Origin of the sequence: Serratia proteamaculans, assembly GCF_946227095.1 — a bacterium.
GTDB classification, from domain to species: domain Bacteria; phylum Pseudomonadota; class Gammaproteobacteria; order Enterobacterales; family Enterobacteriaceae; genus Serratia; species Serratia proteamaculans_E.
Genome location: NZ_CAMISV010000012.1, coordinates 57,672 through 115,342 on the forward strand (window position 1 = coordinate 57,672; position 57,671 = coordinate 115,342).

Consider the following 57,671-nt stretch of genomic DNA (forward strand, 5'->3'; position numbering starts at 1 on the left):
CCCGTGCCCTGACCAATCTGGTCGGTAACGGGGTGGCTACGGTGGTGGTGGCAAAATGGTGTAAACAGTTGGATGAAAAACAACTGCATGACACCCTGTCCAACAAGCACGGCTCAGGAGCCGATAAAACGCTGCCTTCAGCCTGATTTTATCCTCAAATCACCGGTTGCAGCCGCAGCCGGTGATGTTTTATCCCCCCGCGTAATGATTTCTTGCATTAAAAACTCGGTTATCCATTATTTTTCACACTAATGAGTGACATCCGCAAAGGCGCGCGGTCTAACTCGATGGTACACTTTCTGCTTTCCGCCCCACTGTGAAACTCAGGGCGTTTTGTAGGCTGTTCGTCGCAGCCTAATATTCCGGTGAATGGAATATCCGCATTTGCATAAAGAAATTGGATATACCCTATGAATTTCAAGTTGCGGCTAGGCGGCCAGCTCGCTCATCCTCAGGCGCTTACTTGAGTAAGTAATTGAGGTGAGCGAGTGCAGCTAACAACGCTGCAACTTGAAAGGCGACGGGTATAGTTATTAAGTAGGGGTTCACATGCAGGGCACCAGAATTCATCTCATAGCAGGTGGGCTGCTGTTGGCTGCAGCCAACAGCAGCGTGCAGGCTGAAACACTACAACCCGATCCTGCCTGGCAGCAGGGGGCGTTGGCCAACGGGTTTTCATGGCAGATATTAGACACGCCGCAACGACCGAGCGATCGCGTCGAACTGCGGTTGATGGTCAACACCGGCTCGTTAGTGGAGTCTTCGCAACAGATTGGCTTTGCCCATCTGTTGCCGCGGCTGTCGTTGGCGCGTAGCGAAAGCTTTACACCACCGCAACTGCGTTCACTGTGGCAACAGAGCGTGGACAGCGAGCGGCCTTTGCCGCCGGCCATCAGCTCTTATGACTTCACCATTTATAATCTCAGCCTGCCGAATAACCGCCCAGATGTGCTGAAAGAAGCGCTGGCGTGGCTTTCCGACACCACCGGCAAGCTGGCGATTGACGAACATACGGTGCATGCGGTGGTTAATTCCAGCGTTGATCCGGTCGGCACCTTCCCGCCGAACCCGAAAGATGCCTGGTGGCGTTATCGCCTCAAAGGCTCGACGCTGTTGGCGCACGATCCGGCCCAGCCACCGAAGCGCCCGGTGAATATCGATCAGCTGAAAAAATTCTACCAACAATGGTACACCCCGGATGCGATGACGCTGTACGTGGTGGGTAAGGTAGACAGCCGCAGCCTGAGCGAGCAAATCAACAAGGCTTTTTCGCCGCTGCAAGGCAAGCGTGAAACGCCGGCTCTGATGCCAACGTTGACGCCACTGGCACCACAGCCGGTCAGTCTGATCAGCGAACAGGTGAAGCAGGATACGCTGTCGATCATGTGGGATGCCCCATGGCACCCGATCCGTGATTCACAGAATCTGAGCCGCTACTGGCGTGGCGATATGGCCCGCGAGGCTTTATTCTGGCATCTCCAGCAGGTGCTGGAAAAGAGTGACCAGAAGAATCTGCATCTGGGCTTCGATTGCCGCGTGCAATATCAACGTGCCCAATGTGCTATCCATCTCGACACGCCTAATAACAACCTGAACAACAGCCTGGGCTTTATCGCCCGCGAGTTGGCTAACGTACGTAACAATGGGTTGTCGCAGGACGAGTTTAATGCCCTGCTGGCGCAGAAAAACGATCAGCTCAGCAAGCTGTTCGCCACCTATGCCCGTACCGACACGGATGTGTTGATGAGCCAGCGCTTGCGCTCGCAACAAAGCGGCGTAGTGGATATCGCGCCGGAGCAGTATCAAAAACTGCGTCAGGAATTCCTGAGCGGATTGACGCTGGAGGGGCTGAATCAGGAGCTGAAGCTTCAGCTTTCGCAGGATGCGACGTTGGTGTTGATGCAGCCGAAAGGGGAGCCGGAGATGAGCATGAAGCAGTTACAGGAAACCTATAACGGCATTATGTCCCCAGCCCCGGCCGTGGTATCGGAAGAAGTCAAACCCGCCGACACCGCCCCCGCGCCAGAGACCAGCGCACAGTAACAAGAGAGGGGGCGCTCGCCCCCTCAGCTACGGTACAGTACCTTGATGATGTGGTAGCCGAACTGGGTCTTCACCGGGCCGTAGGGCTTCAGCAGCGGAATGCTGAACACGGCTTTATCAAAGGCCGCGACCATGGTGCCCTTGTTGAACTCGCCCAGAGAGCCGCCGTTGCGTTTTGATGGGCAAGTTGAGTATTTGCGCGCCAGGGTGTCAAAGCTGACACCGCGTTTAAGCTTGGCCAGCAGTTCGTCGGCCAGTTTTTCGTTATCTACCAGAATGTGCAGGGCGCACGCCGTCTTTGCCATGGTATTGCCTTTATCGATACAGAAATTGCGCTGATTATACCCGTTAAATCTCATCGGCGCTTTCTGCTACAATCCTCTTCCACGTTATAAATTCGAGCAATAAAGCGCCATGCGATTAAACCCCAGCCAACAACAAGCCGTCGAATTCGTTACCGGGCCCTGCCTGGTGCTGGCCGGAGCAGGTTCCGGCAAGACGCGCGTCATCACCAACAAAATCGCTCACCTGATCCACAACTGTGGTTATCAGGCGCGACACATCGCCGCCGTGACCTTTACCAATAAGGCCGCGCGCGAGATGAAAGAGCGTGTGGCGCAAACCATGGGGCGCAAAGAGGCGCGCGGGCTGATGATTTCCACTTTCCACACGCTGGGGCTGGAGATCATCAAACGTGAATATGTTGCGCTGGGGATGAAGTCCAATTTCTCACTGTTCGACGACCAGGATCAGTTGGCGCTGTTGAAAGAACTGACCGAAAAATGGCTGGAGAATGATAAAACACTGGTGGCGCAGCTGATTTCCATCATCTCCAACTGGAAGAATGACCTGGTTGATCCCCAGAGGGCGATGGAGCTGGCGCGTTCTGAACGCGACAAGTTGTTTGCGCATTGCTACGGCCTGTATCACGCGCATATGCGTGCCTGTAACGTGTTGGATTTCGACGATTTAATCCTGTTGCCAACTTTGCTGCTGCAGCGCAATGAAGAAGTGCGTGAGCGCTGGCAAAATCGTATCCGCTACCTGTTGGTGGATGAATATCAGGATACCAACACCAGTCAGTACGAACTGGTGAAACTGTTGGTGGGCAACCGTGCGCGCTTTACCGTGGTCGGGGACGATGATCAGTCGATTTACTCCTGGCGTGGGGCGCGACCTCAAAACCTGGTGCTGTTGAAGGAAGACTTTCCGGCACTGCAGGTGATTAAGCTGGAGCAGAACTACCGTTCCAGCGAGCGTATCCTGAAGGCGGCGAATATCTTGATCGCCAATAACCCGCACGTATTTGAAAAACGGCTGTTTTCCGAGCTGGGCTACGGCGAAGAGCTGAAGGTGGTGACCGCCAATAATGAGGATCACGAGGCCGAGCGCGTAGTGGGGGAACTGATTGCCCATCACTTCGTGAAGAAAACCAACTACGGCGATTATGCGATCCTCTATCGCGGCAACCATCAGTCGCGGCTGTTTGAAAAAATGCTGATGCAAAACCGCATCCCTTACAAAATCTCTGGCGGCACCTCGTTTTTCTCGCGGCCGGAAATCAAGGATCTGCTGGCCTATCTGCGCGTTCTGACCAACCAGGATGATGACAGCGCGTTCCTGCGTATCGTTAACACGCCAAAGCGTGAGATCGGCCCGGCGACGTTGCAAAAACTGGGTGAATGGGCAAACCAGCGTAATAAAAGCCTGTTTCGCGCCAGTTTTGACCTCGGCCTGAGCCAGCACCTGACCGGTCGCGGGTTAGAATCACTGCAGCGCTTCACTCACTGGCTGGATGGCATTGCCCAACTGGCGGAGCGTGAACCGATAGCCGCGGTGCGTGACCTGATCCACGGAGTAGATTACGAAAGTTGGCTGTTTGAGACCTCACCCAGCCCGAAGGCCGCCGAAATGCGGATGAAAAACGTCAATACGCTGTTCGGTTGGATGACGGAAATGCTGGAGGGCAGCGAACTGGATGAACCGATGACACTGACCCAGGTGGTAACCCGCTTTACCCTGCGCGACATGATGGAACGTGGTGAGAGCGATGAAGAGCTGGATCAGGTTCAGTTGATGACGTTGCACGCTTCCAAAGGGCTGGAGTTTCCCTATGTATTCCTGGTGGGGATGGAGGAGGGGTTACTGCCGCATCAGAGCAGCATTGACGAGGATAACGTCGATGAAGAGCGGCGTTTGGCCTATGTGGGGATCACCCGTGCCCAAAAAGAGCTGATTTTCACCCTGTGTCGCGAACGTCGCCAGTATGGCGAATTGGTGCGGCCGGAGCCGAGCCGCTTCTTGCTGGAGCTGCCGCAGGATGATCTGGCTTGGGAAAGTGAACGTAAGGTGGTTAGCCCGCAAGAACGGATGCAAAAAGGGCAGAGTCACCTGGCCAATATTCGTGCCCAGTTGGCCAAGGCCAAAGGCGAAGGTTAAAAGAAAGGGCGCTATTAGCGCCCTTGTCATATCAACGTTGTTCTTCCAGTATCAACGGCCAGTGAACGTAGCTTTGCCAATGACTTTCCTGATCCAGCGCCTCCGCCCGAAGCGGGTGCTGTTCCAGCCAACCTGGCGGCAGGATCACCGTCAACTCGTCATCATTGTTAGCGCGCAGGCGTACCGCGGGCAGCGTGTCGTCGCGACGACGACTGGCAAAGATGATCGCCAGGCGTAAAAGTCGGCATAGACGTTGCGCCATACGCGGCGGCAGGGCGTTTTGCTGGCTCAGCAGCGGCAGATCGATAGTGTTGCTCTGATTTTGCAGCAGGGTGGCCAGCAGCTTTTTCTGTGCCGGGGTGAAACCGGGTAAATCCAGATGGCGAATCAGGTAGGCGGCGTGTTGCGGCGCCTGCTTGAAATCAACGCTGAGGCCAATTTCGTGGATCAGACAGGCGCTGTGCAATAACTCGCGACATCGTGCATCCAGTTGCCATTCATTGCTCACCTGCTGCGAGAAGTTGGCAGCCAACTGGCTGACGCGTTCGGCCTGCTCGGTATCCAACAGATAACGGCGTTGCAGGTTGCGAATGGTGCGGCTACGGATATCCTGTTCAACCGGCAGATGCAGCATGCCATAGACCAGTCCTTCGCGCAGTGCGCCGCCGGCCAGCATCATGCTTTCAATGCCCAGCTCCTGGAAAATCGCCAGCAGGATCGACAGCCCGCTAGGAAACACCAGCGCGCGCTCCAGCGTCAGCCCTTCAATTTCCAACTCTTCCAGCTTGCCACACTGAATGGCGCGCTGTTTCAATTGGCGTAGCTTGGACAGGGTGATGCGTTCATCCATGCCCTGCGCCACCATGATTTCCTGCAACGCCTGGACGGTACCGGAAGCGCCGACGCAAATTTGCCAGCCGTGTTGACGCAGCTGTGGCGCAATGGGGCGCACCATTTCACGTGCTGCCTGTTCGGCCCGCTCGAAATTCTCCTGCCCCAAATTACGATCGCTGAAGAACCGTTCCAGCCAAGTGACACAGCCCATCGACAGGCTGTACAGCTGAGCCGCTTGCGCACCGGTACCGGTGACCAGCTCGGTGCTGCCGCCGCCGATATCGACCACTAAACGTTTGTCCGGCCCCCCGGTGGTATGGGCAACGCCGTGGTAGATCAGGCGCGCTTCCTCCTCGCCGCTGATCACCTGGATCGGGCAGCCGAGGATCTGCTCGGCGGTCTGCAGGAATTCATCGGCATTGGACGCCAGACGCAGCGTGGCCGTGGCGACCACACGGATCTGTGCGCGGGGAATGTCCTGCAGGCGTTCGGAGAACAGCTTCAGGCATTGCCAGCCGCGCTGCATGGCCTCATGCGACAGGTGACTATTCTGATCCAGCCCGGCGGCCAGACGCACTTTGCGCTTGATGCGCGCCAGGGTCTGAATACTGCCGGCCACCTCGCGTACCACCAACATGTGGAAGCTGTTGGAGCCAAGGTCGATAGCGGCGTAAAGTGCGCTGGAACTGAGCATTATCTATCAGCCTGAACGTTTACGGTTGCTGCGTGGCGCACCGCCACGACGTGGCGCGGAGTTACGGCGTGGGCCGTTGCCGCCGCGTGGGCGTGCCAGGCGTTTCGGCGCAGGCAGGTCACTCATTAGCGCATCGCTGTTGTATTTGCTGACCGGAATGCTGTGACCGGTATAGGTTTCGATCGCCGGCAGGTTGAGTGCGTACTCTTCACAAGCCAGGCTGATGGAATGACCGCTTTCGCCGGCACGACCGGTACGACCGATACGGTGAACGTAGTCTTCGCAGTCGTCAGGCAAGTCGTAGTTGAAGACGTGAGTCACCAACGGGATGTGCAGGCCGCGAGCGGCGACGTCGGTGGCGACCAGAATATCGAGGTTGCCCTTGGTGAAGTCATCGAGAATACGCAGACGTTTTTTCTGTGCCACATCGCCGGTCAACAGGCCTACGCGGTGACCATCGGCAGCCAAATGGCCCCAAACGTCTTCACAGCGGTGCTTGGTGTTGGCGAAGATGATGCAGCGGTCTGGCCACTCTTCTTCGATCAACGTCTGCAACAGGCGCATCTTTTCTTCGTTGGACGGGTAGAACAGTTCTTCTTTAATGCGGTGGCCGGTTTTTTGTTCCGGTTCCACTTCAACATATTCAGCGTTGTTCATCTGCTCGAAGGCCAGCTCGCGTACGCGGTAGGACAGGGTGGCAGAGAACAGCATGTTCAGGCGTTGATCGACCGCAGGCATGCGGCGGAACAACCAGCGAATGTCTTTGATAAAGCCCAGATCGTACATACGGTCGGCTTCATCCAGCACCACAACCTGGATCGCGCCCAGGTCGATATAGTTCTGTTTGGCGTAATCGATTAAACGGCCGGTAGTTCCCACCAGAATATCCACGCCGCTTTCCAGCACTTTCAGCTGTTTGTCGTAGCCATCGCCGCCGTACGCCAGACCCATTTTCAGGCCGGTGGACTGGGAGAGGGCTTCCGCATCGGAGTGGATCTGCACCGCGAGTTCACGCGTTGGCGCCATGATCAAGGCGCGCGGCTGGTTGATCTTGCGATCCTGTTTCGCCGGGTGAGAAAGCAAATAGTGAAAAGTAGACGCTAAAAATGCCAACGTCTTTCCGGTACCGGTTTGCGCCTGACCTGCAACGTCACGCCCAGAGAGCGTGAGCGGCAATGCTAACGCCTGGATAGGCGTGCAATATTGAAACCCTTTCTTTTCAAGGGCTTCAATGACTAACGGGTGCAGGGCGAAGTCGGAAAACTTCTGTTCGGTCAAGTGTGTTTTGCTCATAGTGTGGTAGAATATCAGCTAACTATTGCTTTACGAAAGCGTATCCGGTGAAATAAAGTCACCTTAGGTTGGTTAATGCTACACCAACAAGGTAGACACAATCCTTTGGAGTAGAACATGAGCGATAAAATTATTCACCTGACTGACGGTAGCTTCGACACCGACGTGCTGAAAGCTGAAGGGCCAATCCTGGTCGATTTCTGGGCTGAATGGTGTGGACCGTGCAAGATGATTGCTCCGATTCTGGATGAGATTGCCGATGAGTTCGAAGGCAAACTGACCATCACCAAGCTGAATATCGACCAGAACCCGGCCACCGCACCGAAGTACGGTATCCGTGGTATCCCTACGCTGTTGCTGTTCAAGAACGGTGAAGTGGCCGCGACCAAGGTTGGCGCGTTGTCCAAAGGTCAGCTCAAAGATTTCCTTAACGCGAATCTGTAATCGGGCGGGAAGCCCTATGCCCACTGGATGTGACGCTGCGGCCGAAAACGCCGCCGCGTGAGAGACAACGGGGATATACAGGCGTCTGGCGGGGATGTTCAATTCACCGCTAGACGCCTGCCAAGAAGCGTGTTAAGTTTAACCATACTGCATATAGAACTTGCCCGAAGTTGTAAATCTAAAGAGTCTAAATCTAAAGCTTTACTCTGTGTTGAACCGCTGGCGTTGAAAGAAAAAATGAACTCAGCCCGCGTTTTAGCAATCAAACAGTTTTGCAAAATCAATTTTAAGGTACCTTCGATCTTAAACCGTCAATGCGCGCGTCCTCTGTAAGCCATTTCTTACCGTGACAGCTCAGCGCCCGGTGATCGAACGTCCAGTAAACAGGCACGAATATCCAATGGATTTCAAGGTGTGGCCAGTCGGCAACCGAAAGCATCTCCGCAGCTTAGTTCGCTAAGTGCAGGGGTGAGCTAGGGAAGCCAACGCAACCACTAGAAAGACCAAAGATATATCCCGCTGCCATACCATTCACGATATAAGTTCGAGACATACCCCGAGTTTAAGAACCCACCACTATGAATCTTACCGAATTAAAGAATACGCCGGTTTCTGAGCTGATTACTCTCGGCGAAAATATGGGGCTGGAAAACCTTGCCCGCATGCGCAAGCAGGACATTATCTTCTCTATCCTTAAGCAACATGCGAAAAGTGGAGAAGATATCTTCGGCGATGGCGTGTTGGAGATATTGCAGGATGGATTTGGTTTCCTCCGTTCCGGAGACAGTTCCTACCTTGCAGGCCCCGACGACATCTACGTATCCCCTAGCCAAATCCGCCGTTTTAACCTCCGTACAGGTGACTCCGTTTCCGGTAAGATTCGTCCGCCAAAAGAAGGCGAGCGCTACTTTGCCCTGTTGAAAGTTAACGAAGTTAACTACGACAAACCGGAAAACGCCCGTAGCAAGATCCTGTTCGAAAACTTAACCCCACTGCATGCCAACTCCCGTCTGCGGATGGAACGCGGCAACGGCTCAACCGAAGACCTGACGGCACGCGTGCTGGACCTGGCTTCGCCGATTGGCCGTGGTCAGCGTGGTCTGATTGTAGCGCCGCCGAAAGCCGGTAAAACCATGCTGCTGCAGAACATTGCGCAGAGCATTGCTTACAACCATCCAGACTGCGTGCTGATGGTACTGCTGATCGACGAGCGTCCGGAAGAAGTGACCGAGATGCAGCGTCTGGTGAAGGGTGAAGTTATCGCTTCTACCTTTGACGAACCGGCTTCTCGCCACGTTCAGGTTGCAGAAATGGTGATCGAGAAGGCCAAGCGCCTGGTTGAGCACAAGAAAGACGTGATCATCTTGCTTGACTCCATCACCCGTCTGGCACGTGCCTACAACACCGTAGTACCGGCTTCCGGTAAAGTGTTGACCGGTGGTGTGGATGCTAACGCCCTGCATCGTCCTAAGCGTTTCTTCGGTGCAGCACGTAACGTTGAGGAAGGCGGCAGCCTGACCATCATCGCTACCGCGTTGGTTGATACCGGGTCGAAAATGGACGAGGTTATCTACGAAGAATTTAAAGGTACCGGCAACATGGAATTGCATCTGGCGCGTAAAATCGCCGAGAAGCGCGTATTCCCTGCGATCGACTACAACCGCTCTGGTACCCGTAAAGAAGAATTGCTCACGACCTCTGAAGAACTGCAGAAAATGTGGATCCTGCGTAAAATCATTCACCCGATGGGCGAGATTGATGCAATGGAATTCCTCATTAACAAGTTGGCCATGACCAAAACCAACGATGAATTCTTCGATATGATGAAGCGCTCATAATGACGATGCGCTCATAATTGAGTAAAAATTCAAAGAACGCCACGCCTAGTCGTGGCGTTTTTTGCTTTTGGCAGATACGATAAGTAACAGAAATGGAAACGTAAGTTATTTTCGTGACTTACTGAGAATTCATCTTATTTGCGGTCGGCGCTTCGTCGTTCGCGCATTGTTACTGTCGAAACAGCAGACAAGCACATTGGAATAAGAATGAATGGCTGTCGTCATAGGAAATGACTGAAAGGTAGCGGGATACCATGGCGCAACCTGTCGCCCGTGTTAAGCTGCCTTATCTTCTACAGAGATCTTGTTAACTGTGAACTTACTCACTATGAGTACTGAAATTCTATTTGTTTTCCTGTTTTCTTTGGCTTTTCTCTTTGTTGCCCGTAAAGCAGCAAAACGTATTGGTCTGGTGGATAAACCTAATTACCGTAAACGCCATCAGGGGCTGATCCCTCTGGTTGGGGGTATTTCTGTTTACGCAGGACTGTGCTTCGCCTTCTTTATCTCAGACCAATCGATTGCGCATGGCAAACTCTACCTCGCTTGCGCGGGGATATTAGTGTTCGTTGGTGCTCTTGACGATCGTTTCGATATCAGCGTTAAAATTCGTGCGTTGGTTCAGGCATTGGTCGGCATTGCGATGATGGTCTTCGCCGGGCTTTACCTGCGCAGTTTTGGCCATGTGCTGGGCGACTGGGAAATGCAGTTGGGGCCGTTCGGCTACCTGGTGACTCTGTTTGCCGTCTGGGCCGCGATCAACGCCTTCAACATGGTGGATGGCATCGATGGCTTGCTGGGCGGGCTCTCGTGCGTGTCTTTCGGTGCGCTGGGCGTGTTGCTGTACCTGAGTGGTCATTCTGACCTAGCCTTCTGGTGCTTTGCGATGATTGCCGCCATCGTTCCTTATATCCTGCTTAACCTCGGCATTCTCGGCCGTCGGTATAAAGTGTTTATGGGGGATGCCGGCAGTACGCTGATCGGCTTCACCGCCATTTGGTTGCTGCTGCAAAGCTCACAGGGTAAAGCTCACTCCATCAATCCAGTGACCGCACTGTGGATTATCGCTATTCCACTGATGGACATGATTGCGATCATGTACCGTCGTTTACGCAAAGGGATGAGCCCCTTCTCCCCAGATCGCCAACACATTCACCACCTGATTATGCGCGCGGGCTTTACGCCACGGCAGGCTTTCGTGTTGATTACCCTGGCGGCAGCGTTGTTGGCTGCTATCGGCGTACTTGGTGAACGACTTACTTTTATCCCTGAATGGGTGATGTTGGCATTATTCTTGCTTGCCTTCTTTTTATACGGTTACTGCATTAAGCGCGCCTGGCGTGTTGCACGTTACATTAAGCGTATCAAGCGCCGTCTGCGGCGTTCGAACGGCAATAAGCAAGTATCTTAACCAGAGGCTTTTGGGCAGTGATGAATCCAGAAACAATGTCTGACAAGAATATCCCGGCGGTGGATAACGAACTCGATATCCGCGGCCTGTGCTGCACCCTGTGGCGTGGTAAGCCATGGATTATCGGTATTGCGGTGTTATTCGCCGTAGTTGCGCTGATGGTTTCCTACCTGGTGAAACAGGAGTGGAGTGCGGCGGCGATTACCGATCGGCCAACAGTGAACGCGTTGGGGGGGTATTATTCCCAGCAGCAATTCCTGCGCAATCTGGATGTGCGGACGATGCCAGCCGCCAGCGCCGAGCAACCGGGCATTGCAGACGAAGCCTATAATGAATTTATTATGCAATTGGCAGCCTACGATACGCGTCGCGATTTCTGGCTGCAGAGCGATTATTACAAACAGCGCCAGGAAGGTGATGCCGCTGCCGATGCGGCATTGCTGGATGAACTGATTAACAACATTCAGTTTACCCCGCGCGATGATAAAAAAGTGCCGAACGACGGCGTGAAGCTGACGGCGGAAACGGCGGCGGATGCTAACCGTCTGCTGCGTCAATACGTGGCGTTCGCCAGCCACCGTGCTGCCCAGCATCTGAACGAAGAGATCCAGGGCGCCTGGGCGGCCCGCACTACCTCGATGAAAGCGCAGGTCAAGCGCCAGGAAGCGGTAGCGGCGGCAGTGTATAAGCGCGAGTTGAACACCATTCAACAGGCGCTGAAAATTGCCGAGACGCAGGGCATCAGCCGGACTCAGACCGATACCCCGGCAGAACAACTGCCAGACTCTGACCTGTTCCTGCTGGGCAAACCTATGCTGCAGGCGCGTTTGGAAGGGTTGCAGGCTTCGGGACCGACTTTCGATCTGGATTACGATCAAAATCGTGCGATGCTGTCGACATTGAACGTCGGCCCGACGCTGGACGAGAAATTTCAGACTTACCGCTATTTGCGGACCCCGGAAGAACCGGTAAAACGTGATAGCCCACGGCGGATATTCTGGTTGATCATGTGGGGCGCGATGGGCGCCTTGGTTGGCGCAGGTGTTGCCCTGGTGCGTCGGCCGCGTAATTAAAAAATAATATAATAATTCGCTGATGGGCGCGTGAGCGCCCAATTCGCAGGTACGCCTGCGGTTAACCGACCAAAAGAGATTCGCTGTGAAAGTGTTGACTGTTTTCGGCACCAGACCTGAAGCCATCAAAATGGCCCCGCTGGTACATGCCCTGGCTCAGGATGAAGCCTTTGAATCAAGAGTCTGCGTTACGGCACAGCATCGTGAGATGTTGGATCAGGTATTACGGTTATTTGAGATAGTGCCTGATTACGACCTGAACATCATGAAACCCGGCCAGGGATTGAGTGAGATCACCTGCCGTATTCTGGAAGGCCTGAAGGGCGTTCTTGAAGAATTCAAACCGGACGTGGTGCTGGTTCACGGTGACACCACCACCACGCTGGCGACCAGTTTGGCGGCGTTTTACCAGCGTATCCCGGTTGGGCACGTAGAGGCGGGTTTGCGCACCGGCGACCTTTACTCCCCGTGGCCGGAAGAGGCTAACCGCAAACTGACTGGTCATCTGGCGATGTATCATTTTGCCCCGACGGAAAACTCGCGTCAGAACCTGTTGCGCGAACTGCTGTCGGACGACCATATCTTCGTCACGGGCAACACGGTGATTGACGCGTTGTTCTGGGTACGAGATCGGGTGATGGGTGATGTTGCGTTGCATGACAGCCTGGCACAACGCTACCCGTTCCTGGATGCCAACAAGAAAATGATCCTGGTGACCGGCCACCGTCGTGAAAGTTTTGGTGGCGGGTTTGAGCGGATTTGCAGCGCGCTGGCAGAGATTGCCCGTTCGCATCCAGAGGTGCAGGTAGTGTACCCGGTGCACCTTAATCCCAACGTCAGCGAGCCGGTCAACCGCATTCTGAAAGGGATTGACAACATCATCCTGATCGACCCGCAGGATTACTTGCCCTTTGTCTACCTGATGGCTAACGCTTATATGATCCTGACCGACTCTGGTGGTATTCAGGAAGAGGCGCCGTCATTGGGCAAACCTGTGCTGGTGATGCGTGACACCACCGAACGACCGGAAGCGGTAGATTCGGGTACGGTGCGTCTGGTGGGGACCGACGTAGCCAAAATTGTTGATGCGGTTACCCGGTTGCTGACGGACGAAAACGAATATCACGCCATGAGCCGGGCGCATAACCCTTACGGTGACGGGCATGCCTGCCAACGTATTCTCGAAGCTTTGAAGAATCATCAGGTGACACTATGAGTTTTAACACTATTTCGGTTATCGGCCTGGGTTATATCGGTCTGCCAACGGCGGCGGCGTTTGCCTCCCGCAAGAAAAAAGTGGTGGGCGTAGATGTTAACCAACATGCGGTGGATACCATTAACCGTGGCGCGATCCATATCGTAGAACCCGATCTGGATAAAGTGGTGAAAGACGCGGTCGACGGCGGCTACCTGCAGGCGGTGACCAAACCCCTGGCTGCGGATGCTTTCCTGATCGCGGTGCCAACGCCGTTTAAAGGCGACCATGAGCCGGACCTGGCCTATGTTGAAGCGGCGGCCAAATCCCTGGCGCCGGTGCTGAAAAAGGGCGACCTGGTCATTCTGGAGTCGACCTCTCCGGTGGGCGCCACCGAGCAGATGGCGCAGTGGCTGGCCGAGGCGCGTAGCGATCTAAGCTTCCCACAGCAGGTGGGTGAAGTTGCGGATATCAACATTGCTTACTGCCCGGAGCGCGTGCTGCCGGGGCAGGTGATGGTTGAGCTGATTCAGAACGACCGAGTGATTGGTGGCATGACGCCAAAATGCTCAGAGCGTGCCAGCACGCTGTACAAGATTTTCCTCGAAGGTGAGTGTGTGATTACCAATTCACGCACCGCAGAGATGTGCAAACTGACCGAAAACAGCTTCCGCGATGTGAATATCGCCTTTGCCAATGAGCTGTCATTGATTTGCGCCGATCAGGGCATCAATGTCTGGGAACTGATCCGTTTGGCAAACCGCCATCCGCGGGTGAATATTCTGCAGCCTGGTCCTGGCGTTGGCGGCCACTGCATCGCGGTCGACCCTTGGTTTATCGTGTCACAGAACCCGCAGCAGGCGCGTTTGATCCATACCGCACGCCTGGTGAATGACGGGAAACCTTTGTGGGTGGTTGATCGCGTGAAAGCGGCAGTGGCCGACTGTCTGGCCGCTACCGATAAACGCGCTTCAGAAGTGAAAATTGCCTGTTTTGGTCTGGCCTTCAAGCCAAATATCGACGATCTGCGTGAAAGCCCGGCGGTGGAAGTGGCGCATCTGATTGCCGATTGGCACGTGGGTGAAACCCTGGTGGTTGAGCCAAACGTGGAACAGCTGCCGAAATCGCTGGCGGGCCATGTGACGCTGAAAGCGCTGGCCGATGCACTGCAGCAGGCGGATGTGATCGTGATGCTGGTCGACCATAAGCAGTTCAAGGCAATTAAGCCGGAAGAAATTACGCAATCCTGGGTCGTGGATACCAAAGGGGTATGGCGTTGAAACGTATTTTAGTCACTGGGGGCGCCGGTTTTATTGGCTCCGCGGTTGTGAGGCATATCATCGAAGCCACTCAGGACAGCGTCCTGGTGGTCGACAAACTCACCTACGCGGGCAATCTGGAGTCGCTCTCGGTGATTGCCGATAACCCACGTTACTCGTTTGAGCTGGTGGATATCTGCGATCGCGCGGCGTTGGATCGGGTGTTTGCCGAGTATCAGCCGGACGTGATTATGCACCTGGCGGCAGAAAGCCATGTTGACCGTTCTATCGACGGCCCGGCGGCATTTATTGAAACCAACGTGGTAGGCACTTACACCATGTTGGAGGCGGCCCGCCATTATTGGCAGCCGCTGGACGCGGAGAAGAAGCAAGGCTTCCGCTTCCACCATATTTCTACCGACGAAGTGTATGGGGATCTGCACGGCACGGACGACTTGTTCACCGAAACCACGCCTTACTCGCCAAGCAGCCCGTATTCGGCCTCCAAGGCTTCCAGCGATCACCTGGTCCGTGCCTGGCTGCGTACCTACGGCCTGCCGACCCTGGTCACCAACTGTTCCAATAACTACGGCCCGTATCATTTCCCGGAGAAGCTTATTCCGCTGGTGATCCTCAATGCCGTTGCCGGTAAGCCATTGCCGGTGTATGGCGATGGGGCGCAGGTGCGTGATTGGCTGTATGTCGAAGACCACGCTCGGGCGCTGTACCAGGTGGTTACCGAAGGCGTGGTGGGGGAAACCTACAATATCGGCGGCCACAACGAGCGCAAGAATATTGAGGTGGTACACACTATCTGCGATCTGCTGGAAGAGCTGGCACCTAATAAGCCACAGGGCGTGGAGAAATACCGCGACCTGATTACTTACGTCAAGGATCGCCCGGGCCATGATATGCGCTACGCGATCGATGCCGGAAAGATTGACCGTGAATTGGGCTGGCGTCCGCAGGAAACCTTTGAAAGCGGCATTCGCAAAACGGTTTCCTGGTATCTGAACAATGAAACCTGGTGGCATCGCGTGCAGGACGGTTCCTACGCGGGTGAACGTTTAGGTTTGTCCGACTAAATTTAGCGAGGTCGCTGCTAGGGTAGCGGCCCTGTGAGTCTGGAGTGAGTATGAAAGGTATTATTCTGGCGGGCGGTTCCGGCACGCGTTTACATCCGATTACCCGCGGCGTCTCCAAGCAGCTGTTACCTATTTACGACAAGCCAATGATTTACTACCCGCTGTCGGTACTGATGCTGGCGGGGATCCGCGACATATTGATCATTTCAACCCCGGAAGATTTACCTTCGTTCAGACGCTTGTTGGGCAGCGGCGAAGAGTTCGGCATTAATCTCAGCTATGCAGAACAACCCAGCCCTGACGGCCTGGCGCAGGCGTTTCTGATCGGCGAAGAGTTCCTGAACGGCGAACCAAGCTGCCTGGTGCTGGGCGATAATATTTACTTTGGTCAAGGGTTTAGTCCGAAACTGAAAACGGTTGCTGCCCGTACGCAAGGCGCCACCGTATTTGGTTATCAGGTGATGGATCCTGAGCGCTTTGGCGTCGTGGAGTTTGACGATAATTTCCGTGCGCTGTCGATCGAAGAGAAGCCGAAAGAGCCTAAATCCAATTGGGCGGTGACCGGGCTATATTTCTACGACAGCCAGGTGGTGGAGTTCGCCAAGCAGGTGAAGCCTTCGGAGCGCGGCGAGCTGGAGATCACCAGCATTAACCAGATGTATCTGGAGCGTGGCGAACTGACGGTTGAACTGTTGGGGCGCGGTTTCGCCTGGCTGGATACCGGTACTCATGACAGCCTGCTGGAAGCCAGCAGCTTTGTGCAGACGGTGGAAAAACGTCCGGGCTTCAAAATTGCTTGCCTGGAAGAGATTGCCTGGCGCAACGGCTGGCTGGACGATGATGGAGTTAAGCGCGCTGCCCAGGCGTTGCTGAAAACCGGTTATGGCAAGTACCTGCTGGATCTGCTGCATGCACGCCCACGCCAGTATTGAGCCCTTAGCCTGGGAAACTGAGTTTTTCGCCCTTAACAGCGCCAAACTCAACTTCTCTACGGCGGCTCCGATACTCACCGAGGCCGAACTGGATGCCTACGCATTGGTGCAGGCCAAAATTCCGGCGCATCAAACTGCCTGGGCGGATGGCTTGGCCCGTTTGGGTTTCCAATTGGTAGAGGGTGAAGTCGATCTGGTGCTGGATACCGGCACGGAATGTGCATTACCTCTTACCGTGACGCCGCAGGCTATTCGTCCGGCGGTGCCGGCTGATATCCCGATGCTGCGCGCGGCGGCAGCCAGCGTGTTCACCGCTAGCCGGTTCCGCGCCCCCTGGTATCACCCCCAGGATAGCGGCCGTTTTTATGCCGAATGGATCGAAAAGGCGGTATTGGGGACGTTTGACCATCAATGCCTGCTGGTACTCGATGATACTGGGCAGCCGGAAGGCTTTGTCAGCCTGCGTGAACTGGGTAACCAGGAGGCCCGAATCGGTCTGCTGGCGGCGTTCCCCGGCGCGGCAGGCAAAGGAATTGGCTCGCGACTGATGGCGGCAGCCATTGCAGAGTGCCGGCAAGGGGCGTTGCAGCGTCTGCGGGTTGCGACTCAGTTCGGTAATATCGCCGCACTACGGCTCTATCAACGACAGGGTGCTGCTATTGAAAGCACCTCGTATTGGTTATACAGAGGAAGACATGATCCCATTTAACGCACCACCGGTTGTTGGCACTGAACTTGACTATATGCAGGCTGCGATGAGCAGTGGCAAGCTGTGTGGTGACGGTGGTTTTACCCGTCGTTGCCAGCAGTGGATGGAACAGCGCTTTGGCAGCCCGAAGGTGCTGTTGACGCCGTCCTGTACTGCCTCACTGGAGATGGCGGCGATCCTGTTGGATATTCAGCCGGGCGATGAAGTGATCATGCCAAGCTTCACCTTTGTTTCCACCGCCAATGCTTTTGTGCTGCGCGGCGCTACCGTGGTGTTTGTCGATCTGCGTCCGGACACCATGAACATCGATGAGAGCAAGATCGAAGCGGCTATCACCGATAAGACCCGTGCCATTGTGCCGGTGCATTATGCTGGCGTAGCCTGCGAAATGGACACCATCATGGCGCTGGCGGAAAAGTACAAGCTGTTCGTGGTGGAAGATGCCGCGCAGGGCGTGATGTCCACCTATAAAGGGAAAGCGCTCGGCACCATCGGCCATATCGGCTGCTTTAGCTTCCATGAGACCAAAAATTACACCGCAGGCGGTGAAGGTGGCGCCACGCTGATTAACGATCCGGCACTGATTGACCGGGCGGAAGTCATTCGTGAGAAAGGCACCAACCGTAGCCAGTTTTTCCGCGGTCAGGTGGACAAGTACACCTGGCGTGATATCGGCTCCAGCTATCTGATGTCAGATCTGCAGGCCGCTTATCTGTGGGGCCAACTGGAGGCCGCCGAAGCTATCAACCAACGTCGTTTGGCGCTGTGGCAACAGTATTACGACAGCCTGCTGCCGTTAGCCGAGGCGGGTCGCATTGTGCTGCCGACCATCCCGGCGGGCTGCGTGCAAAACGCTCACATGTTCTATATCAAACTGCGTGATGTTGAAGACCGTACGGCGTTTATCGATTACATGAAAGAAGCCGAGATCATGACGGTATTCCATTACATTCCGCTGCATGATTGCCCGGCGGGCGATCGCTTCGGCCGCTTTGCCGGTGAAGATCGCTTTACCAGTCAGGAGAGCGCACGTCTGGTCCGTTTGCCATTGTTCTACAATATGACTGATATCACTCAGCGCACGGTGATCAATACCATTCTCAGCTTCTTCGCCTGATATGTCGCTGGCAAAAGCATCGATTTGGACCGCCGGTTCCACGCTGATCAAGATTGGCGTGGGGCTGTTGGTGGTGAAACTGCTGGCGGTGGCGTTTGGCCCCAGCGGGGTTGGGCAGGCGGGTAACTTCCGCCAGTTGATTACCGTGCTGGGCGTGCTGTCCGGTGCCGGGATTTTTAACGGCATCACTAAGTACGTTGCCGAATACCATCAGGACCCGCAGCGGTTGAAACTGGCCGTCGGCACGGCGTCGACTATCGTGCTGGGCTTTTCCACGCTGCTGGCGCTGGTGTTTTTGTTCGCGGCAGAACCGATCAGTATCGGGCTGTTCGGCCATGCTGATTATGTCGGCGTGGTGCGGGCGGTGGCGTTTATTCAAATGGGTATTGCCTACGCCAACCTGTTTATGGCAGTGCTGAAGGGCTACCGCGACGCGATGGGTAATGCGCTGGCGGTGATTGGTGGCAGCCTGATTGGCGTAGTGGCCTACTACCTGTGCTTTAAGCTGGGTGGCTATGAAGGCGCGCTGGCGGGGTTGGCGTTGGTACCGGCATTGGTGGTGCTGCCCGCCGGCTTTATGCTGTGGCGGCGTAAAACCCTGCCGCTGAGTTATCTGGCGCTGGCATGGGACAAAGCGCTGGCCAGCCATCTTGGCAAGTTCACCATTATGGCGCTGATCACTTCAGTGACGCTGCCGGTGGCCTATGTGATGATGCGTAACCTGCTGGCCCGTGATTACGGTTGGGATGAGGTGGGGATTTGGCAGGGCGTCAGCAGCATTTCAGATGCGTACCTGCAGTTTATCACCGCTTCGTTTACCGTTTATTTGCTGCCAACGCTGTCGCGACTAAAAGAAAAAAGCGCGATCTCTCAGGAGATTGTGCGCTCGCTGAAGTTTGTGCTGCCTGCGGTGGCGGCGGCAAGTTTCACGGTCTGGCTGCTACGCGATTTCGCCATCTGGCTGTTGTTCACGGACAAGTTCGTCGCGATGCGCGATCTGTTCGCCTGGCAACTGGTGGGAGATGTGCTGAAGGTCGGTGCTTATGTGTTTGGCTACCTGGTTATCGCCAAGGCGTCGCTGCGTTTTTATATCCTGACCGAAGTCAGCCAGTTCCTGCTGTTGACGCTGTTCTCGCATTGGTTAATCCCCTTGCACGGCGCGCTGGGTGCGGCACAGGCTTACATGGCAACCTACATTGTGTATTTCACGCTCTGTAGCTGCGTATTTATTCTTTATCGTAGACGAGTATGACTTCACTGATTCACGTATTGGGATCTGACATCCCGCATCACAATCAGACGGTGCTGCGTTTCTTCAACGACGTGTTGGCGAAGCGTCTGCCGTCCGATCAGACACGCCATTTCATGGTGGCCGCCAAAGATGCCGCCGCGTTGGGGCCGTTCCCTGAACTGAACATTGAATATCATCCGGATAAGAAAAGCCTGGCGATGGCGGTGATTGCCCGTGCCCAGGCCGATCGCAATACGCGTTTCTTCCTGCATGGTCAGTTTAACCCGACGCTGTGGCTGGCATTGCTGAGCGGTAAAATCAAAGCCCAGCAGGTGAGCTGGCATATCTGGGGCGCCGATTTGTATGAAAACGCCACCAGTTGGAAATTCCGGCTGTTCTATTTGCTGCGCCGTATTGCTCAGGGACGGGTGGGGCACGTATTCGCGACCCGTGGCGATGTGATCCACTACCAGCAGAGACATGCCCGCGTACCGGCTTCCCTGCTGTATTTTCCGACGCGGATGGATCCGGCGTTAACCGGTGTCAGCGTAGAGAAAAATTTGGCCGGGCCGATGACCATTCTGGTGGGGAACTCCGGCGATCGTACCAACCGCCACGTTGAGGCGCTGAAAGCCATTCATCAGCAGTTTGGCCCAGATGTGCGCGTGATCCTGCCGATGGGCTATCCGGCTAATAACGACGCTTACATTGAACAGGTCCGCACTGCCGGGCTGGCGCTGTTCAGCGCCAGGAACCTGCAGCTGCTGACGCAGCAGGTGGCGTTCGACGACTACCTGAATATCCTGCGCGAGTGCGACCTCGGCTACTTTATCTTTAACCGTCAGCAGGGGATTGGCACGCTGTGTCTGCTGATCCAGTTTGGCGTGCCGTTCGTGCTAAGCCGACAGAACCCATTCTGGCAGGATCTGGCGGAGCAGCACTTGCCGGTGTTGTTCTATGGTGACTCGCTGGATGAGGCGGTAGTGCGTGAAGCGCAGCGCCAACTGGCCTCCGTCGATAAACAGGCGATTGCCTTTTTTAATCCCAACTACGTTGATGGCTGGCAACAGGCATTAACCCTGGCGGCAGGGGATAATTCATGACGCTGGCGCAATTTGGCGGGTTATTCGTCGTCTACCTGATTGGTGCGTTGTTTGTTCTGACGTTGACCTACCAGGAGTTTCGGCGCGTTCGCTTTAATTTCAACGTCTTCTTTTCGCTGCTGTATTTGCTGACGTTTTACTTCGGCTTTCCGTTAACCTGCCTGCTGGTGTTTCAGTTTGACGTTGAGGTGGTGCCAGTAGAGTTCTTGTTGTACGCCATCCTCTCGGCCACTGCGTTTTATGCGATTTACTACGTCAGCTATAAAACCCGGCTGCGAAAGCGTAGCCTGCAGCCGCGTAAACCGGTATTCAGCATGAACCGGGTGGAAACCCATCTGACCTGGATCCTGCTGGCATTGGTGGCGATCGTTACCGTCGGCATTTTCTTCATGCAAAATGGCTTCCTGCTGTTCAAACTTAACTCTTACAGCCAGATTTTCTCCAGTGACGTGTCTGGCGTAGCGCTCAAGCGGTTCTTCTATTTCTTCATTCCGGCGATGCTGGTGGTGTATTTCCTGAAGCAGGATCTGCGAGCCTGGTTCTTTTTCCTGGCGGCAACGGTGGCTTTTGGCATCCTCACCTATGTGATTGTCGGCGGTACCCGCGCCAATATCATTATTGCCTTCTCACTGTTCCTGTTTATCGGCATTGTGCGTGGCTGGATCTCGCTGTGGATGCTGGTGGCCGCGGGCGTGTTCGGGATTGTCGGCATGTTCTGGCTGGCGTTAAAGCGTTATAGCCTGGACGTCAGTGGCCCCGAGGCGTTTTATACCTTCCTTTATCTGACGCGTGACACCTTCTCACCGTGGGAAAATTTGGCGTTGCTGCTACAAAACTACGACAAGATTGATTTCCAGGGGCTGGCGCCGATAGTGCGCGATTTCTACGTGTTCATTCCAGCCTGGCTGTGGCCGGGCCGACCGGACACGGTACTGAACACCGCTAACTACTTCACCTGGGAAGTCCTGAATAACCATTCCGGCCTGGCCATTTCACCGACGCTGATTGGTTCGCTGGTGGTGATGGGCGGCGCGTTGTTCATTCCTGTTGGCGCGGTGCTGGTGGGGATGATCATCAAATGGTTTGACTGGCTGTATGAGATGGGTAAAAGCGAGTCAAACCCTTATAAAGCCGCCATATTGCAGGGCTTCTGCTTTGGCGCGGTATTCAACATCATCGTATTGGCGCGAGAAGGGGTGGATTCGTTTGTCTCGCGGGTGGTGTTCTTCTGCCTCATTTTCGGCGCCTGTTTGCTGATGGCAAAATTGCTGTATTGGCTGTTTGATACTGCCGGATTGATTAAGGCGCGGGTACTGCGTTCGCGAACGTTGACGCCGCCTGCTTCATCCGTGCAGGCTGACGGCCTTTTGTAAGGGTAATAACAAGATGGAAGCAAAAATCTCGGTGCCCAAATACGAGCTGCGCGGTTTCAGCCTGTGGGGATTTCGCGATATGGCGCAGTGCATGGATTTTCTGTTCGACGGCGGTCGCGTAAAGCGGGGCACGCTGGTCGCCATGAACGCCGAAAAAATCCTGACGGCGGAACAGGATACTGAGCTGCATGCCTTGCTGGATGAGGCTGAGTACAAGTATGCCGACGGTATCAGCATGGTACGGTCAATCCGCCGTAAATATCCGGGTGCCGATGTATCTCGCGTAGCGGGGGCCGATCTGTGGGAAGCGCTGATGCAACGCGCCGGTCGTGAGGGCACGCCGGTGTTCCTGATTGGCGGCAAGCCATCGGTGCTGGCAGAAACCGAACAGAAGTTGCGCAGCCAGTGGAATGTGAATTTGGTCGGTAGCCAGGACGGTTATTTCAAGCCGGAACAGCGTGAGTCGCTGTTTGAGCGCATCCGCGCCAGCGGTGCCGCTATAGTGACGGTTGCCATGGGGTCACCAAAACAGGAAATCCTGATGCGTGACTGTCGCAAGGTCCATCCCCAGGCGCTGTATATGGGCGTAGGCGGGACCTACGACGTGTTCACCGGGCATGTGAAGCGTGCGCCCAAGGTTTGGCAGAACCTCGGCCTGGAGTGGCTCTATCGGCTGCTCAGCCAGCCTAGCCGCATCGGGCGCCAACTGCGGTTACTGAAATTCGTGAGTTACTATTATCGCGGCAAGATGTGATGAAGGTGCCGGGGCGGATTATTCTGTCCCGGCGCAACAAGTTGTTCAAATAACCTGCTTTGTGGCCAATTTCCCCGCATCCTATAACCTCAGCCGCTAAACTCCCTTGTGTTTATTCCATAAAGTTTTAACTCGCGGTTTGCTTATAGCGGCAAAATGCGAAACGATACCGCCCTGAAATTATCCCCAGCAGTTGGCGCCTGATATGGCCGCGCTGAACGACGTTTTTCTCGCCGTAAGATAGCCCCATCACAAGTTGATGCCCGCCAACGCGGCGGGAGATGATTTACGCTATTTTTCATTAAAACAATAACGACCGGTAACGGCCGGCATGCAGACACAATCAAAAGAATACTATCGAGGATTTATGCCACACACTGAAAAACCGCAAGGACTACACCGGGGGCTGGAAGCCCGGCATATCGAGCTGATTGCTCTGGGCGGCACCATTGGTGTCGGCCTGTTTATGGGCTCGGCCAGCACGCTGAAGTGGGCGGGGCCGTCGGTGTTATTGGCTTATATCATCGCCGGGCTGTTCGTGTTCTTTATTATGCGTTCGATGGGCGAGATGCTGTTCCTGGAACCGGTCGCGGGCTCCTTTGCCGTTTATGCACATAAATACATGAGTCCGTACTTTGGCTACCTGACTGCCTGGGGCTATTGGTTTATGTGGATTGCCGTCGGCATCTCGGAAATTACCGCCATTGGGGTCTACGTGCAGTTTTGGTTCCCGGAGATCCCGCAGTGGCTGCCGGCGCTAATTGCCGTGGCGATGGTGGCGTTGGCTAATGTGGCGGCGGTACGCCTGTACGGCGAACTGGAGTTTTGGTTTGCCATGATCAAGGTGACCACCATTATTGTGATGATTCTGGTGGGGCTGGGGGTGATCTTGTTTGGCTTTGGTAACGGAGGGCAGCCCATCGGCTTTGCCAACCTGACCGAACACGGCGGTTTCTTTGCCGGCGGCTGGAAGGGCTTCCTGTTTGCGCTGTGTATTGTCGTGGCGTCCTATCAGGGGGTTGAGCTGGTCGGCATTACCGCCGGTGAGGCCAAGAACCCGCAGGTGACGCTGAAACGCGCGATCAACAACATCCTGTGGCGTATCCTGATCTTCTACGTCGGTGCCATTTTTGTCATTGTCACCATCTTCCCATGGAACGGCATCGGCACCACCGGCAGCCCATTCGTGCTGACCTTTGCCAAAATCGGCATCGTTGCCGCCGCCGGTATCATTAACTTCGTGGTGCTGACTGCAGCGCTCTCTGGCTGCAACAGCGGTATGTATAGCGGGGGGCGCATGCTGTACGCGCTGGCCAAGAACCGTCAATTGCCCGCCTCGCTGACCCGTTTGTCGGCCAGCGGCGTGCCGGTGAACTGTATTGCCGTGACGATTGCCTGTCTGCTGGTGGGTTCCGGCTTGAATTATCTGATCCCCAATCCGCAGGCGGTGTTCGTTTACGTTTACAGCGCCAGCGTGCTGCCGGGCATGGTGCCGTGGTTTGTGGTGCTGATCAGCCAACTGTATTTCCGTCGTGCCCATAAGGAAGCGATCAAAACCCACAGCTTTAAGTCGATTATGTTCCCCTATGTGAACTATCTGACCATCGCTTTCCTGGTCTGCGTACTGATCGGCATGGGAATTAACCCGGATACGCGTATTTCTTTGTTGGTCGGGGCAATATTCTTAGCGGCAGTCAGTCTGTGCTACTTTGCTTTCGGTATGCACAAGAAACATCATCCGGCTGAAAAACGGACAGAAACCCAGCAATAACCGGTGAAAAGGGGCTATGGAGAGCCCTTTCCTGTGCGGGACTGAGCAAAGCGTAATCAAACGCAACATTTCTGCGAAAAAGCACTAGACAGGATTGGGTTAAAACCGTAGTATCCCCTCCCGCAACGGCGCTATGCGCCCGTAGCTCAGCTGGATAGAGCGCTGCCCTCCGGAGGCAGAGGTCTCAGGTTCGAATCCTGTCGGGCGCACCATTAAGTTTGTGTGCAAGAGCTGCGGTGGTAGTATTACCGCGTGAAGTTAAGAAGTAATGGTGGCTATAGCTCAGTTGGTAGAGCCCTGGATTGTGATTCCAGTTGTCGTGGGTTCGAGTCCCATTAGCCACCCCACTTCCTAAGAGAAGTGAAGAATTGTAAGCTGTTTTGTGACTGTGCGAAGGTGGCGGAATTGGTAGACGCGCTAGCTTCAGGTGTTAGTGTTCTTACGGACGTGAGGGTTCAAGTCCCTCTCTTCGCACCACACACAAAATGTCTAATAAATTTAATATTTACATAGACATAAGCGATAAGATTCGGTAGTATCTGCAACAAGAAATCGGCGAGTAGCGCAGCTTGGTAGCGCAACTGGTTTGGGACCAGTGGGTCGGAGGTTCGAATCCTCTCTCGCCGACCACTTTCAGAAAAGCCCGTTCAGCAATGAACGGGCTTTTCGCTTTCTGCGATTCGGTAAACCTTACTCTCAACTCTCAACTCTCAACTCTCAACTCTCAACTCTCAACTCTCAATCCTCACTTTCCTGTTGTCTGGCTGCCATGTTGGCTTTCAGCGATATCGGCATGGCGCATTGTCGCCAGGTTGAGACATATAACATCATGATTTAACACTATAAAAATCACTTTGGCTTAAGTCGTCGTTATAAGGCGACATATCCGTTGGTGTTTGGGGAAGAGGGGGGCAACACTCGATGAGGAATATCGAACTCAGCATAATGATTAAATTAGTTACAATTCAAATGATTAACTCTAATTTTTCAAATGCAGACATGTTTTACCCAAAGTTGGCACGCCAAGTGCAATATCTATTCTGTAGATGCTCATTCCACCTCTTATGTTCGCCTTAGGCTTCATAAACCCTGGGAATGACGCAGAGCCGATTTAGGGTGCCTATTGCCCACCAGAACGATGTCAGCGTTGCTTGCAACCCGACATCACACTCCGGGCAAAACGTTGAGTGAGGCACCGCCCCTGTTGTCCTAGACCTGATTGCTTTTTTATACACTTGCCACCGCGGCAAGTGTTTTTTTTTGCCGGTAGATAATCGACAGGCGAAAAAAAAGCGCGGCATCGATGCCGCGCTTTGATCACTTGATACTGTCGTTATGAATCGCCATTCTGCTTCAGGGTCAACATCAGGCCTTCACGACGCATCTGGGCAGCCTCATCGGAGCGGTGCAGCTTATCCAGTACGTCCGCCAGCCAGGCGTAGTCGTAGGCATCCGGACGCTGTTTCAGCGCTTCCCGGAATGCATCGGCAGCTTGTTGCCACTCACCGTGTTTCATCAACAACTGACCCAGCGTGCTGTTCAGCAGCGGTGTGGCGCCATGCTGCTTCACCTGCTGGCGCAGCGCTTTCTCCAACTGTTGTGGATTGCCGGACTTCAGACGCGGGATCAACAGCACCAGACGTTCATCGTATTGGCGCTTCAGGCTATCGAGCACGATTTCCTGTGCCAGCTCGTGGTCATTGCATTCGATCAGGTGATCCACCATCGCAATTTGCAGCGGAACTTCATGGCGCGTTTTGCGGCTCTGATCTTTCCACCAGCGTTTCAGACCGTCGCTGCCTTCATCCGCCATGGCCTGATTCATCAGGCCAATATAGGCCTGCTGCTGCAGGGCCTGCAGTTCAGCCTCGGTATGCAGGTTAATCTTGCTCATCGACGGCAGGATCTCCAGCAACGAGGCAAAAGCGCCGGTGCGCAGGTAAGCCAGCTCCGCCAGACGCAACACTTCCGGGTGACGCGGTGCCTGGTTCAGCAGGCGATCGACACCGTGCCGTGCAGCATGGTTTTCGCCCTGCGCCAGTTGGATGCGCACGCGGGTGATATCTACCGGCAACTGGTCGGTGTCGGCGGCTTCGGCGGCACGTTCCAGGTACTGGTTAGTGCGGAAGCCGTCACCGCGTTGTTGTGCGGCCTCAGCGGCCAGCAGGTAGTTCACCACCGGCTGTTCGGCGTGATCGGCATTGCGCGTCAGCAGTTTTTCGACCTGCTTGTAATCGCCTTCGGCCAGTTTGATCAGCGCGGCCTTGGTTTGCTTGCGCGCCCGGCTGCGTTTGCGGCCCAGGAACCAGCCACGGGTACGTGCGCCGGTGTGGAAGACGCGGCGCAGGATCCATTCGATCACCAGCAGCACGACAAACAGCAGGATGCCCATGATCACCAGGCCGGTGACGCTGGTTTCAATATTGTAGTTATCGGTCTGGATCAGCACATAGCCCTGATGGCCGGCCAACATCGGCCCGACAACCACGCTAGCGATCAGCACCAGGAACAGAAATAGCACGCGTAACATGGCTTATCCCTCCTGGTGGGCTGCAGGGGACTGGGTCATCAGATTGCGCACCCGGGTCTGCATCAGTTTTTCCAGCAGTGGCTGGCTTTTCAACTGATCCGGCACGTCCATGGTGATCGACTGCTGGCTCAGGGTATCCAACTCTTCCAGGAAAGCTTTCGTGGCCGGGTCGGTAGTATCGAAATAGGCGCGGACCCAGGTAGAAATGGTTTCCAGCGACTGTTTGTACACTTCGTTCTGGTGGCGTGGGATCGCCTGAGCGGCGACCAGCAGGCGTGAACGGATATTTTCACGCAGGTAAATGTCCTGATTCGGTGCCAGCAGCGGTTCGGCACTGCTATCACGGCGGCGAACGGTAATAAAGTCGGCCATAAAGTTGTGCCAGCTTTTGGTCAGGTTTTGCCGCCATTCGCCGATCGAACTGGATAGCTCGCTGCTGTCCTGATCCATCGGTGCTTCATCACTGTTGTTATCCGCCAGACGCAGGTTATCAACCTGGTTGGATAACTGATTTGTCTTGAGAATGATGCCATCGAAATCTACCTGGGTCAGGGTGGACAGCGTGCTGACGTCTTCGGTAATCGCCCGGCGAACCTCGAGCAGGCTCGGATCGTTCATGTCTGCCAGGCTGGCATCGGCGCTTTTCAGCAGAGCGGCGGCGGTGGTGACGTCCTGATCGCTCCACAGTTTACGGCCGGCCATTTTCACCAGGAAATCGGCCTGCGCCAGTAACCAGGTCTTGGCGTCGCTGCCGGAGATGATGGCGACTTTTTCTTGCAGCTCATTCAGTTGCCGCGTCAGGGTCGCTTGCTCGCGGTCGGCGGCATCCAGCGTTTTACCCTGTTGCTGTAACAGACCTTCCAGCGCGCTTCTTTCCTGCTGTTGGCTCTGCTTCAGCGCTTCCAGCTGTTGCTGCAAGTTTTGATTGGCGGCGATCAACTGCTGTGCCTGTCGATGTGTGTGGTAATAGCCGCCGGCGCCCAGGGCAATGACCAGCACGATGGCGATCGCACCCAATACTGGACCGGTATTTTTACCTTTACGCTTGTCAGCATCGGGTGGCTTGGGGCTATCAGCCACTGGGGTTGGCTCTTCAACCGGGGCGGAGGGGGTATTTTGTTCCGTCATAGTGGCACATCCCATAGTCAGGTTTATTGTAGCGCGCGGATCAGCGCGTCATTATCGGCGTTATCAGCTACCCGAATTGTGCTCCAGCCCAATTCCTGGGCGAGGGTAGCCAGGCGTTCACTCACCACTACCAGGCGGCAACGCAACAGCCACGATGAACGGTAGTAATCAGGAACTAAAGTATAGAGCTGTTGTAACATTTCACCGCTGGTGACTACCAGCGTATCAACACCGGCACGCTGCCAGTGGGCGCTTTGCTCGCTGCCATCATAGTGCACCGGGCTGCGTTGATAACATTCATAATAGCTGACGGTGGCACCACGTTCACTCAGGCTGTTGCCGAGCAGCTCGCGCCCGCCGTTGCCGCGCAGGATCAGCGCCTGCTTGCCGTCCAGCTTCTGCAAGGCAGGTAATAGAAGCAGCGTTTCGCTGATTTCCTGCTCACGCGGGTACTCCACCGGCAGGCTGCTGATGCGGTGCATCGCCAGCGCGGTGTTGCGACCGATAGCATAATAGGCCAGCCTGGCAGGCCATGGCAGCCCAACGCGACCCATCACCGAGTTGGCGTAGCTGACCGAATGCTGTGACAGGATAAACACCAAATCGCCATCATTAAGTTGCTGCAGCGCCTGTGGCAGTTTAGGCAGATCGCCGCCTGGGGCGAAGTCGATCAGCGGGGCATGATAGGCAACCCGGCCGAGTGCACGCAGTCGGCTCACCAATTGCTCTCCCGAAGGAGAAGGGCGGGTTACCAGGATCGTCATGCCGGGGGATTCCCTTGATAAACATCCTGCAGAATTTCACGGGCGCCCTGTGCCAGCAACTCTTCTGCCAGCTCAATGCCCATTTGTTCCGCCTGCGCGGCCGGGCCGCGACGTTCGCCACGTACCATCTGGCTGCCGTCCGGGGAGCCGACCAATGCACGCAGCCACAGGCTGTCACCATCCAGTTCGGCATAGCTGCCGATCGGTACCTGGCAACCGCCTTCCAGTCGGGTATTCATTGCCCGTTCGGCGCGAACGCGAGTTTCGGTTACGGCGTGATTGAGCGGAGCCAACAGATCACGGGTGATTTCATCGTCAAGGCGGCACTCAATGCCCACTGCACCCTGACCGACGGCCGGCAAGCACTCTTCCGGGCTTAGCGGGCTACGGATGCGTTGTTCCAGGCCCAGGCGTTTGAGCCCGGCGACCGCCAGAATAATGGCGTCGTAGTCGCCGTTGTCCAGTTTTGACAACCGGGTACCGACGTTGCCGCGCAGGTCACGCACGATCAGGTCCGGACGACGCTCACGTAACTGGCACTGACGGCGCAGGCTGGAGGTGCCGACCACGCTGCCCAACGGCAGTTGATCGAGCGAGGCGAAACGATTGGATACAAATGCATCGCGTGGATCGTCGCGCTCACAAATGGTCACCAAACCCAGGCCGACGGGGAAATCTACCGGTACGTCTTTCATCGAATGGACGGCGATATCCGCGCGGCCATCCAGTAACGCCAGCTCAAGTTCCTTAACAAACAGCCCTTTACCGCCGACTTTCGCCAGCGGCGTATCCAGAATAATGTCGCCCCGCGTGACCATTGGCACCAGTTCGACCTGCAGGCCAGGGTGGCTGGCCATCAGACGCTGCTGCACATAATGTGCCTGCCAGAGAGCGAGCGGACTTTGTCGGGTGGCAATTCGAATAATTTTGTCTAACATGCTTGTTACCGTTTTTATAATTCGCCGTTCATCCTACCACTGAGTGTGAAAACTGTCAGTGCAAGAAGCCACAGGCGAATAAAGGACAACGGAATCAACGGGACGTGTGATGTGTTTTGGGGCAGTTAACACTGCGGGTAAATCGTTTGGAGTGGCGCTACAATAATAGTGAAGCGTTACCTCCTTTACGGTCAATCAGCAAGGTGTTAGATTGATCACGTTTCCAGCAATAAGTTGCCAAATATTCTTCCAACACTAACGGCGCTTATGGAATACGGGTTTTTTTCTAAATACCGGGATAATCAGGCGAGACGTCTTGTACCTCTACATCGAGACACTGAAGCAGAGACTGGATGCGATCAATCAATTACGAATCGATCGCGCCCTAGCGGCCATGAAGCCCGCGTTCCAACGGGTATACAGTCTGCTGCCTACCTTACTGCACCACCACCACCCACTGATGCCAGGTTATCTGAACGGTAACGTTCCCCATGGCGTCTGTATCTACACGCCTGATGAAACCCAGCAAGAATACCTCAACGATTTAGAAGACAAATGGGGCAGCCCGTTTGACAAGCTGGCCAGCGGTGAACTGCCGATTACCGGGGTTTATTCGATGGGCAGCACGTCGTCGATCGGCCAGAGTTGCAGCTCGGATCTCGACATCTGGGTGTGCCACCAGTCCTGGCTGGACAACGAAGAGCGTAACCGCCTGCAGCAGAAATGCAGCCTGTTGGAAAAGTGGGCGGCGTCGATGGGGGTGGAAGTCAGCTTCTTCCTGATCGATGAAAACCGCTTCCGCCATAACGAAAGTGGCAGCCTGGGCGGTGAAGACTGCGGTTCCACCCAACATATCCTGCTGCTGGACGAATTTTACCGCACCGCGGTGCGCCTGGCCGGCAAACGCATTTTGTGGAACATGGTGCCGGGCGAAGAAGAAGCGCATTACGATGAGTATGTGCTGTCGTTGTACTCGCAAGGCGCGCTAACGCCGAACGAGTGGCTGGATCTCGGTGGCCTGAGCACGCTGTCGGCGGAAGAATACTTCGGCGCCAGTCTGTGGCAGCTGTACAAAAGCATCGACTCGCCTTACAAAGCGGTGCTGAAGACCCTGCTGTTGGAAGCCTATTCCTGGGAATACCCGAATACCCAGCTGTTGGCGATGGACATCAAGCAGCGCCTGCATCAGGGCGAAATCGTCTGCTTCGGTCTCGACTCCTACTGTATGATGCTCGAACGCGTCACGCATTATCTGAACGAAATCAACGATACTACCCGCCTCGATCTGGTCCGCCGCTGTTTCTACCTGAAAGTTTGTGAAAAACTGTCGCGCGCCAACGCGTGCGTCGGCTGGCGCCGTGAGATCCTCAGCCAGTTGGTCAGCGAATGGGGCTGGGACGAAGAGCGTTTGGCGATCCTGGATAATCGCGCCAACTGGAAAATCGAACGGGTGCGTGAAGCGCACAACGAACTGCTGGATGCGATGATGCAAAGCTATCGCAACCTGATCCGCTTTGCCCGTCGTAATAATCTCAGCGTCAGTGCCAGCCCGCAGGATATCGGCGTGCTGACCCGCAAACTGTACGCCGCGTTTGAAGCGCTGCCCGGCAAGGTGACGCTGGTGAACCCGCAGATCTCGCCGGACCTGTCAGAAGACGACTTAACCTTTATTCATGTGCCGGTTGGCCGTGCCAACCGCACCGGCTGGTATCTGTACAACCAGGCACCGGCCATGGACGCGATCGTCAGCCATCAACCGCTGGAATATAACCGCTACCTGAACAAGCTGGTGGCCTGGGCTTATTTCAACGGCCTGCTGACGCCGAAGACCCGTTTGCATATCAAGAGCGGCAACCTGTGTGACACCGCCAAACTGCAGGAACTGGTGGCTGACGTGTCGCACCACTTCCCGCTGCGGCTGGCCGCTCCCACGCCAAAAGCCTTGTACAGCCCGTGTGAAATTCGCCACCTGGCGATTATCGTCAATCTGGAAAACGATCCGACCGCCGCCTTCCGCAATCAGGTGGTGCATTTCGATTTCCGCAAGCTTGACGTGTTCAGCTTCGGACAGCAGCAGCAATGCCTGGTGGGCAGTATCGATCTGCTGTACCGCAACTCCTGGAACGAAGTGCGTACTTTGCATTTCAGCGGTGAGCAATCGGTGTTGGAAGCCTTGAAAACCATTCTTGGCAAAATGCATCAGGACGCCGCCCCACCGGAATCGGTAGAGGTGTTCTGCTACAGTCAGCATCTGCGCGGCCTGATCCGTACCCGCATCCAGCAATTGGTGTCGGAGTGCATTGAACTGCGACTGTCGAGTACCCGACTGGAGCCGGGCCGCTTTAAAGCGGTACGCGTTGCCGGTCAGACCTGGGGCCTGTTCTTCGAGCGGTTAAGTGTGTCGGTACAGAAATTGGAAAACGCGGTGGAATTCTATGGCGCTATTTCCAACAATAAACTGCACGGCCTGTCGATCAAAGTGGAAACCGATCAGGTGCATTTGCCGCCGGTAGTGGATGGCTTCGCCAGTGAGGGGATCATTCAGTTCTTCTTTGAAGACACCTCGGACGACAAGGGCTTTAACATCTATATTCTGGATGAGTCGAACCGGGTTGAGGTTTACCACCATTGTGAAGGCAGTAAAGAAGAGCTGGTGCGTGACGTCAGCCGTTTCTATTCTTCCTCACACGATCGCTTCACTTACGGCTCCAGCTTTATCAACTTCAATTTGCCGCAGTTCTACCAGATAGTGCAGCTTGATGGCCGCACTCAGGTGATCCCGTTCCGCAGCAACGTGTTGTCGAGCCTGTGTGTACCGCTGACCGATGGTTCCGCTCAGCCGCTGAAACAGCAGTTCCAGCTACACTGACATTACAGGGGCTCGCGTTTGCTGAACCCCTGTGAATGTCGTTATTTTCAGGCAAATTTCACTTCTTCGCCTGCCTGCGCGCTGGCAGCTTCGCTCAGCAACGGGTAGAAGGCACGATCGCTGCGATCGCAGAGCCACACGCCATCACGGTAGTTAAAGTGATAGCCGCCGGTCTTGGTCGCCAGCCAAACCTGATGCAGTGGCTCCTGGCGATTGATGACAATTTTGGTGCCATTTTCGAAGCTTAACGTCATGACGCCGCCGTTAGTTTCGTAATCGATATCCGCATCGCCAGCAAAATCGTCCAGTGTCTCTTCAATATTAAGCATCAGTTGGTCAGCTAACTGGTGAAACTCACTGTCGTTCATATTCAATTCCTATTGCTTTTCATGATCCACCTGCGATTATAGAGACCTTGGACGCATGAATTACAGGCATTAATGCAAATGAAAAAACAACTACGCTATGCGCTGATGGCAGTTCTGCTTGCCGGGCTCTCCGGCTGTGGTCTGAAAGGCCCGCTGTACTTCCCTCCAGCCGATCCGGCCAGCACTAAGAAACCGGCCACTCAGGTTCAGACTGGCGAGCAAGTACAGAAAAATCAGCAGGAACTTTCCAGCTCTCAGCAAAAACCGTCGATGAGCGCTCAGTAACACCTTGTTTGCGGCGGCACAGGCCACCGCAAACCAAGACGGATAGCGGAGTATGATATGCAGTTCTCCAAAATGCACGGTCTGGGCAACGACTTTATGGTGGTCGATGCCGTTACACAGAATGTCTATTTTTCACCCGAGCTGATCCGCCGTTTGGCCGATCGGCACCTGGGCGTTGGCTTTGACCAGCTGCTGGTGGTAGAACCACCTTACGATCCGGAACTGGATTTCCACTACCGTATTTTTAACGCCGACGGCAGTGAAGTGGCGCAGTGCGGTAACGGCGCTCGCTGTTTTGCCCGCTTTGTACGGCTGAAAGGGCTGACCAACAAGCGCGATATTCGCGTGAGTACCCAGACTGGGCGTATGGTGCTGAGCGTCACCGATGATGATCTGGTGTGCGTGAATATGGGCGAGCCGAACTTCGATCCTCAGACGGTGCCTTTCCGCGCGACCAAAGAAGAAAAGACCTACATTATGCGTGCGGCGGAACATACGGTGCTGTGCGGCGTGGTGTCGATGGGCAACCCGCATTGTGTTTTACAGGTAGATGAGGTAAAAACCGCCAAGGTGGCGTTGCTCGGGCCGGTGCTGGAAGGGCATGAGCGTTTCCCTGAGCGGGCCAATATTGGTTTTATGCAAATTGTCAGTCGTGAGCACATCAAACTGCGCGTGTATGAGCGCGGTGCTGGCGAAACCCAGGCCTGCGGAAGCGGTGCCTGTGCGGCGGTGGCCGTGGGGATCCAACAGGAATTGCTGTCAGAAGAGGTGCATGTAGAACTGCCGGGCGGCAGCCTGCATATTCGCTGGAAAGGACCGGGCAGCCCGTTGTTTATGACCGGCCCGGCAACCCATGTATATGACGGATTTATTCATCTATGAAGAGCGTTGAGGACCAGGCTGTCGCAGGCATTGAGCTTGACGACGACGCCGTGATGCAGTTTTTGCTGCAAAACCCGGATTTCTTTATCCGTAACGCGCGGTTGGTGGAACAGATGCGCGTTCCCCATCCCGTTCGCGGTACCGTGTCGTTGGTCGAGTGGCATCTGGCTCGCCAGCGTAATCATATCAACCGGCTGGAAGAAGAAATTACCCTGCTGATGGAACAGGCCAGCGCCAACGAAACGCTGTTTGCCAGCCTGCTGCATTTACAGGCCAATCTGGCCACCGCCGACAGCCTGCAGGATATGCTTAACCGCCTGCAGCGTTGGGCGCGCGGTTTCGGTTTGGCCGGTGCCAATATCCGCCTGTTTTCCGAAAGCTGGAAAATCGGTGCGCCTTCCGATTTCACCCACCTTGCCCTGTCGCGTTCGTCGTTTGAACCGCTGCGCATTCAGCGCCTGGGTGACCAACAGCATTTCCTCGGCAGCCTGAATGGCCCTGAGTTGCTGTTGCTGCTGCCGCAGGCCAAGCTGGTCGGCTCGGTAGCGCTGTCGATGCTGGGTGAAGACGGCGAACTGGGTATGGTGATCTTCAGCAGCCGCGATACGCAACACTATCAACAAGGCATGGGCACGGTGATGCTTAATCAACTGGCGCGCATGTTACCGGAACTGCTGGAACGCTGGGTCGAACGCGCATGACTCCGCTAGCGGCCAGCCTGCAACAGCCGGTGGACGCTTTTTTGCGCTATCTGAAGGTCGAGCGTCAGCTCAGTCCACTCACCCAGTTGAGTTATTCACGTCAACTGCAGGCGCTGATGGTACTGGCGCAGGAGATAGGCGTGACGGAGTGGCCGGTGCTGGACGCCGCCAAAGTCCGCCAGCTTGCGGCACGCAGTAAGCGCGCCGGGCTACAGTCATCCAGCCTCGCGCTGCGCCTGTCGGCGTTGCGCAGCTTTCTCGACTGGCAGGTCAGCCAGGGCATGCTGATTGCCAACCCCGCCAAAGGGATCCGAACGCCACGCAGCGGCCGTCATCTGCCGAAAAATATCGACGTCGATGAAATGAATCAGCTGCTGAATATCGATCTTAACGATCCCCTGGCGGTACGCGATCGCGCCATGCTCGAAGTCATGTACGGTGCCGGGCTGCGTCTTTCTGAACTGGTGGGGTTGGATTGTCGCCATGTCGATCTGGCCGCCGGTGAAATCTGGGTGCTGGGGAAGGGCAGTAAGGAACGCAAGCTGCCGGTGGGGCGGACTGCGGTGACCTGGCTTGAACACTGGCTGGCGATGCGCGATCTGTTCGGGCCAGCAGACGACGCGATGTTTCTGTCCAATCAGGGCAAACGCATCTCGACCCGTAACGTGCAAAAGCGTTTTGCCGAGTGGGGCGTCAAACAGGGCGTTAACAGTCACATTCATCCGCACAAGCTGCGCCACTCGTTTGCTACCCATATGCTGGAGTCTAGTGGCGACCTGCGAGCGGTGCAGGAACTGCTCGGTCACGCCAACCTGACCACCACCCAAATCTACACCCACCTCGACTTTCAACATCTGGCCAACGTGTACGATGCCGCGCATCCACGTGCCAAACGGGGGAAATCCTGATGCATTTTTATCGTCCGTTGCGGCCGCTGGCGGCGCTGACCTTTGATCTGGACGACACGCTGTACGACAACCGCCCGGTGATCAAACAGACCGAGCTGCAGTCGGTGGCCTTTCTGCAGAACTATCATCCTGGGCTGAACCACTTCCAGTCGGCGGATTTTCATCGCCTGCGCCAGGAGCTGCGTGAACAGGATCCGGAGATTTATCACGATGTCACCCAGTGGCGCTGGCGTGCTATCCATTTGGCGCTGAGCCGTCAGGGGTTGCGTGATGCCGAAGCCGCCGATGGCGCCGATGCGGCGATGCAGAACTTTGCGCTGTGGCGCAGCCGTATCGAAGTACCGGACGCGACGCATGCTACGTTGAAGGCGCTGGGCGAACGTTTTCCGCTGGTGGCTATCACCAACGGCAATGCCGATCCGGCGCTGTGCGGGCTGGATGGTTACTTCCAGTTTGTGCTGCGTTCCGGGCCAGATGGCCGCGCCAAGCCCTATCAGGACATGTATCAACTGGCCGCTGAGCGGTTAGGCGTTGCCCCTGAACGTATTCTTCACGTGGGTGATGATTTGACCACCGACGTCGCCGGGGCATTGCGCTCCGGCCTGCAGGCCTGTTGGATCAACGACCGCCAGCGCAGCCTGATGCAGGCCGCCGACAGTCGTCTGCTACCACATATTGAGATTTCGCAGTTGGCATCGCTGACAGCATTGTTATAATCCCTGCCAGAACTCTGTATAAATTCCCAGTGGAATCGCGTCTCTGACGCGCTTTCCCTTACCAATTAATGGTGCCTATGGACGTTTCCGATCTGCTCGACAGCCTGAATGAAAAACAACGCGAAGCCGTGGCGGCGCCACGTGGCAACCTGTTGGTACTGGCCGGCGCGGGCAGCGGTAAAACCCGGGTACTGGTGCATCGAATTGCCTGGCTGCTGTCGGTAGAGAACTGCTCGCCGTATTCCATTATGGCGGTGACGTTCACCAACAAAGCGGCGGCGGAAATGCGTCACCGTATCGAACACCTGATTGGCACCAGCCAGGGCGGCATGTGGATCGGGACCTTCCACGGCCTGGCTCATCGGCTGCTGCGTGCTCATCATTTGGATGCCAACCTGCCGCAGGATTTCCAAATCCTCGACAGTGACGATCAGTTCCGTCTGCTTAAACGCATCGTCAAGGCGCTGAATATCGATGAAAAACAATGGCCGCCGCGTCAGGCGATGTGGTACATCAACGGCAAAAAAGATGAGGGCCTGCGCCCGCAGCACGTTGAAACCTATAACAACCCGGTGGAAGCGACCTGGCTGCGTATCTACCAGGCCTACCAGGAAGCCTGCGATCGCGCCGGGCTGGTGGACTTTGCCGAACTGTTGCTGCGCGCCCATGAGCTGTGGCTGAACAAGCCGCATATCCTCAATCATTACCGCGAACGCTTCACCAACGTGCTGGTGGACGAATTTCAGGATACCAACAGCATCCAGTATGCCTGGATCCGCCTGCTGGCCGGCAATAACAGCAACGTGATGATCGTCGGTGACGATGACCAGTCGATCTACGGCTGGCGGGGCGCTCAGGTGGAGAATATCCAACGCTTCCTGAAGGATTTCCCCGGCGCGCAAAGCGTGCTTCTGGAACAGAACTACCGTTCGACCAGCAATATCCTGAAGTCGGCCAACACCCTGATAGCCAACAACGGCGGACGCATGGGTAAAAACCTGTGGACCGAAGGGGGCGAAGGCGAACCTATCTCTATCTACTGCGCCTTTAACGAGCTCGACGAGTCCCGCTTTGTGGTGGGTCGTATCAAAGCCTGGCAGGAAAACGGCGGTGCGCTGAATGATTGCGCCATCCTTTATCGCAGTAACGCCCAGTCACGCGTGCTGGAAGAGGCGCTACTGCAAACGGCGATGCCATACCGTATTTACGGCGGGCAACGCTTCTTCGAGCGTCAGGAGATCAAAGATGCCCTGGCCTACCTGCGGCTGATCGCCAACCGCAACGACGATGCTGCCTTCGAACGCGTGGTGAATACGCCGACGCGCGGCATTGGCGACCGCACACTGGACGAAGTGCGCCGTACGGCCCGCGATCGTCAATTGACCATGTGGCAGGCCACCCGCGTGCTGCTACAGGACAAAGTGCTGGCCGGGCGTGCAGCATCCGCGCTGCAACGCTTTACCGAACTGTTGGACTCACTGGCACACGAAACCGCCGATATGCCGTTGCACGTCCAGACCGACCGGGTGATCCGCGACTCGGGGCTGTTCATTATGTATGAGCAGGAAAAGGGCGAAAAAGGTCAGGCACGTATCGAAAACCTTGAAGAGCTGGTGACGGCAACGCGTCAGTACAGCTATCAGGATGAAGATCAGGATCTGATGCCGCTGCAGGCGTTTCTGTCACACGCTGCGCTGGAAGCGGGCGAAGGGCAGGCCGATGCCTATCAGGACGCGGTACAGTTGATGACCCTGCACTCGGCCAAGGGGCTGGAGTTCCCGCAGGTGTTTATTGTCGGCATGGAAGAGGGGATGTTCCCGAGCCAGATGTCGCTGGACGAAGGCGGCAGGCTGGAAGAAGAACGCCGCCTGGCCTACGTTGGTCTGACCCGCGCCATGCAGAAACTGACGCTGACCTATGCCGAAACACGTCGTCTGTACGGCAAAGAGGTTTATCACCGGCCTTCACGTTTCATCGGCGAACTGCCGGAGGAGTGTGTGGAAGAAGTGCGTTTGCGCGCCAGCGTATCGCGCCCGGTGAGCCATCGTCGCATGGGCACGCCGATCAGCGAAAACGACACCGGTTACAAGCTGGGCCAGCGCGTGCGCCATCCCAAGTTTGGTGAAGGGACCATCGTCAATCTGGAAGGCAGCGGCGAACACAGTCGGCTGCAGGTTGCTTTCCCGGGTGAAGGGATCAAGTGGCTGGTGGCCGCCTACGCCCGTCTGGAGACGGTGTAAGCTCTGGTACTAACAGGGGCGAATGGACCCGCCCCTGCAGTCAGGTCAAACAGAACGGGTATAGCGATCGCCAATCTGTGCGGTGGCATACCAACGCATCACTGCTTCAGTACCCTCAGCCCCTTCCTGCGGTGCCCACGGCATGCAGTCTTCTTCCGACAGCGCCTGATAGGGCCCTTGTTTCACTTCGAACACCACGCCGCCCGGATCAACCGACAGCACGGCATGCCAGGTAAACGCCGGCATCTCCAGCACTTTGGTTTCTTCGCCAAGCAGGGTGCGTTGGGTGACGACGCCGTCCTCGTCAAACTGCAACACCACAAAGCGGCCGCGCAGCGGCGTCAGCAGTTCCCAGGTTTGCGGATGGCGGTGGGGGCGGATATAGGTGCCGGGTTCCATGGCAATCGCCAGTCGCTGCACCGGGTCGCTCAACTCGTCGTGCAACGTACGGTGCGCGCGCAGGCGTGCCACTTTAGCGGCCTGTTCACTCATCGCCGTCAGGTCGTGGGCGGTAATCTGTTTCATCAGTAAAGTCCGCAAGCTTATCGTGGCCTAATCTTAGCAACATTCCTGTGCGAGGTCAGAGATCGCCGCGACTATTTCGTTACTGTTTATCGTGAATTAAGCGGATTTTGCCCCATGGGTTATGCCGATGAATTGTTGCGCAATTATCGAGCCTAACCGGTTGACAGACTTTTTCTTCTCGGCGTAACATGCGCGCACTATTATCAATGAGGACATACGCCTTGGACACACCCAGTAGATACTGGCTCACTGACCTGGACAACAACAGGTACAACTTCTAAGGCTATCCCATTGAGCTGATAGCCTTCGTGGTTGTCGGCGACCGCTTATGTGTCGCTATGAGTCAGATCCTTCATGGTCTGAAACAAGCTGGTGATACAACATCCCCCCTGTTTCTGTGCTTCCACGCGTTGTTTACCCCTGTCACCCCAAGGGAGTTTTAACAGATGCTAAGCGCGTTTAAATTAGAGAACAGCCGCCTGTCCCGTCTGGAATTGGATGACTCCGATGATCTCACTACGTCACTGTGGGTTGACCTGGTTGAGCCGGAAGAAGGCGAACGTGAGCGCGTGCAAAACGAGCTGGGCCAAAGCCTGGCAACACGTCCGGAGCTGGATGATATCGAAGCCTCCGCGCGTTTCTTTGAAGACGAAGACGGCCTGCATATTCACTCCTTCTTCTATTTTGAAGATGCGGAAGACCATGCCGGTAACTCCACCGTGGCTTTCACCATTCGCGATGGCCGTCTGTATACCTTGCGTGAGCGCGAGTTGCCGGCGTTTCGCCTGTACCGCATGCGCGCCCGTAACCTGACGATGGTTGACGGCAACGCCTACGAGCTGTTGCTGGATCTGTTCGAAACCAAGATTGAGCAGTTGGCGGACGAGATTGAAAACGTCTACAGCGATCTGGAAAAGCTCAGCCGGGTGATCATGGAAGGCCATCAGGGCGATGAATACGACGAGGCGCTGTCGACGCTGGCCGAGCTGGAAGATATCGGCTGGAAAGTCCGTTTGTGCCTGATGGATACCCAGCGTGCGTTGAACTTCCTGGTGCGTAAGGCGCGGCTGCCGACCGGTCAGTTGGAACAGGCGCGTGAAGTGTTGCGCGACATCGAATCCCTGCTGCCGCATAACGAATCGCTGTTCCAGAAAGTAAACTTCCTGATGCAGGCGGCGATGGGCTTTATCAATATCGAGCAGAACCGCATCATCAAGATCTTCTCGGTGGTTTCGGTGGTGTTCCTGCCGCCTACGCTGGTGGCCTCAAGCTACGGGATGAACTTTGAGTTTATGCCGGAGCTGAAGTGGTCGTTCGGTTATCCTGGCGCCATCAGCCTGATGATCCTGGCGGGGCTGGCCCCCTATCTGTACTTCAAACGCAAGAACTGGCTGTAACCCGACGGGCGACCCTGTTCGCCCGATATTTCTGCTGCGGCCAACGATTAGCCTGCTAAATGAGGGTAGAATGCCCGCTTAGCTTATCTGTCCTTAAGGCGTGCGTGTCGATGGAGAAGTTCCCCCGCTTGATTCAATGGTCGATCCTGCTGCTGGCTTCGCTGGTGCTGGGGTTTGGCCTGCAAACCTTCCATATTCCCGCAGCGCTGTTGCTGGGGCCGATGATTGTCGGCGTGGCCATGGGGTTGTTGGGGGCCTCGGTTCGCATTCCCGGCAACCTGTTTGTCGCTGCACAGGCGGTGCTGGGCTGCATGATTGCACAAAGCCTCTCTCCCGCTATTCTCACGCCGTTACTCGACGACTGGCCGCTGGTGCTGCTGGTGCTGATCGCCACGCTGCTGGCCAGTGGCATTTCCGGCTGGTGCCTGGTGCGCTTTAGCAGCCTGCCTGGGCCGACCGGTGCCTGGGGTTCATCGCCCGGCGGAGCGTCGGCGATGGTGGCAATGGCCGGGGATTTTGGCGCAGACGTCCGGCTGGTGGCCTTTATGCAGTATCTGCGGGTGCTGTTTGTCGCGACCGCCGCAGCTATGGTGGCCCGTATTGGACTGGGTGATGAGGCGGGGCACGGCAGCGCGGCACTGGAATGGTTTCCGTCGCTGGATTGGCGCTTCCCGGCGACTCTGGGGGTGGCCATTGTCGGTGCCTGGTTGGGACCCCGGCTGCGCATTCCTTCCGGTGCACTGTTGTTGCCGATGATCATCGGTGCGGCACTGCATTCCAGCGGTACTATGGCGCTGCAGGTGCCGGAGTGGCTGTTGGCATTGGCCTATACGTTGATTGGCTGGAGCGTCGGGCTGCGTTTTACCCGGCCGATATTTTTGCTGGCATTGCGGACTCTGCCGCAGATGGTGGTGTCGATCGTCGCGCTGATGCTGTTTTGCGGCCTGCTGGCGTGGATGTTGACGCACTTTCTGCCGGTAGATCTGATGACGGCCTATCTGGCGACCAGTCCGGGCGGGTTGGATACCGTGGCCATCATTGCGGCGGGCAGTCGGGTGGATATGTCTTTTGTTATGGCGATGCAGACGCTGCGGCTGTTCACCATTTTGCTGACGGGGCCGGCGATGGCGCGGTTTATTTCCAACCACGCCACGCCAGCCTCAACTTAGCTCTGGCATCAACGCAGTTTACGTTGGGTGTAGAGTGCGTCGAGGATAAACAGCAGCAGTGCCGCCCAGATAAAGCCGAAGGTCACCAGTTTGTCCTGCCCGACGGTTTCACCGTAGAAGGTCACGGCCAGCAGGAACATCAGCGTAGGGCCGAGGTACTGGAAGAAGCCAAGCGTCGACAGGCGCAGACGAGTGGCTGCAGCGGTAAAGAACAGCAGCGGTATGGTGGTGACGATACCGGCGGCCACTAGCAACAGGTTCAGCGACCAGGCATTGGCCCCGAGGTGGCTGGTCGGGCTGTCAGCGAACAGGAACAGATAGGCCGCTGCCACGGGTAGCAACCAAAGGGTTTCGATCAGCATACCGGTCTGCGCGTCGATAGCGATCTTCTTGCGTAGCAGGCCGTAGAAGGCAAAGCTGAATGCCAACCCCAGGCCGATAATCGGTAGCGAACCGAACTGCCATAGCTGGATCAGTACGCCGGCGAAAGCCAGTGCCACCGCCAACCACTGCATCCGGCGGAAGCGTTCGCCCAGGAACAACATCCCCAGCAGCACGTTCACCAGCGGATTAATGAAATAGCCCAGGCTGGCTTCCAGCATATGGTGGTTATTCACCGCCCAAATGAACAGCAACCAGTTGCCGCCGATCAGCACTGCGGTCACCGCCAACAACAGCAGCCGTTTGCGGTTGTGGCAGGCGGCACGCACCTTCGGCCAGTTACGACCCAGCGAGATCAGCGCCAGCATAAAGAAGAAGGACCAAATCACCCGATGGGTGAGGATCTCATCGGCAGGCACCTGTTGGATCAGCTTGAAATAAGCCGGGGCGATACCCCAAATAAAATAGGCGGCCAGAGCAAAGAAGATGCCCTGCCGTGTTTGCTGTGCGTCCATGACGTTACTCAGATGGGTAAAACGGAGATGCGGTGAGTGTACTGAAGACGCTCACCGCACACAATCACCCGACCAGGTAGGTAGCCGTGGCGCTGGCGATATGCAGGCCATCGTGGTTATGCAGTTCGACGCGGGCGACCGCGACTTTATTGCCGCTGCGCAAGACGCTGGCTGCGGCGACGAAATGCTCGCCACGGCCAGGGCGCAGGTAGTCAACGCGCAGATCGATAGTCCCCATACGCGAAAGACGGGTTGCGACTTCTTCTTCGATCAACGGATCCAGGCGCATTAACACGCTGCCGGCGCACGCCAGGCCAGCGGCGACGTCCAACACCGAGGCGATCACCCCACCGTGCAGGATTTTCTGAGCGGCATTGCCCACCAGTTTGGGCTGGTTGGTAAAACTCAGCTCCACATAATCGTCGTCAAAGCGGCGCAGCTCTAAGCCCAGCTCGCGGTTAAACGGCATGTGATAAACAAAGATTTCGCCAATTTTTTGGCGGGCGGCTTCAAGTGTCAGTGGTGTGGTAGACATAAATACCCATTTTTATCTGTGTAGTAGGGGAAACTAACTGGTCAGTCCAGGTTAACTGTTTGTTGATATTATGCCTATATTTTGTTGCTTTCCAGACTAATCCAATAAATACACGCCAGGCTGCTGTAAAACCGCCTTTGTGTGTAAAATGGCCTGTTTTTATTTCAGAGTTTGTCAATTTTGTTGGGGTGAGGAAGGTTATGCGCATTTTGACAGGGGTCGTTTTGTCCGCGCTGGCGGCGGCACCGTTGGTACAGGCAGAAGAAGCCAAAGAGCAGCAAATTCATGATAAACCGGCGGTACGTGGCAGCATTATTGCCAACATGCTGCAGGATCACGACAACCCGTTTACGCTATATCCGTACGACACCAACTACGTGTTGTACACCGATACCAGCAATATCAACAAAGAAACCATTAAGTCCTATAACTGGGCCGATAATGCCCGCAAGGATGAAGTGAAGTACCAGCTCAGCCTGGCTTTCCCGCTGTGGCGTGGCATTCTTGGCGACAGCTCGGTGCTGGGGGCCTCTTATACTCAACGTTCCTGGTGGCAGCTTTCCAACCACAGCGAATCATCGCCGTTCCGCGAGACCAACTACGAGCCGCAGCTGTTCCTGGGGTGGGCGACTGATTACAGCTTTGCCGGCTGGACGCTGCGTGACGTTGAAGTGGGCTTTAACCACCAGTCCAACGGCCGTTCGGATCCCACCTCCCGCAGCTGGAACCGCGGTTATGCACGCTTTATGGCGCAAAACGGCAACTGGCAGGTGGATCTCAAACCCTGGTTCCGCTTCTCGGAAAGCGACAGCAGCGACGATAACCCGGATATCACCAAATACATGGGCTATTACCGCCTGAAAGTCGGCTATGCCTGGGGTGACAGCGTGTTCAGTGTCGACAGTCACTACAACTGGAACAGCGGCTACGGCGGTGCAGAATTGGGCTGGAGCTACCCGATCAGCAAGCACGTACGTTTCTATACCCAGGTGTTCAGCGGCTATGGCGAATCCTTGATTGATTACAACTTCCGGCAGACACGGGTTGGCGTTGGTGTCATGCTTAACGATATTATGTAGTCTGGCCGTCATAGAGGCGTCTCTACACAGCAAAAAATGGGGAAGTGTGTGTCAACCGCAGCAGTGATAAATAAAGAGTTGCTGGCCGAGCAGGTATTACGCGATACCTTCGGCTACCAGCAATTCCGACCGGGTCAACAAACGATTATCAACACGGCGATCGGCGGGCAGGATTGCCTGGTTGTCATGCCGACCGGCGGCGGTAAATCGTTGTGCTACCAAATCCCGGCGCTGGTGATGGATGGCCTGACGTTAGTGGTTTCCCCCTTGATCTCACTGATGAAAGATCAGGTTGATCAACTGCTGGCCTATGGCGTCGCCGCCGCCTGCTATAACTCGACGCAAACGCGCGAGCAGCAGCTCGAGGTGATGGCGGGCTGTCGCAGTGGCCAGATCAAAATGCTGTATATCGCCCCCGAGCGACTGATGATGGACAGTTTCCTCGATCAGCTCGGTGGCAGTCCGCCGGCCTTGCTGGCGGTGGATGAGGCGCACTGTATTTCGCAGTGGGGCCACGATTTCCGTCCCGAATACCGCGCGTTGGGGTTATTGAAGCAACGCTTCCCGAACATGCCGGTGATCGCCCTGACCGCCACCGCCGATGAATCCACTCGTGGCGACATCGTACGCCTGCTGGCGCTGCAGGATCCGCTGGTACAGGTCAGCAGCTTTGACCGCCCCAATATCCGCTATACGCTGGTGGAGAAGTTTAAACCGCTCGACCAACTGTGGCGCTTCGTACAGGACCAACGTGGCAAGAGCGGCATTATTTACTGCAACAGCCGCGCCAAGGTAGAAGACACTACGGCACGTCTGCAAAGCCGCGGGTTGAGCGTAGGGGCTTACCATGCCGGGCTGGATAACGACCGCCGTGCGCAGGTACAGGAAGCGTTCCAGCGCGACGATTTGCAGGTGGTGGTTGCCACCGTCGCTTTCGGCATGGGCATCAACAAACCCAACGTGCGCTTTGTGGTGCACTTTGATATTCCGCGCAATATCGAATCTTATTATCAGGAAACCGGCCGTGCCGGTCGTGATGGCTTACCGGCCGAGGCGATCTTGCTGTATGACCCGGCCGATATGGCCTGGCTGCGCCGCTGTCTGGAAGAAAAACCCGCCGGACAGCAACTGGATATTGAGCGCCACAAGCTGAACGCCATGGGCGCTTTTGCCGAAGCGCAAACCTGTCGCCGCCTGGTGCTGCTCAACTATTTTGGCGAGGGCAAACACCAGAACTGCGGCAACTGCGACATCTGTCTGGATCCCCCCAAGCGTTACGATGGGCTGGAAGATGCGCGTAAGGCGCTGTCCTGCGTGTACCGTGTCGGCCAGCGTTTCGGGCTGGGATATATTGTCGAAGTGCTGCGCGGTTCCAATAATCAGCGCATCCGTGAATACGGGCACGAGAAACTGCCGGTGTACGGTATCGGCCGTGAGCAAACCACCGAGCACTGGACCAGCGTATTGCGTCAGTTGATCCACCTGGGTTTTATCACCCAGAACATCGCCATGCACTCGGCGCTACAATTGACTGAGTCTGCGCGGCCGGTGTTGCGCGGTGAGCTGGAGCTGCAACTGGCAGTGCCGCGTATCCAGAGCCTGAAGGCGCGCAGCAGTGCCAACCAAAAATCCTACGGTGGCAATTACGATCGCAAGCTGTTTGCCAAACTGCGCAAGCTGCGTAAATCGATTGCCGACGAAGAAAATATCCCGCCTTACGTAGTGTTTAACGATGCCACGCTGCTGGAAATGGCGGAGCAGATGCCCATCAAGGCCGGTGATCTGTTGAGCGTTAACGGTGTCGGTCAGCGCAAGCTGGAGCGTTTTGGCGCTCCGTTTATGGCGATGATCCGCGATCACCTCGATAATGATGAAGATTAAGGGCAATAAATCATGCTGATGCTGTTTCTGACCGTAGCGCTGGTGCACCTGATTGCGCTGATGAGCCCGGGGTCGGACTTCTTTTTTGTTTCGCAAACCGCCGCCAGTCGCTCACGCCGTGAGGCGATGATGGGCGTGTTGGGCATCTCACTGGGTATCGTGGTGTGGGCGGGCGTAGCGTTGATGGGCCTGCACCTGATCCTGCAAAAAATGGCCTGGCTGCATCAGATTATCATGGTCGGCGGTGGGATTTACCTGTGCTGGATGGGTTGGCAGCTGCTGCGTTCAGCCCGTTCCCAAAATGCACAGAGGGTAGCTGCGCCAGAGGTGAAAGTGGCCTTGCCGAAGCCTGGGCGCAGCTTTATCCGTGGCTTTCTGACCAACCTGTCTAACCCCAAGGCAGTTATCTATTTCGGCAGCGTGTTCTCACTGTTTGTGGGTGACGACGTTGGTGCCGGCGCACGCTGGGGCTTGTTCCTGCTGATCATTGCCGAGACTTTTGTCTGGTTCAGCCTGGTGGCGGTGGTGTTTGCATTGCCGACCATGCGTCGTGGCTATCAGCGACTGGCTAAGTGGATCGACGGGCTGGCGGGCGTGCTGTTTACCGGTTTCGGTTTACACCTTATTTTTACCCGCTAATCACCGCCGCAGAGAATTTGAAGGCCGAACAGTCATGTTCGGCCTTTTGCTTTATGCCTTGCGTGCCGTAGCCAGCAACCCGGCCACCAGAATAAACAGCGAACCGAAAATGCGGTTCAGCAACTGCATTTGGCGCGGTGTTTTCAGCCAGCCGGCAATGCGAGTGGCCAGGGTGGCGTAACCAATCATCACGAAAATATCCACCACCACAGTCGTGACGCCGAGCACCAGGTACTGTTCGGCCTGCGGCTGGTTGGGCAAGATAAACTGCGGGAACAGCGCGGCCAAAAACACGATGCTCTTCGGATTGGTCAAATTGACCAGGATAGCGCGGCGGAACAGGCGACGGCGCGGCATTGTCCCCGCCAGCGTATGCAGATCCAGTGAACCTGCGGCACGCCACTGTTGAATACCCAGCCACACCAGATAGGCGGCACCGAACCATTTCAGCATTTCAAACGCCAGCAGCGACTGCGACACCAGCGCGCCCAGACCGATGCCCACCAGCACGATATGCAGGCTCAGCCCGACCTGCAGGCCGGCAATGGATGCCGCTGCGCCGCGATAACCGTGGCTGATACCGGTGCTCATGGTGTTGATCGCCCCTGAACCGGGTGACAGGCTGAGGATAAGAGTTGTCAGAAGATAGGTTAACCACCAGTCCAAGGTCATTGTGGTACTCCCTGAAAGTGCCAATATGTGCCAAAATGATGCGGTTTTTGTAAGAATTGAATCACAATACGCTAGTATTATTTCTTGTGCCAGAGGTCACATTTTTACCGCTGGTAACTCAGGGAAAAGCACTTGATGACGTCGTTTACTCTCAGCACTAATGACTGGTTAACGCGTGAAAAGCAGTTTGCTGCTTTCGCCACGGGACCGCTGCTGGATTTTTGGCGGCAGCGTGAGGAGGGCGAGTTCAGTGGTGTCGGCGGCGTACCCATCCGTTTCGTGCGCTTCAGTTCTACCCGCCATCAGCGGGTGGTGGTGATCAGCCCCGGTCGTATCGAAAGTTACATTAAATATCCTGAGGTTGCCTACGATCTGTTCCATTGTGGCTATGACGTGATGATCCTGGATCACCGCGGGCAAGGCCGTTCCGGCCGTTTGCTGGCTGATACGCACCGCGGTCATGTGATAAACTTTGCCGATTACGTCGACGATTTCGCTCAGTTTTACCAGCAGGAAGTGGTGCCGTACGGTTACCGGCAACACTTTGCGTTGGCTCACTCGATGGGCGGTGCAATTCTGGCACAGTTTCTGGCTCGTCAGCCGCAGGCCTTCGATGCCGCGGCGTTTTGCGCGCCAATGTTCGGCATTTATTTACCGATGCCGGGCTGGATGGCCAACCGCATTCTGAACTGGACGGAGAAGCACCCGAGGGTACGCGATTACTATGCGATAGGCACCGGTCAGTGGCGGCCGTTGCCCTATGTGGTCAACGTGTTGACCCACAGTCGTGAACGCTATCGTCGCTGTTTGCGCTATTACGCCGATTATCCCGAACTACAGGTGGGCGGGCCAACCTACCACTGGGTACGGGAAAGTCTTCAGGCCGGGCGAGAAATCATCGCCCAGGCGGCTAAAATCACCACGCCGCTATTATTATTGCAGGCCGGTGAGGATCGGGTGGTCGACAACCGTTCCCATCAGGCTTTTTGTCAGGCATTGTCAGACGCGGGCCATCCCTGTGAAGGGGGAAAACCGCAGGTTATCGAAGGCGCACGGCATGAGATCCTGTTTGAGCGGGACGCGATGCGCGCCGAAGCATTGAACGCAATCCTGCGTTTCTTTGCTCATCATTTAGGTGGTACCCCAACCGCCGACCACACCATTAGAGGTTAGAAATTACCGCTATGTATCACGTCGTCGCTTCCGATTTAGATGGCACGCTGCTATCACCCGACCACACTCTGTCACCTTACGCCAAAGAGACGTTGAAGCTGCTGACCCAGCGCGGCGTGCATTTTGTCTTTGCTACCGGCCGCCATCACATCGACGTTGCGCAGATCCGCGATAACCTCGACATCAGCGCCTTTATGATCACCTCCAACGGGGCTCGCGTTCACAACACCGACGGTGAGCTGATTTTCAGCCATAACCTGGCCGAAGACATCGCCCGCGATCTCTACGGTATGCTGCATAACGATCCGGACATCACCACCAACGTTTACCGTAATGACGACTGGTTCATTAACCGCGAAAGCCCGGAGCAGGAAGAGTTCTTCCAAGAGTCCGTCTTCAAGTACCAATTGTTCGAGCCGGGCCTGCTGGAAACCGATGGCGTGTGCAAGGTGTACTTCACCTGTGAAGACCATGAAAAGCTGCTGCCGCTGGAAGATGCCATCAATGCGCGTTGGGGCGATCGGGTTAACGTCAGTTTCTCGTTCCCAACCTGTCTGGAAGTGATGGCGGGTGGCGTGTCAAAAGGCCACGCGCTGGAAGAAGTGGCCAAGATCATCGGCTATACGCTGAAAGAGTGCATTGCCTTCGGTGACGGGATGAATGATCTGGAAATGCTGTCGATGGCCGGCAAAGGCTGCATCATGCGCGACGCGCATCAGCGCCTGAAAGACAAACTGCCGGAACTGGAAGTGATCGGCTCTAACGTCGACGATGCGGTACCGCACTACCTGCGCAAGATGTTCATCGCCTGATATGAAAAGGGCGCCTTGCGGCGCCCTGAATTCGAGAACAACGTTGAGATTAAGCCCGAGATACCCGGGCCTAGCGCACCGAGGGGCGCTCCGGCAGCTAAAGCTGCTACGACCCCTTCGGCACGCTCTCCCTAATAACAGACTTTATTCGTCACCTGGGAGACGTTGATCTTTACTACTTGTGCTGGCCCTGCTTTTGCAGGAATTGCACGCCCTTGTCAGGGAAGTCGGTGAACACGCCGTCAACGCCCGCCTGGTTGTAAATCACGTCATACAGTTGATTCACGTCGGTGACGTAGTTCGGCAGTGCATCGGCACGGATGGTGAAGGGGTGCACCGCCAGCTTATTGGCATGGGCTTCTTTCACCATGTCGGTCAGCACCACCTTGCCCGGCTTGGATTTCTCTGCCACGACCAGCATATGGTAGTCCGGCCCGATGCCATCGGCGTACTGGGCAATCTGCTTCATCGCGCCCGGTTTAAACATCCAGTCATAGTCGTATTCCACCCACTTGCCGTCGGCCTTCTGCTCATAGGTTTCCTGCCATTTGTTATAAGCGATCAGTTGGACAAGCTTCAGATCCATGCCCATCTTCGGCTCCAGCTCGGTTTTAATCCGCTTCAACTCGTTGGCGTCAAAGCATTGCAGATAAACGTTGTCACCCTTGCCGGTATAGCCGTACTGCTTCAGCACCGCCAGCACTTTGCTGGAAATATCCTTGCCTTCCTGCTTGTGGAACCACGGCGCTTTGATTTCCGGGTAAATACCGATGTTTTTGCCGGTTGAATGGTTCAGCCCCTGCACAAACTCGATCTCTTCCTGGAAGGTATGGACGCGGAAGTCAGATTTGCCCATCGGGAAACGGCTAGGGTAGCCCTGCACTTTTTTACCGTTTTCGATCTCAAAGCCTTCGGTGAACTTCAGCGATTTGATTTCTGCCAGCGTAAAGTCGATGGCGTAATAGCGGCCGTCCTTACGGGCGCGGTCCGGGAAGCGTTCGGCTACGTCGGTGACGCGATCGAGATAGTGGTCATGCAACACCACCAGCTCGTTGTCCTTGGTCATCACCAGATCCTGCTCGAGGAAGTCCGCACCCTGCGCGTAGGCCATGGCCTTCGCCGGCAGCGTGTGTTCTGGCAGATAACCGCTGGCACCCCGGTGGGCGATCACCACCTTGTCGGCGGCCTGTGCGGCGCTGACCATTGAGGTGGCCAGGATAATCCCTGTCAGCAGGGCTTTGACTTGAGTCCGCATTCTGTTGTTCTCCATGTTGTAGGGGCAGGGGTAGTAAAAAGGCCGCAGCGCGGCCTTTTTGCCCGTCGCCTTTCAAGTTGCAGCGTTGTTACCTGCGCTCACTCACCCCAGTTACTTACTAAAGTAAGCGCCTGGGGATGAGTGAGCTGGCCGCCTAGCTGCAACTCGAAATTCATAGGGCAAAGATGATGCGATAATGCTTAACCGCGTTTGTTGGCAGCGATTTCCGCGTGGTGTTTTTTCTCGCTCAGCATGGTCAACAACAGCAACAATACTGCGCCGACGCTGCCGCCAATCATCACCATAAAGCCACCGTCCCAACCGAAGTAGTCAACGGTATAGCCGACAATGGCGCTGGCTGCTACCGAACCGCCCAGATAACCGAACAGACCGGTGAAGCCCGCAGCGGTACCGGCCGCTTTCTTCGGCGCCAGTTCCAGTGCGTGCAGACCGATCAACATTACCGGGCCGTAAATCAGGAAACCGATGGTGATCATACAGGCCATATCGATGCCAGGGTTACCGACCGGGTTGAGCCAGTAAACCACGGTAGCGATGGTCACCAGGGTCATAAAGAATACGCCGGTGGCGCCACGATTGCCCTTGAACACCTTGTCCGACATCCAGCCACACAGCAGGGTGCCCGGGATACCGGCATATTCGTACAGGAAGTAGGCCCAGGAAGACTTATCCAGCGAGAAGTGCTTCACTTCTTTCAGGTAGGTCGGTGACCAGTCCAGGATGCCGTAACGCAGCAGGTAAACGAACACGTTGGCCACGGCGATGTACCACAGCAGCTTGTTCGGCAGGATGTACTGCATGAAGATTTGCTTGGCGGTCAGCTCTTCTTCCGCTTTCTCGCTGTAGTCGTCCGGATAATCGTTTTTGTATTCTTCAATCGGCGGCAGGCCACAGGATTGCGGGGTGTCACGCATCAATGCAAAGGCGATCAGGGCCACCAGAATGGCACCGAAGGCCGGCATATACAGTGCAGCGTGCCAGTCGTTGAACCAGGCCATACCCAGCAGGAACAGCAATGGCGGCAGACCGCCACCCACGTTATGGGCGCAGTTCCAGACCGAAACAATGCCGCCGCGCTCTTTCTGCGACCACCAGTGCACCATGGTACGGCCACATGGCGGCCAGCCCATACCCTGGAACCAACCACACAGGAACAGCAGCACGAACATTACCGCGATGCTCGAAGTCGCCCATGGCACGAAGCCCATGAACAACATCACCGCGGCAGCCAGGATCAGGCCGGCGGGCAGGAACACCCGGGGGTTGGAGCGGTCAGAAACCGACCCCATGATGAATTTGGAAAAACCGTAGGCGATGGAAATGCCGGACAGCGCGAAACCGAGGTCACCGCGGCTGAAGCCCTGGTCGATCAAATAAGGCATGGCCAGGGTGAAGTTCTTGCGCACCAGGTAGTAGGCGGCATAACCGAAGAAAATCCCCATAAAAATTTGCCAGCGCAATTTACGGTACAGCGGGTCGACTTTGTCGACCGGCACACGGGAAATGTGTGCTGCCGGCTTAAAAATACTCAACATGAGCGCCTCCGATGGCTTTATCTAGTTATCACATCAATATGACCTTTTACGTTCATTTGATGATTGAGCGGATATCGAATGTGGTGTTTTTTTGTTCCATAACGAGCGTCATCCTAGTCAAATCAGCCTGGTGTCGCTGTGATGAATGGCGCAATTGTTACACTTTTATGAAACCCCGGCGAATTTTGAGCGATTCGTTAACGTTATGAAATAGAAAAACGCCCAAAAATCGTGATTATGATCACAATCATGGTTTTTTGTGGACATTTGGTTTTCGTTTTAGGTTCGTTATTGTTCCTTATCAAACAAAGACCCCAATGACTGTGGCTCAATAGGCTAATAATCACGGATCCTGAGAGAGCCTCATGAGCAGCCATTCACCGGATAACGAAACGGATGTGATCATCATTGGCGGGGGCGCGACCGGAGCGGGCATTGCTCGTGACTGTGCGCGCCGTGGCCTGCGTTGCATACTGCTGGAGCGCCACGATATTGCCACCGGTGCTACCGGCCGTAACCACGGTCTGCTGCACAGCGGAGCACGCTATGCGGTGACCGACGGTGAGTCGGCGCGCGAATGCATAGAAGAAAACCAAATCCTCAAGCGCATTGCGCATCACTGCATCGAGCGTACCGATGGGCTGTTTATCACGCTGCCGCAGGATTCGCTGGCCTACCAACAACAGTTCATTGTCTCCTGCCACAGCGCTGGTATCAAAGCCGAAGCAATTGACCCGCAGTTGGCGCTGCGCCTGGAGCCGGCCGCCAACCCGGCGCTGATCGGTGCGGTGCGGGTGCCGGACGGCACTGTCGACCCTTTCCGTCTGACCGCCGCCAATATGCTCGACGCCCGTGAGCACGGTGCGCAGATCCTCACTTATCATCAGGTGGTCGGTTTACTACGCGCGGGCGATCGCGTAACCGGCGTGCGCGTTTTCGACCATCAATCGGCACGCCACTACGATATTCACGCCGAGGTGGTGGTCAACGCGGCCGGTATCTGGGGCCAGCAGATTGCGGAATATGCCGATCTGCGCATTCGCATGTTCCCGGCCAAGGGCGCTCTGCTGATCCTCGGCCATCGCATCAATAACATGGTGATCAACCGCTGCCGCAAACCGGCGGATGCCGACATTTTGGTGCCGGGCGACACCATCTCTGTCATTGGCACCACCTCCACCCACATTGACTATGACCAGATCGACAACATGCTGGTGACGCCGCAGGAAGTGGACATTCTGATCCGTGAGGGGGCGCTGTTGGCACCGGAACTGGCTCAGACCCGTATTCTGCGCGCCTATGCCGGCGTGCGGCCGCTGGTGGCCAGCGATGACGACCCCAGCGGTCGCAATGTCAGCCGCGGCATCGTGCTGCTCGATCATGCCAGCCGCGACGGGCTGGAAGGCTTTATCACCATTACCGGCGGCAAGTTGATGACCTACCGGCTGATGGCGCAGTGGGCGACCGATAAAGTGTGTGAAAAGCTTGGGTTAGACAGCCCCTGTACCACCGCGCAGGAAGCCTTGCCCGGCTCCCGTCAGTCGGCGGAAGAGACGGTGCGCAGCGTGGTTTCCCTGCCTGCCAGCATTCGTGGTTCGGCGGTTTATCGCCACGGCGATCGCGCCAGCCAGGTACCGGCCGGCGATCGGCTGGATAACAGCCTGGTGTGTGAATGTGAAGCGGTCACCGCCGGTGAAGTGCGCTATGCGGTTAACTCCCTCACCGTCAATAACCTGGTCGATCTGCGCCGCCGTACCCGTGTCGGCATGGGCACCTGTCAGGGGGAACTCTGTGCCTGCCGCGCCGCTGGGTTGCTGACGCGCTTTAACGTCACCACCCCGCAGCAGTCGATCGATCAGCTATCGCATTTCCTCAACGAGCGTTGGAAAGGAGTACGGCCGATCGCCTGGGGTGATGCACTGCGCGAAAGTGAATTTACCAGTTGGGTTTATCAGGGATTGTGCGGGCTCGATGCCCGGGGGGAACAGGAGGCCGATGATGCGATTTGACGTAGTGGTGATTGGCGGCGGCCTGGCGGGCATGACCTGTGCCATTCGGCTGGCGGAACAGGGCAAGCGTTGCGCCGTGGTCAGTTCAGGCCAAAGCGCGCTCTATTTTTCATCCGGATCGCTGGATCTGCTGGCGCAACTACCCGACGGCACCCCGGTAACCTCACCCCTGGCGGCGATGCCGGCGCTTGCGCTACAGGCGCCACGGCATCCTTATGCGCTGATAGGTGCCGAACGGGTGGCGGCACTGTCGGACGGCGCGGCTCAGCTGCTGCAACGCTGTGGTTTGAGCCTGCAGGGCAGCAGTGAACGTAATCATCTGCGGGTTACGCCGCTGGGTACGCGCCGGGCGACCTGGCTCAGTCCTCAGGCCATCCCGGTTACGCCGTTGGACGGCGAACTGCCGTGGAAAAGTATCGCGGTGATTGGCATAGAAGGATTCTTGGATTTTCAGCCACAGCTGGCCGCCAGTTCCCTGGCGCAGACCCTGGGTATCCAGGCGGAAGTCGCTTATATGCACTTGCCGTCGCTCGACCGGCTGCGCAACAACCCCAGTGAGTTCCGGGCGGTGAATATTGCCAGGGTACTGGATCTGCCGGAAAACCTGACGTCGATGGCGGATGAGGTGAGCCGATTGGCCGGTGATGCCGAGGCGATTTTCCTGCCCGCCTGTCTGGGGCTGGAAAATGATAGCTCACTGGCAGCACTGCAGATGGCGGTGGGTAAACCGATCCGTCTGTTGCCGACGTTGCCGCCTTCGGTACTGGGTATGCGCCTGCACCAGGCTCTGCGTTCGCGTCTGCAGCAACTGGGCTGCGTGTTCATGCCGGGTGACAGCGTGCTGCGGGCGGATATCGAAGCCGGACGAGTCACCGGCCTCTATACCCGCAACCACACCGATATTCCGTTGCTGGCGCAACAGGTGGTGTTGGCCAGCGGCAGCTTTTTCAGCAACGGGCTGGTGGCGGACTTCGAGGGCATACGTGAGCCGGTGTTTGGGCTGGATGTCGACAGCCGGGCGGATCGCGCAGACTGGAGCCACCGCAATCTGTTTGCTCCGCAACCTTACCTGCAATTTGGGGTACGCACCGATGAGCGGCTGCGGGCCTTAAGGCAGGGGGAGCCACTGAGCAACCTGTATGCCATCGGTGCAGTGACCGGCGGCTATGATCCCCTGCAGCAGGGCTGCGGTGCGGGTGTTTCGCTGATTGGGGCGTTGTACGTCGCGCAACAGATTGCGGCACAGGAGGAGCGTCCATGAGCCTGCAGAAAGACAACAGCTTTGAAAACTGCATCAAGTGCACCGTCTGCACCACCTATTGTCCGGTGGCCAAAGTCAATCCGCTCTATCCAGGGCCAAAACAGGCAGGGCCGGACGGCGAGCGCCTGCGGCTGAAGGATCCGGCGCTGTATGACGAAGCGCTGAAGTATTGCACCAACTGCAAACGCTGTGAGGTGGCCTGTCCGTCCGACGTCAAAATCGGCGACATCATTCAGCGCGCCCGTGCCGACTTTGCTCAGAGCAAACCCACGCTGCGCGACGCCATCCTCAGTCATACCGACCTGATGGGTTCGCTGTCGACGCCGTTTGCGCCGATTGTGAATGCCGCTACCGGGCTAAAACCGGTGCGTGCCCTGCTCGACAAGGCGTTGAAAATTGACCATCGGCGTGAACTGCCAAAGTACTCGTTCGGCACCTTCCGCCGCTGGTATCGCCAGCAGGCTCAGGCCCAACAGCGTTATGCCGAGCAGGTGGCGTTCTTTCACGGCTGCTTCGTCAATTACAACCACCCGCAACTGGGTAAGGATCTGATCAAGGTCTTTAATGCGATGGATATTGGCGTGCAGTTGCTGAAACGCGAGAAATGCTGCGGCGTGCCGCTGATCGCCAACGGCTTTATTGCCCAGGCCAAAAAACAGGCCAGGGTGAATGCTGAATCGCTGCACGAGGCGGTGCTGGAGCGGGGTATCCCTGTGGTGGCGACCTCTTCCAGCTGCACTTTTACCCTGCGCGATGAATATCCGCATTTGCTGGAAGTGGATACCTCGGCGGTGCGTGAACGGGTGGAACTGGCAACGCGCTATCTGTACCGCCTGCTCAATCAGGGACGTCAGTTACCGCTGAAACATACACCGCTGCGGATGGCCTACCATACGCCATGCCATATGGAGAAAATGGGCTGGACTGCCTATACGCTGGAGCTGTTGCGACAGATACCGGGGTTGGAGCTGGTAGTGCTGGATTCGCAGTGCTGTGGCATTGCCGGCACCTATGGATTTAAATCGGAGAACTACGAGACTTCGCAGGGCATTGGTGCGTCGCTGTTCCGTCAAATAGAGGAAAGCGGGGTGGACCTGGTGGTCACGGACTGCGAAACCTGCAAATGGCAAATCGAGATGTCGACCAGCAAGCGCTGCGAACATCCGATCACCCTGCTGGCGCAGGCATTGGCATAGGGCGCAGCGGGCTGCGCCCAGAGTAAGATTACTTGTTCAGTTTCAGCGTTTTGATGATGCCTTCGGCTTCGCTCTGCGCCTGCTGCTGGTTATCCGCCGGCAGCGTCACCTGAATGGTCAGCATGTTGTTGTCCAGCGTGCCGATCAGGATAGAAGAATAGGCTTTCTCGCCGCCGCTGGTGATGATGCTGTCCAACTGACGCAGCGGTACGCCGTTAACGTCGATGGCTTTGTTGGTGATCACCTGCAGGTTGGCGTCACGCGAGCGCTGGGTGTCTTCCAGACGCTTGCTCAGGGTTTCCAGGCTGTCAGCCGTTTTATCGCCGAGGATCACGATCAGGGCGCGCTGGCCGGTACTGTCGGCGTAAACGTGCATGTTGTTCGCCTGGTTACCCAGCTTGCCGCTTTGGTCCGCCATGCCCACCGGCAGGGTGAACGCTAGCTTGCCATCCAGCAAGCTCACCTGTTGCCCGGCTGGGGCGCTGGCTGCGGCATCACCTGCCGACGCCTTGGTGTCTTTGGTCTCGCCGTCACAGGCCGCCAGGCCAAGCACTAACAGGCTGATACCCATCAATTTTGCTACTTTACGCATTGGGCTTCCTTCTTCCTTTCAGGTAGGGTTTCACTGCCTTATCGCAACCTATTCCAGGCTGAAATGCAAGGCAGATGTTGTCACAAGGTTTTCTCAA

At 56.1% G+C, this 57,671-nt stretch carries 50 protein-coding genes, 4 tRNA genes and 1 pseudogene (2 of these 55 cut by a window edge); 39 read left to right on the top strand and 16 right to left on the bottom strand.

All coding sequences use genetic code 11. From position 1 onward, the window contains the following. Together OC597_RS20835 and OC597_RS20840 are read left to right on the top strand one after the other, a co-directional pair. Positions 1–146: the 3' portion of a dicarboxylate/amino acid:cation symporter gene (locus OC597_RS20835; protein ID WP_085115759.1), read on the top strand. The gene continues 1,144 nt to the left of window position 1, outside the view; only the last 146 of its 1,290 coding nucleotides appear in the window; its start codon lies beyond the left edge, outside the window; it ends in the stop codon at positions 144–146. A gap of 403 nt (positions 147–549) precedes the next feature. Further along, the gene (locus tag OC597_RS20840) at positions 550–2,043 is read left to right on the top strand and encodes a M16 family metallopeptidase (RefSeq protein ID WP_261259723.1); all 1,494 of its coding nucleotides are present in this window, start codon (positions 550–552) and stop codon (positions 2,041–2,043) included. 23 nt (positions 2,044–2,066) lie between these two features. Here the strand turns inward: OC597_RS20840 and ppiC are convergent, their stop codons facing one another. Then, positions 2,067–2,348, bottom strand: coding sequence for a peptidylprolyl isomerase PpiC (ppiC, locus tag OC597_RS20845; protein WP_017891252.1), 282 nt, complete (start codon positions 2,346–2,348; stop codon positions 2,067–2,069). A gap of 109 nt (positions 2,349–2,457) precedes the next feature. Between ppiC and rep the strand changes: the two genes are divergently transcribed. Then, positions 2,458–4,482: a DNA helicase Rep gene (rep, locus tag OC597_RS20850; protein WP_262210343.1), complete on the top strand. Its 2,025-nt coding sequence runs from the start codon at positions 2,458–2,460 to the stop codon at positions 4,480–4,482. A 31-nt stretch (positions 4,483–4,513) separates the two neighbouring features. Here rep and ppx read toward each other — a convergent pair whose 3' ends face one another. Both ppx and rhlB read right to left on the bottom strand, forming a co-directional pair. Then, positions 4,514–6,010 (bottom strand): exopolyphosphatase, encoded by a 1,497-nt coding sequence (gene ppx / locus OC597_RS20855; protein WP_099062196.1) that lies wholly within the window; start codon positions 6,008–6,010, stop codon positions 4,514–4,516. Between the two features lie 6 nt (positions 6,011–6,016). After that, positions 6,017–7,303: an ATP-dependent RNA helicase RhlB gene (rhlB, locus tag OC597_RS20860; RefSeq protein WP_261259700.1), complete on the bottom strand. Its 1,287-nt coding sequence runs from the start codon at positions 7,301–7,303 to the stop codon at positions 6,017–6,019. A gap of 117 nt (positions 7,304–7,420) precedes the next feature. On the opposite strand from rhlB, the gene trxA reads away from it, so the two are divergent. The 19 genes from trxA to OC597_RS20955 all read left to right on the top strand — a co-directional run bounded on the left by trxA (position 7,421) and on the right by OC597_RS20955 (position 25,228). Then, on the top strand, positions 7,421–7,747 hold the full coding sequence (gene trxA / locus OC597_RS20865) for a thioredoxin TrxA (protein ID WP_037422813.1): 327 nt from the start codon (positions 7,421–7,423) through the stop codon (positions 7,745–7,747). Positions 7,748–8,325: 578 nt separating this feature from the next. Then, the gene (rho, locus tag OC597_RS20870) at positions 8,326–9,585 is read left to right on the top strand and encodes a transcription termination factor Rho (protein WP_004950874.1); all 1,260 of its coding nucleotides are present in this window, start codon (positions 8,326–8,328) and stop codon (positions 9,583–9,585) included. 313 nt (positions 9,586–9,898) lie between these two features. Beyond that, positions 9,899–10,996: a UDP-N-acetylglucosamine--undecaprenyl-phosphate N-acetylglucosaminephosphotransferase gene (wecA, locus tag OC597_RS20875; protein WP_099062194.1), complete on the top strand. Its 1,098-nt coding sequence runs from the start codon at positions 9,899–9,901 to the stop codon at positions 10,994–10,996. Positions 10,997–11,016: 20 nt separating this feature from the next. Then, positions 11,017–12,069, top strand: a complete 1,053-nt coding sequence (gene wzzE / locus OC597_RS20880; RefSeq protein WP_262210345.1) for an ECA polysaccharide chain length modulation protein — start codon at positions 11,017–11,019, stop codon at positions 12,067–12,069. A gap of 85 nt (positions 12,070–12,154) precedes the next feature. Beyond that, positions 12,155–13,285, top strand: a complete 1,131-nt coding sequence (gene wecB / locus OC597_RS20885; protein WP_262210346.1) for a non-hydrolyzing UDP-N-acetylglucosamine 2-epimerase — start codon at positions 12,155–12,157, stop codon at positions 13,283–13,285. After that, positions 13,282–14,544 (top strand): UDP-N-acetyl-D-mannosamine dehydrogenase, encoded by a 1,263-nt coding sequence (gene wecC / locus OC597_RS20890; protein WP_261463615.1) that lies wholly within the window; start codon positions 13,282–13,284, stop codon positions 14,542–14,544. The genes wecB and wecC overlap by 4 nt, the downstream gene beginning before the upstream one ends. Next, positions 14,535–15,608 (top strand): dTDP-glucose 4,6-dehydratase, encoded by a 1,074-nt coding sequence (gene rffG, locus OC597_RS20895; RefSeq protein WP_262210348.1) that lies wholly within the window; start codon positions 14,535–14,537, stop codon positions 15,606–15,608. The genes wecC and rffG overlap by 10 nt, the downstream gene beginning before the upstream one ends. A 50-nt stretch (positions 15,609–15,658) precedes the next feature. Next, positions 15,659–16,540: a glucose-1-phosphate thymidylyltransferase RfbA gene (gene rfbA, locus OC597_RS20900; RefSeq protein WP_262210349.1), complete on the top strand. Its 882-nt coding sequence runs from the start codon at positions 15,659–15,661 to the stop codon at positions 16,538–16,540. Next, complete coding sequence (gene rffC, locus OC597_RS20905; protein WP_262210351.1) at positions 16,518–17,249, top strand: dTDP-4-amino-4,6-dideoxy-D-galactose acyltransferase; 732 nt, start codon at positions 16,518–16,520, stop codon at positions 17,247–17,249. Before rfbA ends, rffC begins: the two co-directional genes overlap by 23 nt. After that, positions 17,236–18,366 (top strand): dTDP-4-amino-4,6-dideoxygalactose transaminase, encoded by a 1,131-nt coding sequence (gene rffA / locus OC597_RS20910; RefSeq protein WP_261259648.1) that lies wholly within the window; start codon positions 17,236–17,238, stop codon positions 18,364–18,366. Before rffC ends, rffA begins: the two co-directional genes overlap by 14 nt. Before the next feature lies 1 nt (position 18,367). After that, on the top strand, positions 18,368–19,618 hold the full coding sequence (gene wzxE / locus OC597_RS20915) for a lipid III flippase WzxE (protein ID WP_261259638.1): 1,251 nt from the start codon (positions 18,368–18,370) through the stop codon (positions 19,616–19,618). Next, positions 19,615–20,700: a TDP-N-acetylfucosamine:lipid II N-acetylfucosaminyltransferase gene (locus OC597_RS20920; protein WP_262210354.1), complete on the top strand. Its 1,086-nt coding sequence runs from the start codon at positions 19,615–19,617 to the stop codon at positions 20,698–20,700. Before wzxE ends, OC597_RS20920 begins: the two co-directional genes overlap by 4 nt. After that, the gene (gene wzyE / locus OC597_RS20925) at positions 20,697–22,073 is read left to right on the top strand and encodes an ECA oligosaccharide polymerase (protein WP_261259634.1); all 1,377 of its coding nucleotides are present in this window, start codon (positions 20,697–20,699) and stop codon (positions 22,071–22,073) included. Before OC597_RS20920 ends, wzyE begins: the two co-directional genes overlap by 4 nt. A 13-nt stretch (positions 22,074–22,086) precedes the next feature. Continuing rightward, the gene (wecG, locus tag OC597_RS20930) at positions 22,087–22,827 is read left to right on the top strand and encodes a lipopolysaccharide N-acetylmannosaminouronosyltransferase (protein ID WP_261259623.1); all 741 of its coding nucleotides are present in this window, start codon (positions 22,087–22,089) and stop codon (positions 22,825–22,827) included. A gap of 367 nt (positions 22,828–23,194) precedes the next feature. Further along, positions 23,195–24,598 carry a bifunctional threonine/serine APC transporter ThrP gene (gene thrP / locus OC597_RS20935; protein WP_261285740.1) on the top strand — a complete coding sequence of 468 codons (1,404 nt, stop codon included), beginning with the start codon at positions 23,195–23,197 and terminating at the stop codon, positions 24,596–24,598. Positions 24,599–24,733: 135 nt separating this feature from the next. Then, positions 24,734–24,810: transfer RNA gene (locus OC597_RS20940), tRNA-Arg, on the top strand. A 59-nt stretch (positions 24,811–24,869) separates the two neighbouring features. Further along, positions 24,870–24,945, top strand: a tRNA-His gene (locus OC597_RS20945). Between the two features lie 43 nt (positions 24,946–24,988). Continuing rightward, positions 24,989–25,075: transfer RNA gene (locus OC597_RS20950), tRNA-Leu, on the top strand. Between the two features lie 76 nt (positions 25,076–25,151). Next, positions 25,152–25,228 (top strand) — tRNA-Pro (locus tag OC597_RS20955). Between the two features lie 703 nt (positions 25,229–25,931). Here the strand turns inward: OC597_RS20955 and hemY are convergent. From hemY to hemC, 4 genes are read right to left on the bottom strand one after another with little or no spacing between them, the layout of a single operon-like run. Further along, a complete protein-coding gene (gene hemY, locus OC597_RS20960; protein WP_261259619.1) occupies positions 25,932–27,128 on the bottom strand; it encodes a protoheme IX biogenesis protein HemY in 1,197 nt (398 codons plus the stop codon). 3 nt (positions 27,129–27,131) lie between these two features. After that, complete coding sequence (hemX, locus tag OC597_RS20965) at positions 27,132–28,256, bottom strand: uroporphyrinogen-III C-methyltransferase (RefSeq protein ID WP_261259617.1); 1,125 nt, start codon at positions 28,254–28,256, stop codon at positions 27,132–27,134. Positions 28,257–28,279: 23 nt separating this feature from the next. Next, positions 28,280–29,020 carry a uroporphyrinogen-III synthase gene (hemD, locus tag OC597_RS20970; RefSeq protein WP_129936270.1) on the bottom strand — a complete coding sequence of 247 codons (741 nt, stop codon included), beginning with the start codon at positions 29,018–29,020 and terminating at the stop codon, positions 28,280–28,282. Continuing rightward, positions 29,017–29,958, bottom strand: a complete 942-nt coding sequence (gene hemC / locus OC597_RS20975) for a hydroxymethylbilane synthase (protein ID WP_262210358.1) — start codon at positions 29,956–29,958, stop codon at positions 29,017–29,019. The genes hemD and hemC overlap by 4 nt, the downstream gene beginning before the upstream one ends. A 316-nt stretch (positions 29,959–30,274) precedes the next feature. Between hemC and OC597_RS20980 the strand changes: the two genes are divergently transcribed. Next, a complete protein-coding gene (locus OC597_RS20980; RefSeq protein ID WP_261259601.1) occupies positions 30,275–32,827 on the top strand; it encodes a class I adenylate cyclase in 2,553 nt (850 codons plus the stop codon). A 47-nt stretch (positions 32,828–32,874) separates the two neighbouring features. Here the strand turns inward: OC597_RS20980 and cyaY are convergent, their stop codons facing one another. Beyond that, positions 32,875–33,195: an iron donor protein CyaY gene (gene cyaY / locus OC597_RS20985; protein WP_085116478.1), complete on the bottom strand. Its 321-nt coding sequence runs from the start codon at positions 33,193–33,195 to the stop codon at positions 32,875–32,877. A gap of 78 nt (positions 33,196–33,273) precedes the next feature. Between cyaY and lptM the strand changes: the two genes are divergently transcribed. The 6 genes from lptM (at position 33,274) to uvrD (ending at position 38,927) form a co-directional block, all read left to right on the top strand. Beyond that, positions 33,274–33,480: an LPS translocon maturation chaperone LptM gene (gene lptM, locus OC597_RS20990; protein ID WP_017891271.1), complete on the top strand. Its 207-nt coding sequence runs from the start codon at positions 33,274–33,276 to the stop codon at positions 33,478–33,480. Positions 33,481–33,537: 57 nt separating this feature from the next. Beyond that, positions 33,538–34,362: a diaminopimelate epimerase gene (dapF, locus tag OC597_RS20995; protein WP_261259599.1), complete on the top strand. Its 825-nt coding sequence runs from the start codon at positions 33,538–33,540 to the stop codon at positions 34,360–34,362. Next, positions 34,359–35,063, top strand: a complete 705-nt coding sequence (locus OC597_RS21000; protein WP_099062176.1) for a DUF484 domain-containing protein — start codon at positions 34,359–34,361, stop codon at positions 35,061–35,063. The genes dapF and OC597_RS21000 overlap by 4 nt, the downstream gene beginning before the upstream one ends. Further along, on the top strand, positions 35,060–35,971 hold the full coding sequence (gene xerC, locus OC597_RS21005; RefSeq protein ID WP_112349359.1) for a tyrosine recombinase XerC: 912 nt from the start codon (positions 35,060–35,062) through the stop codon (positions 35,969–35,971). Before OC597_RS21000 ends, xerC begins: the two co-directional genes overlap by 4 nt. Continuing rightward, positions 35,971–36,687 (top strand): 5-amino-6-(5-phospho-D-ribitylamino)uracil phosphatase YigB, encoded by a 717-nt coding sequence (gene yigB, locus OC597_RS21010; RefSeq protein WP_112349358.1) that lies wholly within the window; start codon positions 35,971–35,973, stop codon positions 36,685–36,687. The genes xerC and yigB overlap by 1 nt, the downstream gene beginning before the upstream one ends. Before the next feature lie 77 nt (positions 36,688–36,764). Beyond that, positions 36,765–38,927: a DNA helicase II gene (uvrD, locus tag OC597_RS21015; protein WP_099062270.1), complete on the top strand. Its 2,163-nt coding sequence runs from the start codon at positions 36,765–36,767 to the stop codon at positions 38,925–38,927. 45 nt (positions 38,928–38,972) lie between these two features. Here uvrD and OC597_RS21020 read toward each other — a convergent pair whose 3' ends face one another. Beyond that, complete coding sequence (locus OC597_RS21020) at positions 38,973–39,452, bottom strand: WbuC family cupin fold metalloprotein (protein ID WP_261259580.1); 480 nt, start codon at positions 39,450–39,452, stop codon at positions 38,973–38,975. Between the two features lie 446 nt (positions 39,453–39,898). Here OC597_RS21020 and corA point away from each other — a divergent pair, with 446 nt between their 5' ends. Together corA and OC597_RS21030 are read left to right on the top strand one after the other, a co-directional pair. After that, entirely contained in the window at positions 39,899–40,849 is a 951-nt protein-coding gene (gene corA / locus OC597_RS21025) for a magnesium/cobalt transporter CorA (protein WP_085116483.1), read from the top strand. Between the two features lie 110 nt (positions 40,850–40,959). Beyond that, on the top strand, positions 40,960–42,018 hold the full coding sequence (locus tag OC597_RS21030) for an AbrB family protein (protein ID WP_261285744.1): 1,059 nt from the start codon (positions 40,960–40,962) through the stop codon (positions 42,016–42,018). Between the two features lie 8 nt (positions 42,019–42,026). Here OC597_RS21030 and rarD read toward each other — a convergent pair whose 3' ends face one another. Both rarD and OC597_RS21040 read right to left on the bottom strand, forming a co-directional pair. Then, positions 42,027–42,914, bottom strand: a complete 888-nt coding sequence (rarD, locus tag OC597_RS21035) for an EamA family transporter RarD (protein WP_261285745.1) — start codon at positions 42,912–42,914, stop codon at positions 42,027–42,029. A 64-nt stretch (positions 42,915–42,978) separates the two neighbouring features. Then, positions 42,979–43,449, bottom strand: a complete 471-nt coding sequence (locus OC597_RS21040; RefSeq protein ID WP_012004662.1) for a thioesterase family protein — start codon at positions 43,447–43,449, stop codon at positions 42,979–42,981. Between the two features lie 200 nt (positions 43,450–43,649). Between OC597_RS21040 and pldA the strand changes: the two genes are divergently transcribed. The 3 genes from pldA to rhtC are packed head-to-tail and all read left to right on the top strand — an operon-like array spanning position 43,650 to position 47,048. Further along, the gene (pldA, locus tag OC597_RS21045; protein WP_262210362.1) at positions 43,650–44,528 is read left to right on the top strand and encodes a phospholipase A; all 879 of its coding nucleotides are present in this window, start codon (positions 43,650–43,652) and stop codon (positions 44,526–44,528) included. A 48-nt stretch (positions 44,529–44,576) separates the two neighbouring features. Next, entirely contained in the window at positions 44,577–46,409 is a 1,833-nt protein-coding gene (recQ, locus tag OC597_RS21050) for an ATP-dependent DNA helicase RecQ (RefSeq protein WP_261285746.1), read from the top strand. 12 nt (positions 46,410–46,421) lie between these two features. Continuing rightward, positions 46,422–47,048, top strand: a complete 627-nt coding sequence (rhtC, locus tag OC597_RS21055; protein WP_262210363.1) for a threonine export protein RhtC — start codon at positions 46,422–46,424, stop codon at positions 47,046–47,048. A gap of 51 nt (positions 47,049–47,099) precedes the next feature. On the opposite strand, the gene rhtB is transcribed toward rhtC, so the two are convergent. Continuing rightward, positions 47,100–47,720: a homoserine/homoserine lactone efflux protein gene (rhtB, locus tag OC597_RS21060; protein ID WP_112349352.1), complete on the bottom strand. Its 621-nt coding sequence runs from the start codon at positions 47,718–47,720 to the stop codon at positions 47,100–47,102. Between the two features lie 135 nt (positions 47,721–47,855). On the opposite strand from rhtB, the gene pldB reads away from it, so the two are divergent. After that, the gene (pldB, locus tag OC597_RS21065; protein WP_262210366.1) at positions 47,856–48,893 is read left to right on the top strand and encodes a lysophospholipase L2; all 1,038 of its coding nucleotides are present in this window, start codon (positions 47,856–47,858) and stop codon (positions 48,891–48,893) included. Positions 48,894–48,904: 11 nt separating this feature from the next. Further along, the gene (yigL, locus tag OC597_RS21070) at positions 48,905–49,705 is read left to right on the top strand and encodes a sugar/pyridoxal phosphate phosphatase YigL (protein ID WP_261259540.1); all 801 of its coding nucleotides are present in this window, start codon (positions 48,905–48,907) and stop codon (positions 49,703–49,705) included. 175 nt (positions 49,706–49,880) lie between these two features. On the opposite strand, the gene glpQ is transcribed toward yigL, so the two are convergent. Both glpQ and glpT read right to left on the bottom strand, forming a co-directional pair. Beyond that, positions 49,881–50,960, bottom strand: coding sequence for a glycerophosphodiester phosphodiesterase (gene glpQ, locus OC597_RS21075; RefSeq protein WP_262210369.1), 1,080 nt, complete (start codon positions 50,958–50,960; stop codon positions 49,881–49,883). A gap of 200 nt (positions 50,961–51,160) precedes the next feature. Further along, entirely contained in the window at positions 51,161–52,516 is a 1,356-nt protein-coding gene (gene glpT, locus OC597_RS21080) for a glycerol-3-phosphate transporter (protein WP_099062163.1), read from the bottom strand. 365 nt (positions 52,517–52,881) lie between these two features. Here glpT and glpA point away from each other — a divergent pair, with 365 nt between their 5' ends. The 3 genes from glpA to glpC are packed head-to-tail and all read left to right on the top strand — an operon-like array spanning position 52,882 to position 56,982. Continuing rightward, a complete protein-coding gene (gene glpA / locus OC597_RS21085; protein WP_099062161.1) occupies positions 52,882–54,525 on the top strand; it encodes an anaerobic glycerol-3-phosphate dehydrogenase subunit A in 1,644 nt (547 codons plus the stop codon). Beyond that, positions 54,515–55,786, top strand: coding sequence for a glycerol-3-phosphate dehydrogenase subunit GlpB (gene glpB / locus OC597_RS21090; RefSeq protein WP_262210412.1), 1,272 nt, complete (start codon positions 54,515–54,517; stop codon positions 55,784–55,786). Before glpA ends, glpB begins: the two co-directional genes overlap by 11 nt. Next, positions 55,783–56,982: an anaerobic glycerol-3-phosphate dehydrogenase subunit GlpC gene (gene glpC / locus OC597_RS21095; protein WP_262210372.1), complete on the top strand. Its 1,200-nt coding sequence runs from the start codon at positions 55,783–55,785 to the stop codon at positions 56,980–56,982. Before glpB ends, glpC begins: the two co-directional genes overlap by 4 nt. Before the next feature lie 28 nt (positions 56,983–57,010). Here the strand turns inward: glpC and OC597_RS21100 are convergent, their stop codons facing one another. Continuing rightward, complete coding sequence (locus tag OC597_RS21100; protein ID WP_085116498.1) at positions 57,011–57,574, bottom strand: DcrB family lipoprotein; 564 nt, start codon at positions 57,572–57,574, stop codon at positions 57,011–57,013. Positions 57,575–57,654: 80 nt separating this feature from the next. Further along, positions 57,655–57,671 (bottom strand): annotated as a pseudogene (locus OC597_RS26665) (GNAT family N-acetyltransferase) (its annotated part continues 79 nt past the right edge of the window); the annotation flags it as partial.

Bases quoted from the DNA above. Each gene is read 5' to 3' on its own strand.
- OC597_RS20840 (WP_261259723.1), top strand. From the start codon at position 550: ATGCAGGGCACCAGAATTCATCTCATAGCAGGTGGGCTGCTGTTGGCT.
- ppiC (WP_017891252.1), bottom strand. From the start codon at position 2,348: ATGGCAAAGACGGCGTGCGCCCTGCACATTCTGGTAGATAACGAAAAA.
- rep (WP_262210343.1), top strand. From the start codon at position 2,458: ATGCGATTAAACCCCAGCCAACAACAAGCCGTCGAATTCGTTACCGGG.
- ppx (WP_099062196.1), bottom strand. From the start codon at position 6,010: ATGCTCAGTTCCAGCGCACTTTACGCCGCTATCGACCTTGGCTCCAAC.
- rhlB (WP_261259700.1), bottom strand. From the start codon at position 7,303: ATGAGCAAAACACACTTGACCGAACAGAAGTTTTCCGACTTCGCCCTG.
- trxA (WP_037422813.1), top strand. From the start codon at position 7,421: ATGAGCGATAAAATTATTCACCTGACTGACGGTAGCTTCGACACCGAC.
- rho (WP_004950874.1), top strand. From the start codon at position 8,326: ATGAATCTTACCGAATTAAAGAATACGCCGGTTTCTGAGCTGATTACT.
- wzzE (WP_262210345.1), top strand. From the start codon at position 11,017: ATGAATCCAGAAACAATGTCTGACAAGAATATCCCGGCGGTGGATAAC.
- wecC (WP_261463615.1), top strand. From the start codon at position 13,282: ATGAGTTTTAACACTATTTCGGTTATCGGCCTGGGTTATATCGGTCTG.
- rffG (WP_262210348.1), top strand. From the start codon at position 14,535: ATGGCGTTGAAACGTATTTTAGTCACTGGGGGCGCCGGTTTTATTGGC.
- rfbA (WP_262210349.1), top strand. From the start codon at position 15,659: ATGAAAGGTATTATTCTGGCGGGCGGTTCCGGCACGCGTTTACATCCG.
- rffC (WP_262210351.1), top strand. From the start codon at position 16,518: ATGCACGCCCACGCCAGTATTGAGCCCTTAGCCTGGGAAACTGAGTTT.
- rffA (WP_261259648.1), top strand. From the start codon at position 17,236: ATGATCCCATTTAACGCACCACCGGTTGTTGGCACTGAACTTGACTAT.
- wzxE (WP_261259638.1), top strand. From the start codon at position 18,368: ATGTCGCTGGCAAAAGCATCGATTTGGACCGCCGGTTCCACGCTGATC.
- OC597_RS20920 (WP_262210354.1), top strand. From the start codon at position 19,615: ATGACTTCACTGATTCACGTATTGGGATCTGACATCCCGCATCACAAT.
- wzyE (WP_261259634.1), top strand. From the start codon at position 20,697: ATGACGCTGGCGCAATTTGGCGGGTTATTCGTCGTCTACCTGATTGGT.
- wecG (WP_261259623.1), top strand. From the start codon at position 22,087: ATGGAAGCAAAAATCTCGGTGCCCAAATACGAGCTGCGCGGTTTCAGC.
- thrP (WP_261285740.1), top strand. From the start codon at position 23,195: ATGCCACACACTGAAAAACCGCAAGGACTACACCGGGGGCTGGAAGCC.
- hemY (WP_261259619.1), bottom strand. From the start codon at position 27,128: ATGTTACGCGTGCTATTTCTGTTCCTGGTGCTGATCGCTAGCGTGGTT.
- hemX (WP_261259617.1), bottom strand. From the start codon at position 28,256: ATGACGGAACAAAATACCCCCTCCGCCCCGGTTGAAGAGCCAACCCCA.
- hemD (WP_129936270.1), bottom strand. From the start codon at position 29,020: ATGACGATCCTGGTAACCCGCCCTTCTCCTTCGGGAGAGCAATTGGTG.
- hemC (WP_262210358.1), bottom strand. From the start codon at position 29,958: ATGTTAGACAAAATTATTCGAATTGCCACCCGACAAAGTCCGCTCGCT.
- cyaY (WP_085116478.1), bottom strand. From the start codon at position 33,195: ATGAACGACAGTGAGTTTCACCAGTTAGCTGACCAACTGATGCTTAAT.
- lptM (WP_017891271.1), top strand. From the start codon at position 33,274: ATGAAAAAACAACTACGCTATGCGCTGATGGCAGTTCTGCTTGCCGGG.
- dapF (WP_261259599.1), top strand. From the start codon at position 33,538: ATGCAGTTCTCCAAAATGCACGGTCTGGGCAACGACTTTATGGTGGTC.
- OC597_RS21000 (WP_099062176.1), top strand. From the start codon at position 34,359: ATGAAGAGCGTTGAGGACCAGGCTGTCGCAGGCATTGAGCTTGACGAC.
- xerC (WP_112349359.1), top strand. From the start codon at position 35,060: ATGACTCCGCTAGCGGCCAGCCTGCAACAGCCGGTGGACGCTTTTTTG.
- yigB (WP_112349358.1), top strand. From the start codon at position 35,971: ATGCATTTTTATCGTCCGTTGCGGCCGCTGGCGGCGCTGACCTTTGAT.
- uvrD (WP_099062270.1), top strand. From the start codon at position 36,765: ATGGACGTTTCCGATCTGCTCGACAGCCTGAATGAAAAACAACGCGAA.
- OC597_RS21020 (WP_261259580.1), bottom strand. From the start codon at position 39,452: ATGAAACAGATTACCGCCCACGACCTGACGGCGATGAGTGAACAGGCC.
- corA (WP_085116483.1), top strand. From the start codon at position 39,899: ATGCTAAGCGCGTTTAAATTAGAGAACAGCCGCCTGTCCCGTCTGGAA.
- OC597_RS21030 (WP_261285744.1), top strand. From the start codon at position 40,960: ATGGAGAAGTTCCCCCGCTTGATTCAATGGTCGATCCTGCTGCTGGCT.
- rarD (WP_261285745.1), bottom strand. From the start codon at position 42,914: ATGGACGCACAGCAAACACGGCAGGGCATCTTCTTTGCTCTGGCCGCC.
- OC597_RS21040 (WP_012004662.1), bottom strand. From the start codon at position 43,449: ATGTCTACCACACCACTGACACTTGAAGCCGCCCGCCAAAAAATTGGC.
- pldA (WP_262210362.1), top strand. From the start codon at position 43,650: ATGCGCATTTTGACAGGGGTCGTTTTGTCCGCGCTGGCGGCGGCACCG.
- rhtC (WP_262210363.1), top strand. From the start codon at position 46,422: ATGCTGATGCTGTTTCTGACCGTAGCGCTGGTGCACCTGATTGCGCTG.
- rhtB (WP_112349352.1), bottom strand. From the start codon at position 47,720: ATGACCTTGGACTGGTGGTTAACCTATCTTCTGACAACTCTTATCCTC.
- pldB (WP_262210366.1), top strand. From the start codon at position 47,856: ATGACGTCGTTTACTCTCAGCACTAATGACTGGTTAACGCGTGAAAAG.
- yigL (WP_261259540.1), top strand. From the start codon at position 48,905: ATGTATCACGTCGTCGCTTCCGATTTAGATGGCACGCTGCTATCACCC.
- glpQ (WP_262210369.1), bottom strand. From the start codon at position 50,960: ATGCGGACTCAAGTCAAAGCCCTGCTGACAGGGATTATCCTGGCCACC.
- glpT (WP_099062163.1), bottom strand. From the start codon at position 52,516: ATGTTGAGTATTTTTAAGCCGGCAGCACACATTTCCCGTGTGCCGGTC.
- glpA (WP_099062161.1), top strand. From the start codon at position 52,882: ATGAGCAGCCATTCACCGGATAACGAAACGGATGTGATCATCATTGGC.
- glpB (WP_262210412.1), top strand. From the start codon at position 54,515: ATGCGATTTGACGTAGTGGTGATTGGCGGCGGCCTGGCGGGCATGACC.
- glpC (WP_262210372.1), top strand. From the start codon at position 55,783: ATGAGCCTGCAGAAAGACAACAGCTTTGAAAACTGCATCAAGTGCACC.
- OC597_RS21100 (WP_085116498.1), bottom strand. From the start codon at position 57,574: ATGCGTAAAGTAGCAAAATTGATGGGTATCAGCCTGTTAGTGCTTGGC.